This window comes from Frateuria sp. YIM B11624 (assembly GCF_049727805.1).
Taxonomy (GTDB): domain Bacteria; phylum Pseudomonadota; class Gammaproteobacteria; order Xanthomonadales; family Rhodanobacteraceae; genus Frateuria_A.
Window position 1 is genome coordinate 1 of sequence record NZ_JBCNYA010000028.1, and the last position, 57,671, is coordinate 57,671.

A 57,671-nucleotide genomic window follows, 5' to 3' on the forward strand; every position below is an offset into this window, starting at 1 on the left:
CCGACGTGCTGGCGATCGTGACCGAATGGAAGGCGTTCCGCGCGCCGGACTTCACACGCATCCGGGACACGCTCAAGGAGCCGGCGATCTTCGACGGGCGCAACCTGTACGACCCCGCGCAGGTGGAGGAGGCGGGGCTGGCCTACTACGGGATCGGGCGCGGGCGTTCGCTCGCCACCGTTGCCGTGCCCTCGGCGGCCACGCTGCGATCGGCGGCTACCGCCTGAGGCCTGGAATGGACGGCCATGGACGAGGAGGCATCCGCAGGATGCCGCTTCGCCGATCTCCGTCCCGCCGCGCCAGCTCCGTACCTACCTAGCCAGGACGCTCCCGTGAAACGCTTCTACCTCTCCGGACAACGCACGTTCCGCAACCGAGGTTGCGAGGCCATCGTGCGCAGTACGGTCAGCCTGCTGAAGGATCAGTTCGGCGACGTCGAAGTGCTGGTGCCCTCGGTCAACATCGAGCGCGACAGCGCGCAATGGCCGGACGCCGCCGATTGCGGCGTCCGGCTGGTACGCGCCTACCTGCCGCCGCCGGCGCGCTACTGGGTGCAGTTGCAAAGCCTGCCGCTGCCGCTGATCAAGCGCGCCGGCTGGCCTTTTCCGATGCCGCGCTGGCTGCGCCGCCAACTGGAAAGCGTCGACGCCGTGCTCGCCGTGGGCGGCGACAACTACTCGCTCGACTACCGTATTCCCACGCCGATCATGAGCGTGGACGGCTGGGCCATGGACATGGGCAAGCCGGTGATGCTGTGGGGCGCCTCGGTCGGTCCGTTCGAGCGCGAGCCGGAGTTCGTCGAGCCGGTGACGCGCCACCTGGCGCGCATGCACTTCGTGGCGGCCGGCGAGTCGATGAGCCACGACTACCTGGTCCACAAGCTCGGCCTGCGCAACGTGATTCGCATGGCCGAACCGTCGTTCATGCTCGGCAAGGAGCCGGTCGACCTCGCGCCGTTCTGGCCTAGTGGCGAAGGCCACGTGCTGGGTCTCAACGTCAGCCGCATGGTCGAGCGCCACAAGCGGCACGGCCGCGACGTGCATGCGGAGCTGGAAGCCTTCGTCCGCCACGCGGTGAAGAAGCACCAATTGGGCGTGCTGCTGATCCCGCACGCCGATCCGCTGCGCGACGACGCGCACGGCGGCGATGCCGAATACATGGAGCCTCTGCTGGCGCGGCTGGCCGACCTGGGCGATGCGGTCAGGATGATGCCCAACAGCTTCAACGCCGCGCAGACCAAGTACGTGATCAGCTACCTGCGCTTCTTCATCGGCGCGCGCGCGCATCCGGTAATCGCGGCGCTGTCCAGTGGCGTGCCCACGGTTTCGATCGCCTACAGCGTCAAGGCCTGCGGCATCAACCGCGACCTGTTCGGCAACCAGGAGACGGTGCTGCAGGCGCGCAACCTGTCCTGCGGCCGGCTGCAGGAGGCGCTGGAGCGCCTGGTGCAGCGCGAGGACACGCTGCGCAGCCTGCTCGAGCAACGCACCGCCGAGTGGCAACTGGCCGCGCGCGCCGCGACCGCGCGCATTTCCGACTGCCTGTGCTGAACCCCGGAGCCGCCATGCACGCCACGATTGCAGACAGCCTGCCGCTCCCGGCCATGGACGCCGACACGCGCCGGGTGGCGCCGGTGAGCGTGGTGGTGCCGTGCTACCGCTGCGCGGACACCATCGGGCCGGCCGTCGCCTCGGTGGCCGCCCAGCGGCTGCCGCCGGCGGAGGTCCTGCTGGTCGACGACTGCAGCGGCGACGGCACGCTCGAGCGCCTGCGCGAGGTGGCCGCCGGCTATCCGGCCGGCTGGGTCAAGGTGCATGCGCTGCCGCGCAACGGCGGCCCCAGCGGCGCGCGCAACCTGGGTTGGGAGCGCGCCACGCAGCCGTACATCGCCTTCCTGGACGCCGACGACACCTGGCATCCGGAGAAGCTCGCGATCCAGATGGACGTGCTCGCGGCCGATCCGGCCATCGCCTTGCTGGCGCACTCGATGAACGTACAGCCGCGCACGGCGCCGGCGCCGCCGGTGCGCCGGCCGATCGCGGTGCGCGTACTGCCCAACCGCCTTCCACTGCTGGGCAGCCCGTTTCCCACGGCCTCGATGGTGCTGCGGCGCGACCTGCCGTTCCGCTTCGACGAGCGCCGCCGGCGCGCCGAGGATTTCATGCTGTGGGCGCAGATCCTGCTCTCCGGCTACCGCTGCGCGCGGATCGAACCTGTGCTGGCGTCCTGGCACAAGCCGCCGTTCGGCGCCGGCGGCCTCAGCGGCGACATGGACGCCATGTACGCCGCCGCGATCGACGTGCGCCGCACCCTGCACGCGCAGGGGCTGATCGGCGGCGCGCGGATGCACGTGGCCGCCGTGCTGGGCGTGGCCCGCTACGCGCGCCGTCGCGTGCTCACCTATGCGCGGCGCTTCGCCGGCCATCCGCATGCCACCCGTGCCGACCAGGCGAGCTGACCATGGACCAGACCGTAGCGTTGATCGACAGTCCCACCAACAACAACGCCCGCATCATGCTCGGGGTGATGCTGGTGGCCGCGGCGATCGTCGTCGTCGACCTGGTGGTGGGCACCCGCGGCAACATCGGTACCGATACCTCGGTGTATGCCGGCGTCTACGATGCGCTGCTCCATCATGCCGAAGGGCAGAGCCGCTTCGAGCCGGTGTTCTACTACCTGAGCGTGGTGCTGGCCGCCACGGGCATGAGCTTCACCGCCTACGAGAGCGTGCTGTTCCTGGTGATGATGGGAACCGTGGTGGTGGCCACGCGGCGCTACCACGACTACCTGGAGAGCGAGACGCGCTACATGACCTTCCTGGTCGCCTCGCTGCTGTTCCTGTTCATCTCGCCGGTGATGTCCAACGCCTCGATCAACGTGGTGCGCCAGGGCTTGGCGTCGCTGCTGGTATTTACCTCGCTGCTGGCGTTCTACCGACGCCAGTGGCGCGCGTTCGTGCTGTGGGGCCTGCTCGCGACCGGCTTCCACTATTCCTCGCTGCTGTATCTCGTCTTCGCGCCGGTGCTGCTGCTCAAGCCGAAACTGCAGCGCGCGCTGGGCATCGCCGCGTTCCTTGCCTACTGCAGCGGGCTGACCATGGTGCTGGTGCGGGCGCTGGTGCCCGGCGTCTACACCATGGTCATGGCCTACGACGCCAGTTCGACCTTCAAGGCCGGTGTGCGGCTCGACTTCGCGGTGTTCTCGCTGTTCTGGTACGTGCTGCCCTTCGTGGTGGCGCCGCTGGTGCGCGAGCCGGTGCGCGAGCGAATCAACCGCAGCACCGCGGTCTACCTGGTGCTGATGCTGCCGTTCTTCGCAGTCGGCTGGGGCAACTTCTCCAACCGCTACCTGCTGCCGGCGTGGCTCTCGGTGTCGCTCATCCTGGCGGCGATCTGTTGCGACAACCGCTTCTCGCCGCTGCGCAACCCGGTGGTGCTGCGCATGGGGCTGGTCGGGGCCGCTGGCGTGTTCTGCTACTACGTGACGCACGGCATCGTCCTGTGAAGCTGCCGGCACCGCCGCGACGGGCGAGGCCGCGCCCGAATTCACCAGGCGAAGGCGCCGCCATTGCTATTTCGTAACCGACCGGGCCGCCCCGCCGGGGACGCCGCGGGACGGGAGGCCACGAGGGCATCGCCAAGCGGTGCCGCGGCTTCCGGGTCCAGACCCATTCACGCGTCCGCGAAGGAAGATCAAACCATGTCCACCGCCGTCCTGCAGGATCCGCCACGCCACATCAAGCTCAGCATCTCGCCCTACCGCGGCGAGGCGGATTTCGCGCCGCTGGCGGACGGCGCGGGTGAACGTCCGCTGGATCCGGTATCGATCGCCGACGTGCTGCGCAACGCGTTCGTCTATCCGCCGCACACGATCTACCGCGACGTGAAGGTGGCGCCCTTCGGGTTCGACCCGGCGCATGACCTGCACGCGGCGCCCGAGTATCGGTTCGCCTTCCGTTCCTCGCCGGCGCCATCATCGCGCCCGGCTCCGCAGGCAATCGACGAGGACACCTTGCTGGAGACTTACCATCGCCTGCTGTGCGAGGCGGTCACACGCTCGACCGCCGGCATGCAGGCGCCGTGGATGCTGCAGAGCGGCGGCAAGGACTCCAGTTCGCTGGCCATCGCCGTGGCCGAGGCGCGGCCGGACACCCGTTGCCTGACCTACCTGGGCGGTCGCGAGGAGGATGAGGTGGCCTCGGCCCGCGCGGTCGCCCGACAGCTCGGCCTGCGCCACGAGGCGCTGGTGTGCAAGCCGACCCGCGCCTACGACCGCTACCTGGCGCTGGTGCCGCGCATGCCGCTGCTGTCGGCGGATTTCGCGCTGCTGTCCTACGCCGACCTGATCACCGAGATCGCGCAGGCCGGCGGTGACGGCGTGATCGACGGGCTGGGCTCGGACATCTATTTCGGCACGCCGGTGGACGCGCGCCGCAGCACGCTGTTCCGCATGGCCCGGGGGCTGCCGGTGCCCGCCGGCCTGTTCCGCGCCGGCCCGGTCAGTCGCAGCTTCGTCGCTTGCTTCGTGCTGGCGACACTGGGGATGGATCCGTTCGAGCGCTACTTCCCCGGCTCGCGCTTCAGCGACGCGGAGGTCGATCGCCTGCTCGGCCGGCCGGTGGCCGCGCAATCACGCCAGCGCCTGCGCGTGTTCCAGGAGGAGCTCGCCGCCGCGCGCACCATCGAGGCGCGCAAGCGCGTCACGCTGGCCATCGTCGAGGCGGGGGCGGGTTTCCCCAAGGGCCAGTACACCACCAGCGCGCTCGGCCTGCGCCAGGCCTATCCCTTCTGCGACGCGCAACTGGCCGAATGGGTCTACCGCGAGGTGCCCGACGCGCAGTTGATCGACCATGAGGGCCACAACAAGCCGCTGGTCCGCAAGCACATCGCGCGCCGCTTCGGCGAGCTGCCGTACGTGCGCGCCAAGGGCTGCTTCCGCTTCGACCTGTGCGGCCTGGCCGCGGAGCGCTTCGAGCAGGTGCACGCCTTCGCGGTGCAGGCGCGCGACCTGATGCCCGGCGCCGCGCGCTGGCTGGAGGATTGCCGCGGACGCATGGGCAACAAGTTCTTCGCTTCCAAGTTCTACCTGCTGGCGATCACCCTGCCGTGGCTGCTCAGCCGCGCGGAGGCCGGCGCCGCGGCCGCGCAGGAGTCCGGCGAATGAGCGCCGCCGCCCGTCGCGAGTTCCTCCGCCGCAGCCTGGCCCTGGGTGCGGCCGTCTTGTTTGCGCCGCTGTCGCGCGGGAGCAGTGCTGCTACGGGCAAGGTCGTCGACGTGCGCTCCAAGGGCGCGCGCGGCGACGGCCACAGCGACGACACCGCCGCCATCCAGGCAGCCATCGACGCGTTGCCGGCTGGCGGCGGCACCGTACGCGTGCCGGCGGGCAACTACATGGTCGACGCCTCGCGGGCGATCAGCCTGCGCTCGAACGTGCGGCTGGAACTGGCGCCGGATGCGCAGCTGACGGCGCTGCCCAATGCGCTCAGGCGCTACCACGTGATCCGCGTGTGGCGGGTGCAGAACGTGCAGATCGTCGGCGGCCGGATCGTCGGCGAGCGCGACCAGCACCAGGGCGACACGGGCGAATGGGGCTACGGCATCAACATTCAGGCCGCGCGCAACGTGACGGTGGACGGCACCCACATTTCCGACTGCTGGGGCGACGGCATGTGGATCGGCGCCTTCGGTCGCGGCGCGAACGCCGACCTTTCCGAGGACGTCACCGTGCGCAACGTGGTGTGTACCAACAACCGCCGCCAGGGACTCTCGGTCGGCCCCTGCAAGCGCGTGCGCATCCTGGACAGCACCTTCAGCGACACCCACGGCACCGCGCCGCAATCGGGCATCGACCTGGAACCGATGCGCCAGGGCGAGGCCAGCGACCTGTTGATCCAGGGTTGCACCATGACCGGCAACAAGGGCTGCGGCCTGGAGATCCACCACAGCGTGTCCGGCGTGGTGGTCCGCCAGTGCACGATCCGCGACAACGCCGGCTACGGCGTGCTCGCCGCGCAGATGACCGACCTGTGGGTGGACGGCAACACCATCACCGGCAACGGCCTGAACGGCGTGAAGCTGGCAGGGCATACCCGCGACGTGAAAGTCACCGGCAACACCCTATCGTCCAACAGCACGCGCTCGCTGCGCCGGTCGCTGAAGGCGCTGGCCTCCGGCGCGCCGGGCGGGCCGCACGCAGCGCAGCTGCAGATCGGAAAGAACACGTCCAACGTGCACGTGTCGGGCAACGTGTTCTAGCGCCCGCCATGGCACACGGGAGCGGCAACGGCAAAGGATCCTGGTGATGAAATTCGTCTTCTACGCGAATACCGACTGGTACCTGTACAACTTCCGCCTGTCCACCGCGCAGCGGCTGCAGGCGGATGGCCACGAGGTGGTGATGCTCTCGCCGCCCGGCCCGTTCGGCGGGCGCTTCGCCGCGCGCGGCTTCCGCTGGGTCACCCTGCCGATGGACCGGGCCAGCCTCAACCCGCTGCGCGAGGCGATGACGCTCAGGCACCTGGTGCGCGTGCTGCGCCGCGAGAAGCCGGACCTGCTGCACAACTTCACGGTCAAGTGCGCGGTGTATGGCGGCGCCGCCGCGCGGCTGGCCGGCGTGCCGGCCACGGTCAACGCGGTGGCGGGCATGGGCTATGTGTTCACCAGCAACGGCGTCAAGGCGCGCTGCCTGCGTCCGCTGGTGCAGGCACTGATGCGCGGCACGCTCGACCACCGCCGCTCGCTGCTGGTGCTGCAGAACCCCGACGACGCGGAGATCTTCCGCCGCTCCCGGCTGGTGGCACGCGACCGCATCCACGTCATTCGCAGCTCCGGCGTGGACACCTCGCGCTTCCGTCCCGGTTCGATGTCCGGCCGCGACGGTCGCCTGCGCGTGCTGCTGGCTGCGCGCCTGCTGTGGGAGAAGGGCGTCGGCGAGTACGTCGAGGCGGCCCGTCAGCTCAAGGCGCAGGGCAGGGACATCGAGTTCGTGCTGGCCGGCGCGCCCGATCCGGGCAACCCGCGATCGGTGCGCGAGGAGCAGGTGCAACGCTGGGCGGAGGAGGGTGTCATCACCTGGCTGGGCCATGTCGAGGACATGCCCGCGCTTCTTTCCACCATCGACGTGATGGCGCTGCCCAGCTACTACCGAGAGGGCGTGCCCAAGAGCCTGATCGAGGGCGCGGCCGCCGGCCTGGCATTGATCACCACGGATCAGCCGGGTTGCCGCGAGGTGGTCACGCGGCACGGCACGGACGGCCTGGTAGTGCCGCCGCGCAACGCCGCAGCGCTGGCCGCGCTGGTCGCTCGGCTGGACGACGACCGCGCGTTGCTGGCGCGGCTGGGCGCGAAGGCACGCGAGAAGGCGCTGGGTGAATTCGACGAGCGCGCGGTGATCCAGCGCACCCTCGACGTCTACGAGCGCCTGCTCGGCACCGACATGCCCGGCGGTTCGCTGGCCGGTTCGGCGTCCTAGGGCGTCGCGGAAAGCAAGACGCCGGGGCAGTTCGTGCCCCGGCGACCGGTCTTGCCTTCATCCACGCGGCGGCTGCCTGGCCGCCGGCGGCGTTGCTTACTTCCGCCGCGGCGAAAGCGTGTTGTTGGACCGGCTGATGGCGTAGGTCTTGTTGCCGATCTGGATGTCGCGGCTGGTGGCGCCGCCGGCGCGGGCCGGGGACATGTAGCGCGTGCTGTTGTATTGCAGCGTGTTGCCGCGGATCGAGGCGTGGTGCGTCCTGGCGCTCATGCGCAGGCCGGCCAGGCCGTTGCGGGTCGCGTGGTTGCCGGTCAGGGTCAGGTGGTGGGCGCTGATCGACATCAGGCCGAACCCGCGGTTGCTGGTGAAACGGTTGCGCGTGAAGGTCACGCCCGAGACGTTCGTATGCACCTCGACGCCGTTGCCGCGATTGTTGGCGAACGTGTTGTTCTCCACGCGCACGGTGTTGACCGGACCCTGGTCCTGCGGCTCGAAGTCGATGCCTGCCTCCGGCAGCGTCCCCCGGGTGTTCTGGAAGGTGCTGTTGACGATGTAGACGTGCTGCGACGGGCCGATGGACAGACCCTGGCGGCGGTTGTGCGAGGAGGTCACGTTGTTGACCGTGACGTAATTGGAGCGATCCAGCCGGCGGCCCTTGCCGGTGGCACCGATCCACATGCCGTCACCCCAGAATTCGGAGATCCTCACGTTGCGCACCAACACGTGGTCGGAGCCGGAGATGTTGATGCCGTAGCCCCACTCGCCGCGGCTACCCTTGTGGCGGGCGCGGTCGCCGGTGATCTTGCCGCCGACGATCGCCACGTTGTTGACGTTGAAGACCTTGACCACGACGTAGCGGCTGGCGCCGTTGGGGATGACGCGGAGCTCGGCGTTCGGATCGAGCTTGAGCCGGGTATGCGAACGCAGCCTCAGCGGCTTGAGCGCATTGATCATGTAGCGGCCGGCCGGTACGTAGACCGTACCGCCGCTCCTGGGCAGTGCATTGATGGCGCGCTGGATCGCAGCGGTATCGTCGTGCGAACCGTTGCCCTTGGCGCCGGTGTTCTTGACGTTGATGGTGCGCGAGCCGATCGCGATGTGCGGCGTGGCGTCCCACCAGGTGGCGGCAGCAGCAGGCAGTGCCACGGCAGACAGCGTCAGCGAAGCGGTAGCGATCATCAAGGACTTCGCGAGGAAGTTGCGCTTGGCGGTGGCTGGCTTCGCCGAAAGCTGGATGTCGTGTAGTTTCATCATCAGTGGTTGACCCTCTCGTCACGTGGAAGTGACGGGAACCATGCAGGACCTTCACGTGGCCTAACAAGCTCGTCCATTGGGTCGCGTTCATGAAGATCAGGACGACTTTCCACGGACCTGTGATGTCGCCGTAAGCACTTCGTTTTGCGACTGGAAGAGTGGCGTTAAAACCATTTCGATCGAGGGCAGGAGAGGCTTCTGGCGCACGTGTGTCGACGTTGCATGTGGACGTCCATTCACTCGGCCTGTCCCTGGCCTTCACGGCAGCGAGCCGGCCACGAGGGGAGGCGGGACCGCGGTACCGCCCGCCTGCATCCAAGGCGGGCATGCCCATGGACAAAGAAAAAGCGCCGGGCATTGCTGCCCGGCGCTCGTCCGTCGACGACCGGAGCGCAAGCTCCGGCGCAGGCTCAGTTCGGCGTGAGCTGGTTGCCGGTCTTGGTGATCGAGTAGGTCTTCGAGCCGATCTGGATGTCGCGGCTGTCGGCGCCGCCCGAGCGGGTCGGCGACATGTAGCGGGTGCTGTTGTACTGCAGCTTGTTGTAGCGGATGGACGAGTTGTGCGTCTTCGAACTCATGCCCACGCCGGCCAGGCCGTTGCGCGTCGCATAGTTGTTGGCGATGGTCAGGCCCGCCGAATTGATCGCCAGGCTGCCGAACCCGTAGTTGCCGCTCAGCGTGTTGCCGGTGATGGTGATGCCCGAGATGTTCGAGTGCAGCTCGATGCCGTTGCCGCGGTTGCCCGAGAAGGTGTTCTTCTCGATGCGCACCGTATCGACCGGGCCCTGGTCCTGCGGCTCGATGTCCATGCCGGCCTGCGGCAGCGTGCCCTGGGTGTTCTTGAAGGTGCTGTTGACGATGTACACGTGCTGCGACGGGCCGATCGAGATGCCCTGGCGGCGGTTGTGCGACGAGGTCACGTTGTTGATCGTCACGTAGTTCGAGCGCACCAGGTTCGAGTACTTGCCGTTTCCGCCGACGAACAGGCCGTCACCCCAGAACTCGGACACCGTCACGTTGTGCACGAACACCTTGCTCGAGCCGGTCACGTAGATGCCGAAACCCCACTCGCCGGTGGAACCCTTGTGCTTGGCCCGATCGCCGGTCATCTTGCCGCCGACGATCTCGACGTTGTTGACGTTGGACGCCCTGACCAGGAAGTAGCGGCTCGCGCTGTTGGGGATCACCACCAGCTCGGCGCTGGGGTCGAGCCGCAGGCGGGTGTGCGAACGCAGGTGGATCGACTTGGTGGCGTCGATCATGTAGCGGCCAGCCGGCACATAGACCGTGCCGCCGCTGGAAGGAAGCGCATTGACGGCGGCCTGGAAGGCGGCCGTGTCGTTGTGCGTGCCGTTGCCGAGCGCGCCCTTGTTCTTGACGTTGATGGTGGTCGAACCGATCGAGATGCTCGGAGTGGCATCCCACCAGGTGGTGGCTGCAGCAGGGAGCGCCACGGCAGACAGCGTCAGCGAAGCGATGGCGATCATCAAGGGCTTTTTCATCGAGAACCCGCGCTTGGTGGTGGCCGGCTTGGCCGAGGACTGGGTGTCGTGTTGGTTGGTCATCAGGAGGTGAACTCTCTCGTCACATGGAAGCGACGCGAAAGATGCAAGGCCTTCACGTAGCTAACAAGCTCGACCATTGGGTTCTGTTCATGGAAGCGGCGCGGGCGGGGAAGGCCGCATTGCAGGCTGCAAGCGGGTTTGCGCGGGATATGGCGCGTTATCACGCGTTTGGGGCGACACGCCATTCACATGGCAGAGGGCGTGTGGGGCGCGCGCGTCTAACGCGTGCCTAACTTTCTTGCCTGCATCTGCACGCCCAAGGTTTGTCGCAGCGCCTTGTACGGGCGGCCAGAACCCGCCGTCGCACGGGCAGGCGCTCAGCCATCAATGCGATCGGGCGGATGCGGGCGGCTGCCGCATCGTCCGAAACATCTTCATGTCCGCGCCGTCGGCTCTTGCACCCGGCGGGAGCGGGGCGCGCTCCCGCTTCGTGCGCGCGAATGGATGAAGGGTTGCAGGCTGGCAGGCGTCTGTCTGTGCGTTCCCCGTCCCTTGTGTGATGCGGTTCTCGCCTGTCCTGCTGGGCTCCAGGGGGCGTCGGGCACTTTTTGCCAACGTGGTCATAGATTGACCACTTGGGGTTCTCTGTCGAGCTTGCTTAGGTATGTGACGATCGCGCATTTTTTGCGTGAGCTTCGCGTGACGAAGCCCTACCCGACAAGACACCCGAGAACCCGTTGAACATGAACACTTCCGTTAACAATCAGAATGTTGCCGCTGCCTCCCGCGCTTTCGTCACGACGAAGAGCTTTGTGAAGAAGCCGTTGATGCTGGCGTTCGCCGCACTCGCCCTTTCCGCCTTCGCCGCGCCCTCGTTCGCCGCCGACTGGTGGACCTCCATGCCCGCCACCGTGACCGGCAAGACCAAGGTCAACGTGCGCAACTACGGTGCCCTCGGCAACGGCGTGCATGACGACACCGCCGCCTTCCAGGCCGCCGTCAACGCGCTGCCCGCCGACGGCGGCACCGTCTACGTGCCGGCCGGCCGCTTCATGATCAACGCCCTCAAGCCCATCAAGATGCGCTCGCACACCCGCCTGCTGATGGACAGCCTGACCACGCTGGAAGTCATTCCGAACAGCGCGACCCGCTACTTCGCGATCAAGGTCGAGAACGTCACCGACGTGCGCATCGTGGGCGGCAACCTGGTGGGCGACCGCGCCAAGCACGTGGGCACCACCGGTGAGTGGGGCTTCGGCATCTACGTCACCGGCGCCAAGAACGTGGTCATCAAGCAGGTCAACCTGTCCAACTTCTGGGGCGACGGCATCTGGATCGGCGCCATCGGCAAGGGCACGTCCCTGAACCGCTCGGATTACGTGACGGTCGACCGCGTCGTGTCCAGCAACAACCGCCGCCAGGGTCTGTCCATCGGCCCGGCCCAGCACGTCCTGATCACCGACAGCACCTTCCAGAACACCAACGGCACGCTGCCGGAGGCGGGCATCGACATCGAGCCGCAGGACCAGGGCCCGGCCAACACCATCCGCCTGCAGAACAATACCTTTGCCAACAACCACGGCAACGGCATCGAGATGCACACCAACATCTCCGACATCACGATCACCGGCAACAAGATGATCGGCAACTACGGCTACGGCGTGCTGGGCATTTCGGCGGCCTATATCAATGTCACCGGCAACACGATGACCCAGAACGGCCTGGCCGGCGTGCGTCCCAGCGCCGTCTCGCACCACTGGTCGATCACCGGCAACACGCTGCAGTACAACAGCACCCGCTACATGTCGGCGACCAGCACCGGCGGCCAGCTCAACCGCGACCTGCAGTTCAGCGCCAAGAGCTACGCCATCTCGGTTTCCAACAACATCTATTCCAACGCCAAGTACAACGGCTACGTCCAGTAAGCACCATCCGCTGGTTTTTCCCGGGGGCAGCCTTTGGCTGCCCCTTTTTTTGCGCCCGCGTTCCGGGGGCGGGCGCGATTGACGACGCCTTGATCCCGCGCCACCGATCCTAGCCGTTAAATTTCCGCAAGGTCGGGGTGGGTCATGAACAGCAGGCCTCAGGCTCAAGCCGTCTTGGATGGGGATGGCCGGAATGCCCGGCCCGGCGTATCGCCATCGGCAGCGCTTGCGCCGGTGAGCGTGGTGGTTCCCTGTTTCCGTTGTGCGGCGACCATCGACGACGCGGTCGCCTCGATCGCGGCACAGACCTTGCGGCCGGCTGAGGTCCTGCTGGTGGAGGACGCCAGCGGCGACGACACGCTCGACGCCCTGCACCGCGTGGCTGCCGCCTACGGCAGCGACTGGATCAAGGTGATCGCGCTGCCGGCCAACCGCGGCCCGTCGCACGCGCGCAACACCGGCTGGCAGCAGGCGCGGCACCCCTACATCGCCTTCCTCGATGCCGACGACAGCTGGGGACCGCGCAAACTCGAACTGCAGATGGCCGCGCTGGCGGCCGATCCGGACATCGCCCTCATCGCGCACCAGATGCTGGTGCGGCCGCGCGGCACCGAGCTGCCGGAGCCGCGCTCGCCGGCGGACGTGCAGATCGTGAGCCGCACCACCCTGCTGGTGCGCAACCCGTTCCCGACCGCTTCAGTGGTGTTGCGCCGCGATCTGCCGTTCCGCTTCGACGAGGATTTCCGGCGTTCGGAGGATTACCTGTTGTGGTCGCAGATCGTCCTCTCCGGTTATCGCTGCGCCAAGATCGACCAGGTGCTGGCGATCTGGAACCGCCGCGAGAACGGGGCGGTCGGCCTGAGCGACGACTTCGACGCGATCCACCGCGGCCGGCGTGACCTGCGCCGCAAGCTGGTGCGCCAGGGCCTGCTCAGCAAGCATGAATTCCTCTTTGCCAGCACCATCGGCATGGTCAACCGGATGCGCCGGGAACTGCTCCGCGGGTTGCGCCGGTACCGCTCGCGCAGGCGTCCGCGCCCCTGAACGGATGCCTTCCAGGCGCCTGCGCGAGGATCATCGGACGACTGCCGCGTGCGCTTGTTGGACGGTGCTTTCACGGCAGGGAGTCAATCATCTGCACGGCGGGACCGAGGGCAGGCGGCATGGCCCTGCGGTGCTTCCTCCCACCGGTTCGTCGCCCATCGCGCCAGGCAGTGGCGCAGCACGCGGCGCGCGCTGGCCGTTGAACCCGAAGCAGGAACGTTTGGCCTGATGATGCGATCGATCGTGTGCACGGACACAGGCAAGAGGCCCGCATGAACCTCAGCGTGGTGATTCCCGCGTACCGCTCCGAGCGCTGGGTCGGGCGGGCGATACGTTCGGCGCTGGCCGAAGGCGTGGCCGACCGCAACGTCATCGTGGTCGAGGACGGCGTGCTCGACGGCACCGCGCAGGTGGTGCAGGCCACCGGCGCGAGGCTCACCTCGCTGCAGCGCAACGGCGGTGCGCCGCATGCACGCAACCTGGGCCTGGCTCAGGTGGACACCGACTACGTGATGTTCCTGGACGCGGACGACTACGTGGAGAACGGTCTGCTGGCCGGCCTGGTGGGCGCGCTCGAGCGCGAGCGCGCCGACGTGGCGATCGGCCCGTGGGTGTACGACGGCGATGGCCGCGAGCGCGGCATGCTGCGCCAGCCGCCCGCGCTGGACAACGCCGAGCGGATCTTCCACTGGGTGATGCACGCCTTCTTTCCGCCCTGCTGCATCGCCTGGCGCGCCGACGCCATCCGTGCAATCGGCGGGTGGGACGAGCGCCTGCGCAAGGACCAGGACGGCGAGCTGGTGATCCGGGCACTGATCCGCGATCTCAAGGTCGCCGTCTCGGAACAGGGCAACGGCGTGTACTGGCAGCACGACTCGCCCCATCGCGTCACCAAGGCGCAGATCAAGGACGTGATGTACGCGGCCGACGTGGTGTTCGCGCAACTGGAGGGCTGGGTGCGTTCGCGCATCGCCAACGGATCGGCAGGCGACGAGCGCGTCTCGCTCGGGCGCTTCTGCTGCAAGACCGCATGGGTCGCCTACGCCTACGGCGACAGCGCCGCTGGCGCGAAATGGAGCGCCAAGGCGCGCGAGCTCGGTTTCCACAACCGCGGCTACAACTACCGCAGCGCGCTGCTGGCTTCGGTGCTGGGCATCCGCATCTCCTCGCGCATCAAGGCCAGCACCCGCCTGGTGTACCGGCGAATCGCACAGCGCTAGGCCGGTTCCCGTTACACAGCCGATTCACGCGGACCCGTCCAACGTTGGCGCCCCCGGCCCCACCGTCGAGCCCGCTTCCACACCATCGCAGCCTCTCATGACAGAAACGCACGTCAGCGCCCGCCATCGGCTGTTCGAAACCGATCACCTGCACCAGGATCTGCGTGGCCGCAGCGTGCGCGGCGCGGCGGTGACCATCGGCAGCCAGGCGGCGCGCTTCGTGCTGCAACTGGCCGGCATGGCGGTGCTTGCGCGACTGCTGGTGCCGGCCGACTTCGGCGTGTACGGCAAGACCATCGCGCTGACCGGTTTCATCACCGTGATCCAGACCGGCGGCCTCTCGCTGGCGACCGTGCAGCAGGCGAAGATCAACCATGCACAGATCAGCACGCTGTTCTGGCTCAACGCCTTGCTTGGCGTGGTCGCCGCGGGCCTGATCGCGGCGCTCAGCCCGGTCATGGCGTGGTTCTACAAGGACCCGCGCGTCCTCTGGATCGGACTGGCCATGGCCGGCGTGGTGCTGATTACCAGCCTGGGCGTACAGCACCGCGCCCTGATACTCCGGCAGATGCACTTCACGCAGAAGGTCAGCAGCGACATCGCGGCCCTGTTGATCGGTTTCGCCGCGGCGATGATCAGCGCCTGGTTCGGTGCCGGCTACTGGGCCTTCGTCGTGCAGCAGTACGCCAATGCGCTGGTCACGCTGGCCATGCTCTACGGGTTCTGCCGCTGGGTCCCGGGCCTGCCGCGCCGCCGCACCGGCGTGCGGCCGATGGTGAAGCTCGGGGCCAACCAGAGTGCGTCCACGGTGCTCAACTTCGCCAGCAGCAACATGGACAACGTGTTGATCGGCCGCTACGTCTCCGATGCCGCGTTGGGTTTCTACACGCTGGCCTTTCGCCTGCTGCTGTTGCCGGTGCAGCAGATCAATGCGCCCCTGACCGCGGTGATGGTGCCGGCCTTGAGCCGGCTGCAGCACCAGCCCCAGCGGTTCGCCCGCTTCTACTATCGCGCGCTGGGCGCGATCGTCTTCGTGGGCATGCCGGCCGTGTGCTTCCTGCAGGTCGACGCCGCGCCGGTCATCCAGATCGCGCTGGGCGCCAAATGGCTGCCGGCCGTGCCGCTGTTCGAGGCGCTCGGCGTGGCGGCCTTCATCAGCACCTTCAATTTCGCCGGCGCCTGGGTCTACTCGTCGCTCGGGCGCACCGAGCGGCGTCTGCGCTGGCAGGTCATCGCCACGCCGGTGACGCTGGTCGCGTTCTTCATGGGCCTGCCCTGGGGCGCATTGGGCGTGGCCATCTCCTTCAGCGCCAGCCGCGCACTGCTGCTGGTGCCCTCGCTGCTCAATGCGTACATGGACACGCCCGTCGACCTGCGCACCACGGCGCGGACGCTGGCACGACCCGCGGCCGCCTCCATCGGTGCTGCCCTCGTGCTGTGGGGCATCCATCACGTGAGCGGCCCGTGGCCGGTGCATTGGGTGGTGCTGGATGCGCTGATCTACGGCTGCCTTTACCTGGGCGCGTGGGTCGTCGACGCGTCGGGCCGCGCGCATCTTCGCGATCTCATGGGCGTGCTCGAAGACCTGCGCTCGCGCAAGCGCGAAACAGCGGCGGGCAACCCGTGAACAGCCATTCCCGCAGTGACCGATCAAGGGATCCCATGCAGCGAACACTGCGTCGCGTCACCCGACCCATCCGCCGCGTGGGGCGCGACCTGATCCGCATCTACCGCCACCGCACCGCGGAGGTCTGTCCCAATCCGGTCTTCATCGGCGGCAGCCCCAAGTCCGGCACGACCGCCATCGCCGCGCTGCTCGCACAGGCCACCGGCTCGAAGTTCAGCAACGATCCCTTCTGGAACGTCTTTCGCCGGGATGGCCACGGCTTCCTGCTGCCGGACGTGCTCGACGGAACGCTCGGGCTGGAATGCTTCGTGAAGCGATACCCGGCGTACTTCGCGGCGGGGATCGTGAAGGATCCGGACTTCGCCTTCCTCTACCGGGACCTGCGCCACCTGTTTCCAGGCTCGTCGCAGGTCTTCATCGTGCGCGATCCGCGCCAGAACATCCGCAGCATCCTCAACCGGCTGCACATGCGCGGGGACCTGGAAAACCTCGGCGCGGACGAGCAACGCACGCTCGCCGCCGAAGGCGGCTGGCGCGCGATCCTGGAGGGGCGTGGGCTGGGCCTGGACGAACGCGCAAACTACGTCGGCCGCCTGGCGCAGCGCTGGGTACGCGGGGTGGAGTCCTACCTCGCCTCGGACGCGTGGGTGCAACTGCTGCGCTACGAGGATTTCGTGGGGGACAAGATGGAATCCATCGCGCGGCTGGCGGACGTGCTCGGCTTGCGGCTGACCCGCGACATCCGTGACGAGCTCGATCGGCAATATCAGCCGCGCGGAAACCGCTCGATTTCCATGGAGGCGTTCTTCGGCAGGAAGAACCTCTCGGTGATCGAGGACACCTGTGCGAAACACATGTCCAGGTTCGGCTACGCCTAGCCCGCTGCCGCGCAGGTGGCACCGAAAGCCTCGTGCCTCAGGAACCGGGCAGGTTCTCCGGCCAGCCGAACCGGTCTCCCAGCAACCTGTCCCAGGCTCGCGGCGCGAAGATGTAGGTGCCGGCCCCCGGGGTCACCGTCAGTTCCCCGACGTAGATCCGGTGCTTGTGGAGGTAGAAGTCGACCCTCAGGTAGCCGAACGGCTTCGCGAGCTTCTTGGCCAGCACCGCCATCTCGGAGAGGGATTCTATGTTCTCCGAGCGCCGGTCGCTTTCCCGAAGCAGGGCAAGCTCGAGCTTGAATGGCGGGGGCGACCCGTCTTCCAGATAAAGCTCCTGCTGCAGGTCGCGAAAGCGTCCATGCATGTGCTGTATGAACACGAACGGCTCCCGCCCGGGCGAATTGAAGACGTTGAGCTTGTAGTCGTCCGGGACTTCGCCGTCCTCGAGCAGTGGCTCCTCGAATACGATCCTCGGGGGGATCGACAGATAGTGTTTCTCCCTGCTTCTCGATGCGGACTTGGCAGCCAACCAGCTGTTCGCCAGCTCGCAAAGTTGCGCGATGTCTTCCTCGTTCTTGTCGCGGACGACCTTCACCTGCCCGAAGCCGTTGCTGGACTTCATCACGAACGAAGACGGCAGGGCATCGAACGTCCGTTCGTCCACGGCATCGCAGGAAAAAAGAAGCGGCACCAGGTATTGCGGCCCGATGGTTTCGGCAATGTAGGTCCGGACGGCGATCCGGTCCGCCAGCGTCGTGAATATCGGCGACGGATGGCGCATCCGATGGAAGATCTTTTCGGAGAAGCGTTTCGGATTCTTGAAATTGCAGAATCGGCCGTGGATGAGCAGGTATTTGTATTGGTAGAACGCCGGGTCCGGAAGCGCGTTCAGAAGGCGTTTGACGGGTTTCTTTAACCTTGGCGGCAGCATCTCACGACCCTCGTTCCGTCCTTTCGAAACCCGTCGATGGAGCGGCGGCGCTCCGTTTGCATCCAACGGGTTTTCTCTGTGGCGATGTAGTGGAGCCACTTTCGAGCTACCGATCGGGTCGTCGGTTTGGTTCTGCATTCGTTACGGCTGGTGCCTGGTTGTGCCGGAGCAGTCGCATGGGCGCCAAGGCCCGCTTGCGCTGAACAATGAGCGCATCAGCCCCATAGAGCGCAGATCGCCGTAAAGCATCCGCCCGTGACTTCTCGCCCGTTGCGGGTGGCGGCTGCGATGTCTGGGACGGTCCACGCTGGTATGGGGCTCCCGCCGCGGTTTCAGGTCGTCGTACCCGCAGCGCGACGTTGCGGGTTGCCCTCGGCCAGATCCCTTGCGCTGGGGGCAAGGTATCCGAACTTTTCGATGATGAACCGATCCCGGTCGCCGACCAGCTTTTCCGTTTCGGCGTCGTAGTAATAGCGCGCGCCGCGCTTTTTGGAGGAGGTATTCGTCTTCGGTCGCGCGGTCAATTCCGTCACGAAGCGCTGCGGCACCGGCACGTCTGCAAGCTTGAGCGCCTCGAGCAGGTCGGCTTCCAGGTTTTCATTCCTGATGAAGTAACGGACGAAGCAGTGCTGCCTGTCGTGCTCGGCCAGTTGCTCCGGCGACGAGATGGCCCTTAGCCCGCCCATATGGTTCTTGCGGCTGGTGAACAGCCGCAGGTAGCGATACGTAAGCAGTCCCGCAAACCGGTTCAACGGGCATCGCCAGTAGCCCTCGCCGATGTCGCCCCAATAGGCCGGGTCGTGCAGCATGTGCAGCCACTCCCGGAATGCGCCGGGATCGTTGATGTCACGGAAGGTGCGTTTCCATTGCTTCGCATGCCAGTTCGGACGGCTGGTCAGGACGCCGAGCAGTACCGAATAGGGATCCTTTTTCCAGCCCAGGTCCTTCAACCTGATGCCGGTCGTACTCAGGTTGCTGAAGAGGTCTCCCTTGCCGTCGCAGCAGTAGGCCCAAAGCGAGACGTGCCAGTCCCATGGGTCTCGCACGGAGCCCAGGAAGAACCTGTCGCCGGTGAACAGGTTCGCGCCCGCCTGGTTGTGGCGCATGAAGAACTGACCGCCGACGATTTCCCTGAGCAGGTTGCGGATGTGGGTGCATCCGGTCTTCTGCAGTTCGAGGAAAACGATCCTGTCGGAAACGAACATGGGGAACTCCGTCGCTGTGGGGCGTGTTTGCTGCGGACGACCGGGTCAGTCGAAAGCCGCGACCGCAGACAGGCATCCGGTTCGCGGTCCGCACCCAGCGGCGCAGTGCCCGCGTACCTGAAGCGCGGTCATACGGCCGGCAGTCAAACGTTGCCATCGGGACTGTCGTAGATGGGTGAACTGCCCAGCTTGCTGGCCGCGGCGGATGGCGTCGCCCGCCGCGGCCGGGCGGCGGAGGGGTCCGGGCGGCGCCGGCAGGGCCGTTCGGACAGGGAGAGCAGGGCCGATGATGCGAGAGCGGTCGGACGCGTCACTGCGCCGATACTTCGTGCCCGTCCGCCGCATGGTTCACCCGGCTACGACAAACCCGATGGCACCGTCCCCTGCCGTATCGATGGGTGCGGTACGCGGCCGGTCCGCGCGCCGCAAGAGCGCGCGCGCTCGTTGGGCACCGGCGCGTCCCGCCCGCCCCACATGACAAGGGAGCATATCGTGATATCCCATCTTCATAGCGCGCTTTTCGTGCATGTCCCAAAATGCGGCGGGCAAAGCGTGGAGCAGTTCTTCCTGCGCGCGCAGGGGTTGGACTGGAGCCGGCGCGCCGAGCTCTGTCTGCGGCGCAACAAGGATCCCGAGCGCGGTCCACCGCGACTGGCCCACATGACGTCGGAGGAATACGTGCGGCTGGGTTATCTGGGGCAGGACGAGTTCGAGCGCTATTTCAAGTTTTCGTTCGTGCGTAATCCCTGGGCGCGCCTGGTATCGGAATACCGATATCGGTCGCGTTACGCGCACCAGTTCAGCTTCAAGACTTTCGTCTTCAAGAAGATGCCGCGGCCAAGCTGGAACGACCGATACCGCCACGTGATGCCGCAATGCCGTTACCTCACCAACGCCCACGGCGAGTTGCTGGTGGATTTCGTCGGCCGCTTCGAGAACCTGCAGGCCGATTTCAGCCGCGTGTGCGAGGCATTGGGCCTCGGTCCGGCCGGGCTGCCCAGGGTGAATGTGTCCCAGGGGCACGAAGGCGGCCTGTTTTCCCGCAGGGCGCTGTACCGACTGGCCGGCGCCTTGCGTGGGCACGTGGGGTCACCGGACCTGAAGGACTACCGGGCCTATTACGACGACGAGACCCGCGAGAAGGTTGCGGAAATCTACCGCGAGGACATCCAGATGTTCGGCTACGAATTCGATCCGCCGGCGCTGGGTGACGGCGCCGGCAACGTGGCGACCGATCCTACGTTTCGCGCCGGGCGTCCGGAAGGCATGCCTTCGATAGCGCTGCAATAGTGTTTTTTTTCACGAACCGCGATCTAGAGTTTTCCGCTTCCAGGCGGCGTTCCGTTCAGTCGCCGCCCCTGCAACCAAAGGACGCATGCCCATGATCTTGGCTCCCATGCCGGATGACAGTAGCAACGCTTCTCCTGTCACGGCGAAAGCCGGCAACGGCAATCCCAGCATCGCTGCGCTGGCGCAGGCCTCGCACCTGAAGCGGCTGGAGGCCGAGGCCATTCACATCATGCGCGAGGTGGCGGCGGAGTTCGCCAACCCGGTAATGCTCTATTCGGTGGGCAAGGATTCCTCCGTGCTGCTGCACCTGCTGCAGAAGGCGTTCTTCCCGGCACCGCCGCCGATCCCGATGATGCACGTGGACACCACCTGGAAGTTCCGCGAAATGATCGCCTTCCGCGATCGCCGCGCGAAGGAAACCGGTTGCCGGCTGATCGTGCACACCAACCAGGAAGGCGTGGCGCAGGGGGTCAACCCGTTCAGCCACGGCGCCAGCGTGCACACCGACATCATGAAGACCCAGGCGCTGAAGCAGGCGCTGGACAAGTACAAGTTCGACGCCGCCATCGGCGGCGCGCGCCGCGACGAGGAGAAATCCCGCGCCAAGGAGCGCGTGTTCTCCTTCCGCAACGCGCAGCACCGCTGGGATCCGAAGAACCAGCGCCCGGAACTGTGGAGCCTCTACAACACGCGCATCCACAAGGGCGAGAGCGTGCGCGTGTTCCCGCTCTCCAACTGGACGGAGCTGGACATCTGGCTCTACATCTACCGCGAGAACATCGAGGTGCCCTCGCTGTACCTGGCCAGGGAGCGTCCAGTGGTCGTGCGCGACGGTCAGCTGATCATGGTCGACGACGACCGCATGCCGCTGGAGCCGGGCGAAGTGCCGCAGATGCGCAAGGTCCGCTTCCGCACGCTGGGCTGCTATCCGCTCACCGCGGCGATCGAGTCCGAGGCCGACACGCTGCCGGCGGTGATCCAGGAAATGCTGGTGGCGCGCACCTCCGAGCGGCAGGGCCGCATCATCGACCACGACGCCTCGGCCTCCATGGAAAAGAAGAAGCAGGAAGGGTACTTCTGATGGATCTCGAAACCACCGACAGCCAGCCGACCGCCGCCGTCACCGCGATCGACGACTACCTGCAGCGCCACGAAACCAAGAGCCTGCTGCGCTTCATCACCTGCGGCAGCGTGGACGACGGCAAGAGCACCCTGCTCGGGCGCCTGCTGTACGACACCAAGCTGCTGTTCGACGACCAGCTCGCGGCGCTCGAGGGCGACAGCCTGCGCCACGGCACGCAGAACGGCGAGCTGGATTTCGCGCTGCTGGTCGACGGCCTGGCCGCCGAGCAGGAACAGGGCATCACCATCGACGTGGCCTACCGCTTCTTCAGCACGGACAAGCGCAAGTTCATCGTCGCCGACTGCCCGGGGCACGAGCAGTACACGCGCAACATGGCCACCGGCGCCTCCACCGCGGACCTGGCCGTGGTGCTGGTCGATGCGCGCAAGGGCATCCTCACGCAGACCCGCCGGCATACCTACATCTGCGGGCTGCTGGGCATCCGCCACGTGTTGCTGGCGGTCAACAAGATGGACCTGGTTGGCTACGCGCAGAACACCTTCAAGCGCATCGAGAGCGACTACCGCGTGGTGGCCGCGCAGATGGGCATCGAACACGTCACCGCGGTGCCGCTGTCCGCGCTGCACGGCGAGAACGTGTCCAGCCGCTCGCAGGCGATGGGCTGGTACAGCGGGCCGAGCCTGCTGGAGCACCTGGAGGCGGTGCAGGTCGAGCGCGCCGTCAGCAAGCTGGGCTTCCGCATGCCGGTGCAGTGGGTATGCCGCCCCAATCAGAATTTCCGCGGCTACGCTGGGCAGGTCGTGGCCGGCTCGATCGCTCCGGGCGACGAAGTGGTGGCATTGCCCAGTGGCGTACGTTCGCGCGTGGCGCGCATCGTCACCGCCGACGGCGACCTGCCGCGCGCCGTCGCCGGCGACGCGGTGGCGATTCAGTTGGAGGACGAGCGCGACATCAGCCGCGGCGACGTGATCGCGGCGATCTCCTCGCCGCCGCAGGTGGCCGACCAGTTCGCCGCGCATGTGCTGTGGATGGACGGTGCCGCGCTGCTGCCGGGCCGTCCGTACTGGATGAAGATCGGCGCGCGCCTGGTCACGGCGCAGGTCACCGAGATCAAGCACCGCGTCGACGTGAACACCCAGGAGAAGCGGCCGGCCAAGCGCCTGGAGCTCAACGAGGTGGGCTACTGCAACCTTGGCCTGGACCACGCGATCGCGTTCGAACGCTACGCCGACTGCCGCGAGCTCGGCGGGTTCATCCTGATCGACCGCCAGACCAACGCCACGGTCGCCGCCGGCACGCTCGACTTCGCGTTGCGCCGCGCCGACAACATCCATTGGCAGCACACCGACGTCGACCGCACGGCGCGCGCCCGCATCAAAGGCCAGGTGCCGGCGTGCCTGTGGTTCACCGGCCTGTCCGGTTCGGGCAAGTCGACCATCGCCAACGTGGTGGAGAAGCGCCTGCACGCGATGGGCTATCACACCTACATGCTCGACGGCGACAACGTGCGCCACGGCCTCAACCGCGACCTCGGCTTCACCGAGGAGGATCGCGTGGAGAACATCCGCCGCGTGGCCGAGGTGTCGAAGCTGATGGTGGATGCGGGCCTGATCGTGCTGGTGTCCTTCATCAGCCCGTTCCGCAGCGAGCGTGGCATGGCGCGCCGGCTGTTCGAGAACGGCGAGTTTCGCGAAGTGTTCGTCGACACGCCGCTGGAGGTCTGTGCCGAGCGCGATCCGAAGGGCCTGTACGCGAAGGCCCGTGCCGGCCAGATCAAGAACTTCACCGGCATCGATTCGCCGTACGAGCGACCGGAGCAGCCCGAGCTGCACCTGGAAACGCAGGGTCTGGCGGTGGATGAGCTGGCGCAGCGCGTGATCGACACCCTGCTGGGGCAGTAGGGCAGCCCCGGCGCACGACAAGGAGGCTTCGATCCTTGGAACCCTCTCCCGCGGGAGAGGGTTCGAAACCGCGGCCCCGGCATCCTCTCCTGTTTGGAGAGGCAGCCAGGCCTCAGCCCAAGGAAGCTCGCCCGCGTGGCGGGCTCAGATGCACTGCCGCTCGCTCCGCGGGAAGATCTTCACGCTCGCGCCGGCGTGGCTGGAGCGGCCGAAGGCGTGCTGGTCGTAGAGCTCCTCCAGCCGCTGGTTGCAGTCGACGATGTCCATCGACGCGACGACATGCTCGCGGCCGCGCCGGCCGAACTGTGTCGCCAGCTCGTCGCTCTGCAGCAGGGCGACCAGGTCCTGGCGGATCGCCCGCACGTCCTTCTCGCCGTGGGCGAAGCCGGTGACGCCGTGGACGATGCCCTCCTGCGCGCCGCCGCGGGCGGAGGTGATCACCGGCACGCCGGCGGCTTGCGCCTCCAGTATCACAATGCCCAGGCCTTCGGCGTCGCCGTTGTCGGCGGTGATGCTGGGCAGGCAGAACACCCTCGCCTCGTCGAGGCACTGGCGCACTTGTTGCGCCGGCAAGGCGCCCAGGAACACGGCGCGCACGCCGCGCTCGGCCGCGTAGGCCTTGAGCTTCGCCTCCAGCGGGCCGCTGCCGACGATCACCAGCCGGTGTTCGGGGAAGTCCGCCTGGATCTGCTCGAACGCCTGCAGCAGGTAACGGCAACCTTTCTTCTCCACCAGCCGCCCGACGTACAGGATGTCGCGCCGGTCGGCCAACGGCGTGGGGCCGGGGGTGAAGCTGCCGGTATCGACGCCGATGTGGCGCACGCTGATCTTTTGCTCGGGCAGGCCGAAATCGATCGCCGATTGCCGGATCGCGCGCGACACGGCGATGAAATGCACGCGACGGTCGCGCGCCAGCTCGAGCAGGCCGGTCGGATACTTGCGCATGCGGCGCCCGCCATGGCCGCTTTCCCACCAACTGGCGTAGGTGTTGATGTCGTACCCGTGCAGGGTGATCAGCGTCGGCAGGTCGAGCTGCCGCGCGAGCGGCCATACCCGGTACGCGTCCGTGGCGAAGTGGATGTGCAGCAGGTCCGCGCGCTCGGCCTTCAGCGCCCGCAACCTGGGCCACGGCCAGATGAGGTAGCGCGAACTGTGGTTGGCCACGCGCTGCAGCAGGCGGCTGCGGTAGCCGAGCAGCCTCACGTCCAGCCCGTCCAGCGCCAGCCCCTTGCGGACCATGTTGTCGCCAGCCAGGATGCCGCGCCAGCCGGACAGCATGCGTACCTGCTCCCGGATGAAGGTTTCCGAATAGGGCAGCAGCCGCGACTTGTAGACGATCACGGTCGGCCGATCGGCGCGTGCGGTTTTCTTGTTGTTCTTTTTCATCGGCGTAGTCGTTCCGGCTGGCGGCAGGATCGAGGGTGCATCCAAGCGCGGATCCCGAGCGGCGTCGGCTTCAGGCACGGCCCGGTGAAAGCACTCTGCGGGATGATCTTGCGGTTCCTGGACCAGAGCATTGACACGGGTCGCAGCTTTCAATCGAGCGTGCTGGCGACGCGTGATGCCGTCGCCTGGGCGTTCCTGCCGCTGGGTGGCAGGTTTTCGCCGCAAGGGGCCGGTTCCGGCCATCCGAACTTCTCGCCCAGCGCCTCGTCCCACTCCTTCGGATCGAATACGTACCTTCCGGCGCCCGGTGTCAGCGTGAGTTCGCCGACGTAGACGCGTCCCTGGTGCTGGTAGAGGTCCACGCGCATGTAGCCCAGCGGCTCGGCCAGCCGGCGCGCCACCTGCAGCATCTCCTCCAGTCGTTCGGGGGGCGGCGCGATGCATCCGCTGGTCTTCTGGTGCAACAGCTGGAAGGGCGCGGGGCGCCAGTCTTCCATGTAGAGGTCCTGGGTCAGTCGCTCGAAGCGGCCCTGCATGTGCTGGATGAAGACATAGGGCTCCTGGTTGTGGCCGGGGTTGAACACGTTGAACTTGTAGTCGTCCGGTGGGCGGCCGCCGGTCAGCAGCGCCTGCTCGAAGATGATGCGCGGCCGGATGTAGCGGTAGTGCTTCTCGCGCATCCGCATCGGAAACTCAGACGTCATCCACAGGTTGGCCAGCCGCGCCAGTTCGACCGGATCCTCGTTGCGCTTGTCGTGCACGATGCGCAGCTGGCCGAAGCTGTGGTTGGCCTTCATCACGAAGCTGTCCGGCAGCGCGTCGAACGTCGCGGGCGTGACCTTCTCGGCGATCAGGTAGGCCGGCACCAGGTATTGCGCACCGACGACGCCGGCGATGTAGCCGCGCACCTCGGCCTTGTCCGCCAGCCGCGAGAACAGCGGCGAGGGGTAGCGCATGCGGTGGAAGATCTTCTCCGAGAAGCGCCGCGGCTGTCCGAAGCGGCACAACTGGGCGTGGGCCATCAGGTACTTGTACTGGTAGAAGGCGCAGTCGGGCAGGGCCATCACCAGCGGCGAGATCCGTTCCCTGAAGGCTTTGAGCTTGTGCGTCATCACGTTGCCTGTTGCGTGGCGGAGCGTCCGCCGCCGCCACGCGCTGGCGTTTCCCATGCAAGCGGATGACGGGGATTGTTGGCCGTGCCCGGTCGATGGTTTGTGCAGTGCCGGCAACCGTCTGCATGACCGGCCGGATCCCGCCTGTGGACAGCGGACCGCGCGGCCAGCGGCCGAAGCAGGTGGCGCAGAGCCCCATACCGGACGAACGCCCCGGGATGCCTGCGCATCGCATGCCATGCCGCCCGACCGGGCGGCATGGCGGAAGACGAAGCGGCACGCGATGCCCGCCGCCTCACGGGGCGGCGCCTACTTCGCCGCCGAACCGCGCTTGGGACCTTCAACGTGCTTGCCGTAGGAGGACAGCAACGTCACGGAGGACTGCAGCCGCACCACGTTGCTCGGCAATTGGCCGCCCGTCTGCCGCTTGGGACGCGAGGCCATCGAAGGCGCCGCTTGCTGCTTCTGCCAAACCCGCCCCATCGCAGTGACGTAGATCACCGTGAGCGCGCCGAAGGCGAGCAGGTTGCTGCCGGGTGCAAGCGAATGGGTGAGCATGCCGGTGAGCGCAAGCACGATCGCCAGCATCACCAGCGCCACCAGCGTGGTGCGCGGGCCCAGGCCGGCTCGCATCATCATGTGGTGGATGTGGCCGCGGTCGGGCTTGAACGGGCTCTTGCCTTCGCGGATACGACGCACCATCACCGCCAGCGTGTCCAGCACCGGCAGCGCCACGCACCACAGCACGTCGATGGTGGATAGCTCGTTGTTCGGCGTGCTCTGGCTCAAGTGGATCAGCGTCCACGCCAGCAGATAACCCACCACCATGCTGCCAGCGTCGCCGAGGAAGATTTTCTTGCCGACCATGCCGAGGTTCACCGCCAGGTAGGGCACCAGCGCGCCGGCCAGCAGCACCAGCACGATCACGCCAGGCCACTGCGGCTGGCCCTGGTACATGATGATCGCCGCGATGCTGACCAGCGCCAGGGTGCCGGCGAGGCCGTCGATGCCGTCCATCATGTTGAAGGCGTTGAGCAGGCCGATCACCGCGACCACCGTCAGCGGAATGCCGAACACGCCCAGTTCGAATTCCCTGCCGAACAGGTGGCCCAGCGTGTGGATGTGCACGCCGGTCACCGCGACCATGGTCAGCACCGCACCTGTCTGCACCAGCAGCCGCGTGCGCACGCTCAGGTCGAAGCGGTCATCCAGCGCGCCCACCACCGCCAGCACGGCCGCCGTGGCCAGCAGCGCGCTGGTGAACAGGGGAGCCTGGCCGTCGACCACCGCACCGGCCAGTACGCCGATGAACGCGGCCAGTCCGCCGATCAGGGGGATCTGCCCGACGTGATGTTTGCGTTCATCTGGGCGATCCACCAAGCCCCAGGACTCGGCGAAACGGTAAAGAATGGCGATCGCCAGGGCAGAAATGCAGGCGGCCGTCAGACATGCAACAAGTATCCGGGAGTACTGCATAGTGGCTAGTCCCATCGTCCTGACCGGGCCATGCAGCAGGCGGTTCTTTCCCGCCAACTGACACGGCACCACCTGCGTTCGCAGGCAAAACCGGATATCCCCGTTCCCTGGCCTCCTCGAAGAGGCTTCCGGCAAGACTAGGCAGGCCCCAGTGCAATTGACGTCAAGGAGAGACAGGCGCGCGGCGCTTGCAAGGAAGGCGCCCGGCCTCTGTTCAGGTCGCTCGCGGGTTCAGTCAAGAATCAGTCAATGGAACAGCAGGTTGATCATCAGCAGCGTGGCCACCAGGATCGACAGCGTCAGCGGCACGCCCACCCGCAGGAAGTCCTTGCCGCGGTAGCCGCCCGGGCCGGCGACCATCATCAACGCCGGGTGGCCGGAGCTGAGCAGGAAGGTGTTGGACGAGGACACCGCGACGATCAGCGCATAGGCCGACGGGTTGCCGCCGGTGGCCACCGCCACGCTGATCGCGATGGGCACCATCATCACCGTGGCGCCCACGTTGGACATGACCTGCGAGAACAGCAGGGTGAGCACCGCCAGGCACGCCTGCAGGATCCACGGCGAGGCGCCGCCCAGGTGGTTGAGCACCTCCTGCGCCAGCCAGGCGGCGGTGCCGGTGGCGTCCATCGACCAGCCCAGCGGAATCAGACACGCGGTAACAAAAATCGTCTTCCAGTTGATCGCCTTGTAGGCCTCGTCCATGTTCAGCACGCCGGTCAGCAGCATGCCGATCGCGCCGGTCATCATCGCCACCGACAGGTCCAGGTGGGTGAACAGCGCCAGGCACTTGGCCAGCAGGAAGAAGCCGACCGCCTGCCAGATCTTGCCGGGGCGCTGCTCCTCCTTGGGGATGTCGGTGACCACGACCAGGTCCTTGTCCTCGGCGGCCAGCGCCAGGTCGCGCCAGCTCGAATGCAGCACCAGCGTGTCGCCGGCGCGCAGGGCGACGCCGCGCAGGTCGTCGCGGAACACCTGGTCGCCGCGGTTCACCGCCAGCACCGAGATGCCGTAGCGCTTGCGCAGGCGCAGGTCGCCCACGCTCTGCTTTAGGAAGCGCGAGGACGGCGGCAGCACCGCCTCGGAGATGCCCGCGCGGGTCGGGTTGAACAGCTCGCCCAGCTGGCGCATGCGCGGCGACACTTTGCACAACTGGTTGTTGGCGAAGCGGCTGATCTCCTCGCGCGGCGCCAGCACGCCGAGCACCGAGCCGACCCAGATCACGTAGTCGACCGGCGGCGCCATGCGCGCGTCGTTGCCGCTCTTGATCGCCAGGATCAGCGGCGCGCCGTGCAATTGCTCGACTTCGCCGATGCTCATGCCGACCAGCGGGCTCTCGGCAGTGACGGTGAGTTCGGCGGTCTCGCCGCCGATGCCGTAGGTCTCGGCGAAGTAGCTCTCGGTGCGGCCGGGGGTCACCTTGAGGCGTTCGTCCTCGCGCTCGGGCAGCAGCTTGCGGGAGAACAGCCAGAAGTACCCGATGCCGAGCAAGGCCAGCACCAGGCCTATCGGCGTCACGCTGAACAGGCCGAACTTCGGGATGGTGTGCGCGCCGGGCGGCAGGTTGGCGTTGGCGCTGGCGATCAGGTCGTTGAGGACGATCAGCGGCGAATTGGCGATCAGCGTGGTGTTGGTCGCGGTGAGGATGCAGAAGCCCATCGGCAGCAGCAGCCTCGACATCGGCACGCCGGTGCGCGCGGACAGGCGGCTGGTCACCGGGATCATCAGCGCTGCCAGCGCCTGGCTCGGGATCACCGCGCTGAACAGGCTGGTGACCGCGTTGATCACCACGCCCAGGCGCGACTCCTTGCCGCGCGCCATGCGCATCACGAAGCTGGCGGTGAGCGAGAGCACGCCGGCGCGGTCCAGCCCCGCGCCCATGATCATGATCGCGATGATCGCGATCACCGCGTTGCCCGCGAAGCCGTTGAACACGCGGTCGGAGGGGATCAGCCCGGTCAGGCCGATCACCACCACCACCAGCAGCGCCACCATGTCGGCGCGAATCCACTCCAGCACCAGCATCAGCATGGTGAAGCCCACCAGCCCGAGTACCAGGATCATTTCGGGGGTGAGCGCGAGGGCCACTAGCGAGCGTCCAGGATGGGCTGGTGGTGGAAGCGGATGGGATTGTGCAGTGGATGCCTCACGCGGCCGGGTCCGTCCCTGTTTGCTGGCCAGTATAAGCGGCGCATCGCAGTGGCTGGTGAACCTCGGGCTTGCGTGCTTGAACCTTCTCCCCTCCGTGGAGAGGGCAGGGTGAGGGGCCGGGGCTCGCGGGGAAGTGGATCGGGAAGGAGCTTCAGGAGGCTCGCCGGTGTGTCGTGCCGAGGCCAGCGCGCCGCCTCGCCCAACTCTCCCCGCGGGAGAGGAAGCAACGGCCCGTGCCTACGCCTTGCGATAGAGCAGGTCCCACACCCCATGCCCGAGCCTCAACCCGCGCCGCTCGAAGTGCGTCTCGATGCGCCAGGCCGGCTTCTCGGCGTACTGGCCGGGCGCGATGGCATTGCGCCAGCCGGGCGCGGCCTCCATCACCTCCAGCATGTGCTCGGCGTAGGGTTGCCAGTCGGTGGCCAGGTGCAGCAGGGCGCCGGGCGCCATGCGCGAGGCGAGCAGCGCGACGAACGCCGGCTGCACGATGCGCCGCTTGTTGTGCCGTTTCTTGTGCCAGGGATCGGGGAACCAGATGCGCGCCTCGGCAAGCGCGCCCGGCGCGATCTCGTGCTCCAGCACCTCGACCGCGTCGTGCTTGTAGATGCGCACGTTGGACGCCTCGCGCGCGGCCAGCGCGTTCATCAGCCGGCCCACGCCGGGGCCGTGCACTTCCACCCCGATGTAGTCGCGCGCCGGATCGTGCTCACTGGCCCAGGCCAGCGCCTCGCCATTGCCGAAGCCGATTTCGAGCACGCGCGGCGCGAGGCGGCCGAAGTGCGTGCCGAAGTCCTGTGCGGTGCCGCGGTAGTCGATGCCGAAGCGCGTCCAGTGCGCGTCGAAGGCGCGCTGCTGGGCGGGCGTCATGCGGCCTTCGCGCAGCACGAAGCTGCGGATGCGGCGCAGGTGCGAAGGAGTGTCGGGGAATTCGGGCTGGTCGGTCACGGCGTGCGCCTGGATTGCGGTGGGCACGGCGCTGCGCCTGTGGCGGGCGCGCCGTGCCGCGGGGCGGCGCATTGTAGCGGCGGCGCCGCGAGGGCGCCGCCTTTTGGGCTAATGCTGCGGGTCGAAGCGGCGTCCCGGCTCATGCCGTGGATGCGAAGCAGGGGCGCTCGACTGTGCCGGTTGCGCCTGGCGAGGCGGCGGCGCCGATGGGCGTTGCGCCGGCTCGGCATGCGGCATCGGACGCATCGAGCGGAAGTCCGGCGGACGCTGGAACCGCGGCGGCTGCGGCTGCGGCTGCGCCTGGCGATTGCGCAGCTGCGCGTCGAAGTCCGGCGCGCGCAGATGCGCGGGCTGGACCTGCCGGTCGCTGCCGCGTGCCGCCTGACGCCGTGCCGCCTCGATGCGCGCCGCGCGGGCGTCGGCGTCGAAGCCGGTCGCACGCTGGACGCGCGGATTGGCCGACACGGGCTGACGCGCCGGGGCGCGTGGCGCGTCGGTACGTTGCAGGCGCGGTACCTGCGGCAGCGTCGGCGCCGCCCGTGCCGCGCGTTCGCGGTCGGCCTCGGCGGTGGAGATGAAGCTCACGCCCGGACGCGGCTGCACCGGTTCGCGGGTTTCGCGCGAGCGCACGAAGCGCGCCGAGCGCAGCTCGCCCGGACGCAGCGGCGCCTCGCGCGGCACGACACGGTTCGGCGTGCCCGTGCTGCGGAGATCGCGACCGCCGGCGTGCATGGGCGCACGGGCCGTTTCCTGCGCGCGGTCGACACGACCGGCAGGGACGATGCGCGCGACCGCGGGAAGCGTATCGGCACGCGGCCGCAGGACGCGTACCTGGGTGGGCGGCGCCACCGGCCGCGCGCGCCCGGTGCGCTCGGCGATCCGGTCCGGCCGGGGTGCATGCCGCGCCACCACCTCGCGCCGGAAACCCTGCGCGGGCAACGGACCGGCCTTCGGCGGCCGCGGTGGCGCGAAGCTGTGCGGCGTCGGCTTGGGCGTGCCGCCGCGGGTGAGCAGGCGAGCCCCGGCGATCGCGTCCGGATCGATCTTCAGGCGATGCCGCTGCACACGGTCGGCGCCGGCGAAGTTGCGCGCCGGCACCGCGGTGAAGCCGCGCGGGCCCTTGCCGTGCAGCGCGCGCACCGGCGGGGCGATGCCGCGGTGCCAGTCGCGGTAACGGCGGTCGACGACCACGGTGTTGTGCACGTGGATGTTGGTCACGTTGACCTGGGTGTAGTAGCGGCGGCTGCCGCGGTACCACGGGTCATACACCTCGCCCGGACCGAGCGGGTACCAGCCCACCGGCGCGCTGCCGACCGAGACGCGCCAGTGGTTGCCGCCGACGAAGGCGACCAGCGCGGGCGCATACACCGGGCGCCAGCCGATCGGACCGGGCACCCAGCACCAGCCGCGGCTGCGCCAGGCCCAGCGGCCGTAGTGGTAGGGCGCGAAGCCCCAGGGCGCGTCATCCACCCAGGTCCAACCCCACGGGGCGACCCAGGCCCAGTGGCCGTCGCGGTAGGGCGCCCAGCCGGTGTCGACGTGCGCGGGGTACCAGACCTGTCCGTACTCGGGGTCGCTGCTCCAGTCGCCGTACTGGTCCAGGTCCTGGTAGCCGATCACGTCGTCGGACACGTAGCGGCGCGATTCGGAATCGGCATACCGCTGGTCGCGCTGGTTGCACCAGGCGTCGAAATCGTCGCCACCGCCGATGTCCTCCACGGCGACGTCGGCCAGCGCGGAGTCGGCGAAGCGGTAGCTGCGGCCGGCGACGACCAGCCGCTGCGCATCGTTCTCGCCGTACACCGTGGCGTTGCCATCGAACGCAGTGACCCGGGTGCCCTGGCCGTCGGGATCGACGTCGATGCGGTAGCTGCCGGGGTGGTCGACCACCAGCGCCACGGTCGGCGTGTCGATCTCGTAGCTCTGGCCGTCGTCCAGCTGGCGCACGGTCAGGTTGAGCGTGCCCTGGGTGAGCTCCAGCTGGGCCAGTTGGTCGTCCAGTTGCAGGAAGCCCACGTCGGTACGGCCGTCCAGGCGCAGCGCGGCGCCATCCAGTTCCAGTTCGGCGCGCGCGCCGGTGCTGCTGGACAGCCGGTCGCCGGTGGTCAGCGGGCGGTTGATGCCGGCCTCGCCCCAGTCCTGCGCACCGGAAGGCAGCAGGCCGACGTCGCCGTCCATGTAGGAAAGGCGCGCGACCCGGTCCGGCGGGTCGCCGGCGTCGTCGGGCGTCTGCGTCTGCGCGTTGAGGGCGCCGGCCGCGCACAGCAGCAGGGTGGCGGCGCAGGTGCGCCATAGGAGCTGCAGTTTCGAAGGTGCACGCATGGGTTTTCCTCCGCCGTGTCCCCGCTATGGAACGGCCAGCGTCACGGGGCGATGACCGATTATGTGCCGGCCGTTCAGCGCGCAGCGCCCCGGCACGACGGCGGTTCAGCGCGCCGCCATGTCCGGTTCATGCGCCGTGCGGGCAGCGACCACGTCCGATCCGTCTCCCCCGGACGCGACCCGTTCCCCAACTCCCGCTTCCCGGGTTACCATCAGCGGCCCCAAGCGGGTGTAGCTCAATGGTAGAGCTGTAGCTTCCCAAGCTACTGACGAGGGTTCGATTCCCTTCACCCGCTCCATTCCGGTTCGAGGCGGACCCTCGCCGCCGACGCCATTCGCGCTGTCCGTTGGACCCTTGGGGCTGCAGGCGCGGAATGCCGGGCAGCTGGCCAGCTACCCCTCGTCGGAATCCTTCCATGCCGCAGATCAGCGAACAGACGCTCGTCATTGCCATCCAGGCGGTTGCCTGGGAAGTCCGGTCGCTGCGCGAAACCGTTGCCGGCGGCGCTGCGTGCGAGGACGATTACCAGATGCTCGAAGACTGGCTGCATGCGGCCGAAGACCTGGAGCGTGCCTACGAGGTTGAAGCCGGAAGAATCGTCAATCTTCCCCCCTACCACGAGCTGGTGGGCGGCTAACTCACGTCCGCTCGACCGCCGCAGCGGAAGCTGCATCTCTTCCCATCGCATTCTTTCGGCCGCACGCCAATGACAGATGTGATCACCCTGGGCTGGCGGGAACGACTGGCGCTGCCGCAACTGGGCATCGAGGTGCTCAAGGCCAAGCTCGATACCGGCGCCCGCTCCAGTTCGCTGCACGTGGACACGCTCGAGGCCTTCGAGCGCGAGGGCGACACGTGGCTGCGTTTCTCGATGACCGTCGGCCTGCGCCACCACCCGCGCATCGTGGCGTGCGAAGCGCCCGCGCTGGACCGACGGGTGGTCATCGACACCGGCGGCCACGGCAGCGAGCGCTGGTTCGTGCGCACCGACGTGCTGATCGCCGGCAGGCGCTTTCCGATCGACGTCAGCCTCACCGACCGCCGCCACATGCTGTTTCCCATGCTGCTGGGCCGCAGCGCGCTGCTCGGGCGCTTCGCGGTCGATCCATCGCTTTCCTACACCCAGCCGCGCTCCCGGTCCGCGTTTGCCGAGCCGGTGCTGCGGGTCATCCACGAACGCCACCACGGCCAGTTTCCATGAAGATCGCGATCCTCTCGCGCAACACGCGGCTGTACTCGACCCGCCGCCTGGTCGAGGCCGCGCGCGAACGCAACCACGTGGTGCGCGTGCTCGATCCGCTGCGCTGCTACGTACGCATCGCGCCGAACAACGTGTCGATCCGCTACAAGGGCAAGGCCCTGAAGGACATCGACGCGGTGATCCCGCGCATCGGCACCACCACCACCTTCTACGGCACCGCGGTGCTGCGCCAGCTGGAGATGATGGGGGTGTACACACCCAATTCCTCCGACGCGGTGCTGCGCGCGCGCGACAAGCTGCGCGCGCTGCAGATCCTTGCCTCGCACGGGCTGGACATGCCGGTGACCGTGTTCGGCGACAACCCGGACGACACCAACGACGTGCTGGCGATGCTCGGCGAGCCGCCGCACGTGATCAAGTTGAACGAAGGTAGCCAGGGCACCGGCGTGGTCCTGGCCGAGAAGCGCAGCGCCTCGCAGAGCGTGATCGAAGCCTTCCGCGGCCTGTACGCCAACTTCCTGGTGCAGGAGTTCATCGCCGAAGCCAACGGCAGCGACCTGCGCTGTTTCGTGGTCGGCAAGAAGGTGATCGCCGCGATGCAGCGCGAGGCCAGCCCCGGCGACTTCCGCGCCAATCTGCACCGCGGCGGCAGTGCGGTGAAGGCGACCCTGAGCGCCGAGGAAAAGCGCATCGCCATCCGCGCGGCGAGCGCGCTGGGCTTGGGGATCGCCGGCGTGGACCTGCTGCGCTCCAAGCGCGGCCCGCTGATCCTGGAGGTGAACGCCTCGCCGGGGCTGGAGGGCATCGAGACGGCCACCGGCGTGGACGTGTCCGGCCACATCATCCGGCACCTTGAGGAGCAGGCGGGCGCCTGAGCTTTCCTTCACGTGGCGCGCACTAGAACGTGCGCGCCGGACGCGTCCGTTAACGGGCGCGTCAACCGTGGTTAACCGCACCGTAACCGCCCGGGCCCTATAAAGACCCCACTGCAATGTGCGGCGCCGGGCGCAGGTCCGGGGTCCGCAGATTCGGTATCGGGGCAGTAAGCTTGGGCCCAGGTGCGGCGACGACGAGTCGGGCATCTGGGCCTTTTTATTGGCCGCGGGTTTGACCACGGGGTTCTGCCGGCCACGGTGCGGCCGCCCGCATGGCAAGCTTGTTAAGCTTCTCAATTTGGTGGCCAGTGGCCTTTGGAGTGGCGCATGCGTGTCCTTGTGATCGAAGACAACAGCGATATCGCGACCAACATTGGCGACTATCTGGAAGACCGCGGTCACGTGGTCGACTTCGCCGGCGATGGCGTGACCGGCCTGCACCTGGCGGTGGTGCACGATTTCGACGTGATCGTGCTCGACCTCACCCTGCCGGGCATGGACGGCCTGGACGTGGCGCGCAAGCTGCGCCACGAGGCGCACAAGCAGACGCCGGTGCTGATGCTCACCGCGCGCGACGCGCTGGAGCAGAAGCTCACCGGCTTCGAGTCCGGCGCCGACGACTACATGACCAAGCCGTTCGCGCTGCAGGAACTGGCCGCGCGGCTGGAAGTGCTTGCGCGCCGCGGCAAAGGCCCGCAGAGCCGCGTGCTGAAGGTGGCCGACCTCACCTACAACCTGGACACGCTCACCGTCAGCCGCGACGGCAAGTCGATCCAGTTGAACCCGATCGGCCTGAAACTCCTGCAGGCGCTGATGGAAGCCAGCCCCTCGGTGGTCACCCGTCAGGACCTGGAGCAGCGCGTGTGGGGCGAGGAGCTGCCGGACAGCGATTCGCTGCGCGTGCACATCCACGGTCTGCGCGCGGCGATCGACAAGCCGTTCGACAAGCCGCTGATCCACACGCGCCACGGCATCGGTTACCGCATGGTCGAGCCCGACGCGGTCCAGGCCTGACGCAAGCCACGCCTGATGTTGTCCAGACGCAAGCTGCGGTTCCGCCTGATCGTCTCCTTCGCGCTGTTCGGCTTCGGCCTCAGCGCGTTGTTTGCTTTTTCGGCGCTCAATATCCGCGCACGAGTCGAGGACCAACTGGTTACCGCCACCCTGCTCGACGAAGTCGACAATCTCAATCGCCAAGTCCACGAGCACCCGGAGCGCCAGCCGAAGTTCGGCATCGTGGAGGCGTGGACCTGGAGCGATCGCACGATCTACAAGGCGCCGCTGGAATGGCAACATCTGGACAATGGCGTCCATGATGTGAGTGAAACCGGATCCGATGGCAAGACGCGCCACTACAAGCTGGCGGTCGAGCACAAGAACGGTATCTACAGTTTCCTGCGGTACGACGTCTCCCGCGATGAATTGAGCAAGCAGCAACTGCTGATCAGCGTGATCGGCGCGGTGTTCCTGTTCGGCCTGCTCTCGCTCACGATCGGCCTGTGGCTTTCGCGCAAGGTGTTGAAGCCGGTCAGCGAACTGGCCGCGCGCCTGCGCGACTTCCGCAAGGCGGGCAAGGCCGAGCCGCTGGCGCCGCACTTCGCCGACGACGAGGTGGGCGAGCTGGCGCTGGCGCTGGACGAGTACGCCGCGCGTCTGACCGCGATGGTCGAGCGCGACCGCGAATTCAATTCCGACGTCAGCCACGAACTGCGCACGCCGCTGGCGGTGATCGCCAGCACCACCGAACTGCTGCAGGGTTCGCCCGACCTCACGGACAAGCTGCGCGAGCGCCTGAAGCGCATCGAGCGTTCCTCGCGCCAGGCCACCGAACTGATCGAGGCGCTGCTGCTGCTCTCGCGCGCCGAGCGGCGCGGCCCCACGCGCGGCGAGACCACCGAAGTGGGCAAGGTCGCCGCCGACGTGATCGAAAGCCAGCGCCCGCAGATGCGCGACAAGCCGCTGGACATCGAGCTGGCGGTGAACGAGCCGGTGAGCGTCAACGCCCCGGCGTCGGTGCTGTCGGTGGCGCTGACCAACCTCATCGGCAACGCGATCAAGTACACGCTCGAAGGCCTGGTGCGGGTGGAGATCGGTAACGGGCGCATCGAGGTGATCGATACCGGTCCGGGGATCAAGCCGGAGGATGCCGAGCGGCTGTTCCAGCGCGGCGTGCGCGGCGAGGGCGCCGGCGGCAGTGGCGCCGGGCTGGGCCTGGCGATCGTGCGCCGGCTGTGCGACCTGTACGGCTGGCAGGTCTCGATGCGCCCGCGCAGCGACGCCAACGGGGCGATCGCCAGCCTCGTCTTCGAACCCGCCTGACCAGGATCTACTCCCTCTTCCCTCCGGGGAGAGGGCTGGGGTGAGGGGCCGGGGCTCGCGGGGAAGCTTGTGACCCAAAAGCGAAAGGCCGCGCGATGGCGGCCTTTCATTTCGGTGGGCCAAAGCCCGCGTCCTCACCTTTGTTCAGACCGGCTCCAGCCAGCCCCACTGGTCGTTGGTGCGCCCGTCGAACAGCCCGAAGTACAGCTCCTGCAGCCGCCGCGTCACGCGCCCGGCGGTGCCGTTGCCGACCTGCTTGCCGTCGATCGAGCGGATCGGCGTGACCTCGGCGGCGGTGCCGCACATCAGCACCTCGTCGGCCAGATACAGGTACTCGCGCGGCAAGTCGCGCTCGACCACTTCGATACCGTCCTCGCGCGCCAGCGTCTTGAGCGTGTCGCGGGTGATGCCGGTGAGGATCGAGGCGCTCGCCGGCGTGGTGTGCAGCACGCCATCGAAGACTAGGAACAGGTTCTCGCCCGCACCCTCGCTGAGCAGGCCGGTATTGGCCAGCGCGATGCCCTCGCCGAAACCGAGGCGACGCGCCTCGCGCGCGATCAGCTGGCCGGAAAGGTAGTTGCCGCCGGCCTTGGCGCCGGCCGGAATGGTGTTCGGCGCGAAACGCTGCCAGCTCGACACGCAGGCGGTGATGCCCTGTTCCAGCGCCTCCGGCCCGAGGTACGGGCCCATCGGCCAGGCGGCGACCGCGACGTCGATCGGCGTCTCCGCCGAGAGGCCGAAACCGCCCAGGCCGCGATAGGCCACCGGGCGCAGGTAGGCCGCGGTCAGGCCGTTCTTCCTGATCACCTCGCGGCAGGCCGCGGCCAGTTCGTCCTGCGAGTACGGCAGCACCATGTCGTAGATGCGCGCCGACTGGTACAGGCGCTTCAGGTGGTCGGTCAGGCGGAAGATCGCCGCGCCGTCGGGCGTGGCATAGCTGCGGATGCCTTCGAACACGGAAGAGCCGTAATGCAGCGCATGCGACATCACGTGGGTGGTGGCCTCGCGCCACGGCTTGATCGTGCCGTTCTGCCAGATCCACTCGGGGTATTGCTGCGCCATGACGGTTCTCCTTGCAGGGGACCGCCCATGATAGCGCCGGGTGCCATCGCCCGCGCGTGCCTACTCCTGCCGCAACCACAGGCAGCCGGAGTGCGCTTCGATGAGGAAGCGCGTGTCGCCGCTGCCCTCGCCGTCGTCCACGGCGGTGTGCACGATGAGTTCCGTACCGCCTTCGTCCGGCAGGTCGATGCCCACCAGTGGCCGCTGCATCAGCGTCGCCAGCGAACGGATATCCGCCACTGCCGCGTGCTGGCCGTAGCCGCCCCACAACATCAGCCCGGCCAGGCGGTTGGCGTCGCGATTGGCGAAGGCGTCCACCACGGCTGCGCGCAATTCCTCCACGTCGGCCGCGCAGGTGGTCGCCGGCGGACGCAGCGAGGGCGCGGCGGCGCTCGCCGAGGAGGCGGGCGCCGGCGTGGCCTGCAGGCTGCTGCAGGGCTGGTCGGTGAACACCGGATGGCCGTCCGCGGCAACGCAGTGGAAGATCGGCGTCTGCGCCCGCGCGGGCAGGGCGGTCAGCAGCAACAGCAGCAGGAGGGCGAAGCGCAGTGCGGGCATCGCCCGAGCATAGCCCTCCGGTGCAAACGCTTCAGTGCAGTTGCGCAAGCACCGCTTGTGTCGCCCGGGCGCGGTTCAGCGTGTAGAAATGCAGCCCCGGCGCGCCGCCTTCGAGCAGGCGCCGGCACAACTGCGCCACCACTTCGGCGCCGAGCGCGCGGATCGCCTCGGCGTCATCGCCGTGGGCCTGCATGCGCTTGGCGATCCAGCGCGGGATCTCTGCGCCGCAGGCGTCGGAGAAGCGCTTCAACTGGCTGAAGTTGGTGATCGGCATGATGCCCGGCACGATCGGCACGTCGACGCCCAGCCGACGCACGTCGTCGACGAAGCGGAAGTAGGCGTCCGGGTTGAAGAAGTACTGCGTGATCGCGCCGTCCGCACCGGCATCGATCTTCGCCTTGAAGTGATGCAGGTCGCGCAGCGCGTCTTCGGCCTGCGGATGGATTTCCGGATAGGCCGCCACCTCGATGCGGAAATGTCCGCCCGAATGCTCGCGGATGAAGGCCACCAGTTCGGCCGCGTAGCGGAAATCGCCGGGCGAGGCCATGCCCGAGGGAAGATCTCCGCGCAGCGCCACGATACGGCGATAGCCGGCTGCGCGATAGCCCTCCAGCAACGCGGCGATCTCCGCGCGCGTGCCGCCCATGCACGACAGATGCGGCGCCACCGCCAGGCCGTGCTCGCCGTGCAGCCGCGCGACCGTGTCGCCGGTGTAGCTCAGCGTGGAGCCGCCCGCGCCGAAGGTCACCGAGACATAGTCCGGCGCATAGGCCTTCAGCACCTGCGCGGCGCGGTCGAGCTGCGCGCGCTGCTCGTCGGTCTTGGGCGGGAAGAATTCGAAGCTGATGGCGGGCATCGGTGGGTTCCTGCGGGCTGTGGCGGGCATTATACGTTTATCGCGATGAAGCGATACATCAATGACAACCTCGCTCGAACCCTCGCCCGCAGGTGCCGGACGAGAGAGCGGGCCGCAGGCAACATCGGCTGCTGCGCGTGTAAATCGCCGTCATCCCGCTTCCGTGCCGGCAGTGGTTGGGGGGGACGAAAACCGCATCGCTGGCTTCATGCGTTCGGGCGCCGCGAATGGTCATCGGGAACGCAAGGTTGCGCGGATGCTAGTCTTCCTGTCTGGCCTGCCGTGGTCCGCCGGGAGAGATACGCGTGGTGCGCGTGATCCTCGCGACCGCCTGCCGTCACTGGAGACGAGTGGAATGACGAGCGCAAGCGGCGAGCAAGCGCCGATCGCGGCCCCGCCGCGCGCGGGATACACGTCCACGAGCCCTGGCGAGGCCTGCGGCACGGTGCCGCTGGAAGCCATCCTGAGGACCGACGAGCTCTGGCGACGCCCGAACCGTGCGCCCGACCACGAGAGCGAAAACCGCGCGCTCGCCAGGCTCGCGCAGGCCCTGGGCGAAGCGCCGCAGGCGATTCTCCAGACGCTTGCCGACACGACGCGGGACGTGCTGAACGCCGATTCGGCCGGCATGAGCCTGCTCACCAACGATGGCTCCGCCTTCTATTGGGCCGCGATCGCGGGCGACTGGAGTCCGCACCTGGGCGGCGGTACGCCGCGCGACTTCGGACCGTGCGGCGACGTGCTCGACCGCAACGCGCCGCTGCTCTTCACCCGCTGGGAAAAGCGTTATCCCTATCTGGCCGAGGCGGTACCGCTCGCGGAGGAAGGACTGCTGGTGCCCTTCCACGTGGATGGCAAGGCGGTGGGCACGATCTGGGTCATCGCCCACAGCGCGCATCGCAGGTTCGATGCCGAGGACCTGCGCCAGCTCGAAAGCATGGCGCGCTTCGCCTCGGCCGCGTACCGGACGGTCAAGCTGTTGGATGCGCACGACGCCGGCCGCGCGGCCCTGGAGAGCCTCGAACGGGTGCGCGAATCCGAGCACCGCTTTCATCAATTGCTGCAGGCGCTTCCCGCGGCCATTTACACCACCGACGCGGACGGCAGGATCGACTTCTACAACGAAGCCGCCGTCGAGTTCGCCGGCCGGCGACCCGAAAGCGGGAATCACTGGTGCGTCACCTGGCGCCTGCTCAATCCGGACGGCTCGTCGTTGCCGCACGAGGCGTGCCCGATGGCGGTCGCCCTGAAGGAAGGCCGCCCGGTTCGCGGTGACGAAGCGATCGCTGAGCGCCCGGACGGCACGCGGCGCTGGTTCACGCCCTATCCGACGCCCTTGCGGGATCCGTCCGGCCGGTTGACGGGCGCGATCAACATGCTGGTGGACATCACCGAACGCAAAGAGGCCGAGCAGCGGCAGAAGCTGCTGCTGGACGAGCTCAACCATCGCGTGAAGAACACCCTGGCCTCGGTGCAGTCGGTGGTGGTGCAGGCAGCGAAAAGCGCGCGCAACGTGGAGGAATTCCGGCATGCGGTCGAGGGCCGCATCCTGGCGATGAGCAGGGCGCACGACCAGCTCAGCCGGCGCAGTTGGGCGGATGCCGAACTCCACGAGCTGCTGAAGGCCTGCGTCGCGCCCTACCTCAGCAGGGCCAACGTCGCGCTCGATGGGAGCCACACGATCGTCGCACCGCGTGTAGGCCTGATGCTCTGCATGGCGATCCACGAGCTTGCGACCAACGCGGCCAAGTACGGCGCCCTGTCCACCCCGTGCGGCCGTGTGGACGTGGGCTGGAGCGTCGAGAAGGCGGGGGCGCAACGCATGCTTCACCTGCGTTGGCTGGAGCGGAATGGCCCGACGGTCACGCCGCCGAAGCGCCACGGCTTCGGCACACGTCTGCTGGAACGCGGCATCCAGGCGGAACTGCATGGCAAGACTTCGATCCGGTATCCGCCAGCCGGCCTGGAATGCGACATCGAAATCCCGCTCGTGTCCGGGTAAGGACTTCCCGCGTTGGCCGGCGTGGCGTGTTCGCGCACCCGCCTGCGTCGCCGAACAAAGAAAAAGGGCCGCATCGCTGCGGCCCTCTTCGTTGGTGAGCGGATCGCTCAGTAGCGGTAATGCTCCGCCTTGTACGGCCCTTCCACCGGCACGCCGAGGTACGCGGCCTGCTCGGTCGTCAGCGTGGTCAGCTTCACGCCGATCTTCTCAAGGTGCAGGCGCGCCACTTCCTCGTCCAGCTTCTTGGGCAGGATGTAGACCTTCGGCTCGTACAGGTCCTTGTTCGCCCACAGGTCGATCTGCGCCAGCGTCTGGTTGGAGAACGAGTTGGACATCACGAAGCTCGGGTGGCCGGTGGCGCAGCCGAGGTTCACCAGGCGGCCTTCGGCCAGCAGGAAGATGCTGCTGCCGTTCTTGAACGTGTATTTGTCCACCTGCGGCTTGATGTTGAGGCGTTCGGCGCCCGAGGCGTTCAGCGCATCGACCTGGATCTCGTTGTCGAAGTGGCCGATGTTGCAGACGATCGCCTGGTCCTTCATCGCCTGCATGTGCTCCAGGCGGATGACGTCCTTGTTGCCGGTGGTGGTGACGTAGATGTCGCCGCGGCCCAGGGTCGACTCGACGGTGTTGACCTCGAAGCCTTCCATCGCCGCCTGCAGCGCGTTGATCGGGTCGATCTCGGTGACCACCACGCGCGCGCCGTAGGCACGCAAGGAATGCGCGCAGCCCTTGCCGACGTCGCCGTAGCCGCACACCACCGCGACCTTGCCGGCCAGCATCACGTCCATCGCGCGCTTGAGGCCATCGGCCAGCGACTCGCGGCAACCGTACAGGTTGTCGAACTTGCTCTTGGTGACCGAGTCGTTGACGTTGATCGCCGGGATCAGCAGCTTGCCTTCCTGCGCGAGCTGGTAGAGGCGGTGCACGCCGGTGGTGGTCTCTTCCGAGACACCCTTCCAGTCCTTGACCACGGTGTGCCAGTAGCCCGGGCGCTCCTTGTGCACGCGCTTGAGCAGGTTCTTGATCACCTGCTCCTCGTGGCTGCCCGAGGCGGTGTTCACCCAGTCGCTGCCGTTCTCGAGCTCGTAGCCCTTGTGGATCAGCAACGTGACGTCGCCGCCGTCGTCGACCACCAGCTGGGGACCGAGGAAACCGCCCTTGCCGTCGGGGAAGCTCAAGGCGTCGAGCGTGCAGTCCCAGTACTCCTCCAGCGTCTCGCCCTTCCAGGCGAACACCGGCGTGCCGGTGGCGGCGATCGCCGCGGCGGCATGGTCCTGTGTCGAGAAGATGTTGCACGAGGCCCAGCGCACGTCGGCGCCGATGTCCTTGAGCGTTTCGATCAGCACCGCGGTCTGGATGGTCATGTGCAGCGAGCCGGTCACGCGCACGCCCTTGAGCGGGGCCTGCGGGGCGTACTTGCGGCGGATCGACATCAGGCCGGGCATCTCGTGCTCGGCGATGTCCAGCTCCTTGCGGCCGAAATCGGCCAGGGAGATATCGCGGATCTTGTAGTCGTGGTTCGGATGGGCCTGGATGGCGGCGTTCATGCTTGTCTCCGGTTCTTTGGGGAACCTTCGCCATTGCGGGCGAAGGTCCGCATGGGTGAGCGCCGTTGCTGCACATGTCCGCCGAGCCTGGCCGTCGCACGACGGTCGCAGCGCCCCTCGGTGGGCACGAAAGGGACGCATTATAACGCGCCGCCGCGTCCATGCAGGCGCGACGGCAGGTCCGTGCGCCCGTGCACGAAACCCTCTCGCGCCGTTGATCGTGTTGCACTGCATCATCCTGCGGTAGTCTTCCCCGACGCCCACCGGAGGATCCCCATGGAAGCCAGCCGCGACGCCGACTACCTGCCGCATGATGGTCCCCTGCGCGAAGACGTCGGCAAGCTCGGCCGGCTGGTCGGGCGGATGCTGGCCGAACAGGGTGGCGAGGCGTTCTTCCAGCGCGTGGAAACGGTGCGCCAGGCGGCGATCCGGCGGCGTCGCGAAGGCGAGCCGCCGGCCGCGCTGTCCGGCACGCTCGACGGTCTGCACACGGGCGAAGCCGAGGCGCTGGCGCGCGCCTTCGCCACCTACTTCCAGGCGGTGAACACCGCCGAGCGCGTGCACCGCATCCGCCGCCGCCGCGATTACCAGCGCGAAGGCAGCGCGCCGCAGCCCGAATCGCTGCTGGACGTGCTGGGCCGGCTCAAGGCCGAAGGCGTCGGCGCCGAGGAACTGCTGGACTGGCTCGCGCGGCTGTGGATCGAGCCGGTGTTCACCGCCCATCCCACCGAGGCGGTACGCCGCTCGCTGCTGGAGAAGGAGCAGGCGATCGTGCGCGCGCTGGTCGACGGCTTCGACCCGGGCCGCACGCCGCAGGAACGCGCCGAGGACGAGGACCGCATCTACATGGCGCTCTCCACCGGCTGGCAGACCGCGGAGGCTTCGCCGGTGCGCCCCACCGTGCGGGACGAGCACCACCACGTCGGCTTCTACCTGGCCAACCCGGTCTACCGCATCGTGCCGGCGCTGTATGAGTCGCTCGCCGACGCGCTGCAGTCGGTCTACGGCGTGGCCGCGCCGCTGCCGCGCCTGCTCGGCTTCGCCAGCTGGGTCGGCGGCGACATGGACGGCAATCCCAACGTCGGCGCCGACACCATCGCCGCCAGCCTGGCCACCCAGCGCGCGCACGTGCTGGAGCACTACGTCGCCGACGTCGCCGCTCTGGCGCGCCTGCTCAGCCAGACCGAAGGGCGGGTGGCGGTCGATGCCGAACTGGTGTCGCGCCTGGCCGACTACCGCGAACGTTTCCCGCAGGCCGCCGCGCGCATCCGTCCGCGCCATGCGGACATGCCCTACCGCTGCCTGCTCACCCTGATCGGCGCGCGGCTGGAGGCGAGCGGCGAGAACGAGCATGCCGAAGGCTATGCCTCGCCCGCGGAGCTGCTCGACGACCTGCAACGGATCGACCGCAGCCTGCTCGCCCACTGCGGCCTGCACGCCGGCGCCTACGCCGTGCGGCGACTGATCTGGCGCGTGCGCACCTTCGGTTTCCACCTGGCGCGGCTGGACGTGCGGCAGGATTCGCGCGTGCACGACGACGCGCTCGCCGCGCTGCTGGGCGACGACGCCTGGTCGGGCCGCGACGAGGCCGATCGTGCGTCGCGGCTGCAGCCCTACGCCGGTGGAGATGCGGCCTTCGGATCCTGCGCGGATGCTACGGTCACCGCCCTGCGCGATGTCTTCAGCACCATGCGCGATGCACGCGCGCGCTACGGCGCCGAAGCCACAGGCCTCTACGTGATCAGCATGGCCCGCTCCGCCGCCGACGTGCTTGCGGTGCTCGCGCTCGCCCGATATGGCGGCCTTGCGCAACCTGCTCCCTCTCCCCTTCGGGGAGAGGGCTGGGGTGAGGGGCCGCTCTTGCGGGGAGCCGCCAATGAGGAGCCCGCATCTGCCGGCTCCTCCGCGAGCCCCGGCCCCTCATCCGGCCCTTCGGGCCACCCTCTCCCCGGAGGGGAGAGGGACCAGAGCGTGCCGCTGGACATCGCGCCGCTGTTCGAAACCATCGACGATCTCGTCCACGCGCCGGCCACGCTGCGCGCGCTGCTCGACGACCCGGTCTACCGCGCCCACCTGCGCTCCCGCGGCGACCGCCAGTGGGTGATGCTGGGCTATTCCGACAGCGGCAAGGACGGCGGCACGCTGGCCTCGCGCTGGGCGTTGCAGCGCGCCCAGGTCGAGCTGCTGCAGGTGGCGAAGCAGGCCGGCATCCGCCTGGCCTTCTTCCACGGCCGCGGTGGTTCGGCCAGCCGCGGCGGCGGGCGCATGGCGCCGGCGCTGATGTCCTCGCCGCGCGGCTCGGTCGCCGGCGTGCTGCGCGTGACCGAGCAGGGCGAGGTGATCCATCGCAAGTACGGCATCCGCGCGCTGGCGCTGCGCAACCTGGAGCAGACCGTCAGCGCCGTGCTGCGCGCCTCGCTGCGCCCGCGTGCGCACGAGGCGCGCGAGGCGGCCTGGCGCGAACGCATGGAGGCGCTCGCCGCGCACAGCCGCCGGCATTACCGCGCACTGGTCGAACGCGAAGGCTTCGTCGAGTACTTCCGCACCGCCACGCCGATCGACGTGGTCGAGCGCATGACCCTGGGCTCGCGCCCGGCCAGCCGGCGCAGCATGCGCGGCGTGCAGGACCTGCGCGCGATCCCGTGGGTGTTCGCCTGGACCCAGTGCCGCTCGATCATCACCGGCTGGTACGGGCTCGGATCCGCACTGGAGCAGGGCGCCGCCGAGTTCGGCGAGCAGGCGATGGCCGAGATGGCGCGCGACTGGCCGTTCCTCGCCAACGCGCTGGACGACGTGGCGATGGTGCTGGCCAAGTGCGACCTGGACATCGCCGAGGCGTTCTCGCGCCTGTCCGGCGACCTGCACGCACCGTTCTTCGCGCTCGTCCGCGAGGAGTTCGAGCGCACCCGCCGCTGGCTGCTCAGGCTCAAGGGCGGCGATGCGCTGCTGGCCGACAACCCGCGGCTGGCGGTCTCGATCCGCCTGCGCAATCCGTACGTCGACCCGATGAGCCTGCTGACCGTCGACCTGCTGGCCCGCTGGCGTGCCGGCGGCAGCGAGGACGAGGCGCTGCTGCGCGCGCTGGTCGCCTGCGTCAACGGCGTCTCGCAGGGCCTGCAGAACACCGGCTGAGGGCAGGGGCAAGCGGCGCGTACCGGGCCGTCCGCCCGCGGATGCCCGCCATCCGAAAGCGGACGGCCGGGGTGCCGCCGCGGGCGGGAACCCGCCATGCCATGCGGTTCCTGCGGTTGGCACGCCTGTTGCCAACAGTCCTGCATGGATATCGCCAACACTGCCCTGAAGCTCCGCAAGCGCCGCCGCCTGCGCTGGGCCATCGCCGCCGGGTCCCTCGTGCTCGTGGCGCTGGCCATCGTCATCCTGCGGCTGGGGCCGGCGCTGCCGACCGCCGACCGTTCCAGCCTGTGGATCGACGCCGTGCAACGGGGCGACATGCTGCAGGAGGTGCGCGCCACCGGCACGCTGGTGCCCCGTTCCAGCCGCTGGCTCGCCGCGGCTACCTCCGCGCAGGTGCAGGAGATCCTGGTCTGGCCCGGTGCCACGGTGAAACCCGGCACCGTGCTGATGCGCCTGGCCAATCCGGAAGTCGAGGACGCGCTGCGCAACGCGCAGGCGCAGCTCGCCGCCGCCGAGGCCGAGGTCGCCGCCAAGCGTGCCGAGCTGCACTCGCAGTTGCTGGACGAACGCGCCGCGCTGGCCCAGGCGCAGTCCGACTACGCCCAGGCCGAGGTCAAGGCGCAGGCCGACGCCAAGGCGGTGCAGAAGGACCTGATCCCGCGCGTGCAGTACGAGCAGGGCCTGATCGCCCTGAAGCAGCTCAAGTCGCGCATGCAGATCGAGCAGGAGCGCGTCGACAGCTTCGCCGGCAGCATGAAGGCGCAGATGGATGCCGCGCAGGCGCGCGCGCAGCAGCAGCGCAGCAACCTGGTGCTGCGCCAGCGCCAGGCCGATGCGCTGAACGTCACCGCCGGCATCGACGGCGTACTGCAGGAAGTGGCGGTGCAGGAAGGCGCGCGCGTCGCCGAAGGCGCCAACCTGGCGCGCGTGGCGCGGCCGGACGTGCTGATCGCGCGCCTGCAGGTGCCCGAGGTGCAGGCCAAGGACGTGGCGATGGGCATGCCGGTCGGCGTGGACACGCACAACGGCGTGGTGCAGGGCCGGGTCGAGCGGATCGATCCGGCCGTGCGCAACGGCAGCGTGCAGGTGGACGTGGCGCTGGACGGCAGGCTGCCGCCCGGCGCCCGCCCGGATCTCTCGGTGGACGGCCGCATCCGCATCGCGCGGCTGGACAACGTACTCTCGGTCGGCCGCCCGGCCCTGGCCAAGGCCGACGGCGACCTCAGCCTGTTCCGCCTGGACGCCGGCGGCGACACGGCCACGCGCGTGCCGGTGCGCGTCGGCGCAGCCTCGGTCGACCGCGTGCAGGTGCTGCGCGGCCTGAAGGCCGGCGACCGGGTGATTCTTTCCGACACCAGCCAGTGGGACGGCTATGACCGCATCCGCATCGAATAGACGCACCGAACAGAAAGGAACGCGCAGGACCGGGTCGACCCGGCCTGCCATGAAAACGTATTTCCGGGAGAACCGATGAACACCCACACCGACGTCATCACCCTCGACAGCATTCGCAAGATCTTCCAGACCGACGAGGTGGAAACCCACGCACTGTCCGACGTGCATCTGACCATCGCACGCGGCGAGTACGTGTCGATCTCCGGCCCGTCCGGCTGCGGCAAGACCACGCTGCTCTCCATCCTGGGCCTGCTCGACACCGCCAGCGACGGCCGCTACGTGCTCAACGGCCACGACGTCGCCGCGCTCAACGCGGCCGAGCGCGCGCGCATCCGCAACGCCGAGATCGGCTTCATCTTCCAGGCGTTCAACCTGATCGGCGACCTTTCGGTGTTCGAGAACGTCGAGCTGCCGCTGACCTACCGCAGCGGCATCGGCGCGACCGAGCGGCGCGCGCGCGTGCAGGAAGCACTGGAGCGCGTGGGCATGTCGCACCGCATGCGCCATTACCCGGCGCAGCTCTCCGGCGGCCAGCAGCAGCGCGTGGCGGTGGCGCGCGCGCTGGTCGGCAAGCCGGCGATCCTGCTCGCCGACGAACCTACCGGCAACCTCGACTCGCGCAACGGCGAGGCGGTGATGGCGCTGCTGGACGAGTTGCACAAGGGCGGCGCCACCATCTGCATGGTCACCCACGACGCGCGCTACGCGGAACTGGCGCAGCGCAAGATCCGCCTGTTCGACGGCCGCGTGGTCGACGAGGAAACCTTCCACCGCCTGCGTCGCGAGGACGAGCAACGCCTGGACGCGCTGATCGGCAACCGCATCGAGATGGGTGCGTGAACATCTGGCTTGCCGAAATCTGGCGCAGCTGGCGCGCGAGCCTGCGCCGACCCGGCTTCCTGCTGCTGGCCTCGGGCGTGCTGGCGCTGGGTGTCGGCGCCAGCGCCACGGCGTTCGGCCTGCTCGACCAGGTGCTGCTGCGGGCCCTGCCGCTGCCGCAGCCGTCGCAACTGGTGGCGCTGGGCCGCGTGGTGCCCGGACAACCGACGCTGATCTCCGCGCGCGAATACAGGGCGCTCGGAAAGATCGATGGGGTGCGCTCGATCGGTCTGCTCGCGTTCGCCACGCCGCGGATCAACATCGTCGACCACGGCGCGCCGCAGCGCGCGGTGGTCACCTATGCCGACCGCGCGCTGTTGCCGACGATGGGCCTGGATCCCGTGCTCGGGCGCAACTTCAGCGCCCGCGAGGACAGCCCGGGCGGTCCGCGCGTGCTGCTGCTCGCCCACCATTTCTGGAAGGCCCGCTATGGCGCCGATCCGCATGCGGTCGGCCGCACGCTCGAGGTGGAAGGCACGCCCTACACGATCATCGGCGTGCTGCCGGAGCGCTTCGACGTTGCCGGCACCAGCGGCGACATCATGCTGCCGGCGGCGCTGTCGCCGGATGGGCGCGGCAACGGCGGCCTCTACCTGGCGGTGGCGCGCCTGGCCGACGGGGTGGCGATGTCCACCGTGGGCGCACAGGTCGATGCGCGGCTGCAGGCGCTGCGCATGCAGTCCGGTGTGCACGGCGGCGAGCATCCGCGCTTCGGCGCCACCGGCTATGCCGATACCCTGCACGCCCAGTTCGGCCACGTGCTCGTGCTGTTCCAGGCCAGCGCGCTGCTGGTGCTGCTGGTGGCGCTGGTCAACCTGGCCAACCTGATGCTGCTGCGTGCGCTGGCACGCCACCACGAGATGGCGGTGCGCGGCGCGCTGGGCGCGTCGCGCCTGCGCCTTCGCCTGCCGGTGCTGGCCGAAGGCCTGCTGGTCGGCCTGCTCGGCGCCGGCCTGGGCGTGTTGCTGGCGTCGTCGGACCTGCGCGCGCTGGGAAGCATCATTCCGCCGCAGATGACCGGCGGCGAGCTGCACCTGGGCACGCACACCCTGGCGCTGGCCATGCTGGTGGCACTGGCGGGAACCCTGGCGTGCGCTGCTGCGGGTGCCTGGCGCGCACGTGCGATCGCCTCGTTCGACCAGTTGCGCGAAGGCGGCCGCAGCGGCATCGGGCGGCACCGCGGCCGGCTCGGACGCACGCTGGTGGTGGCGCAGGTGACGCTGACCGTGGTGCTGCTGTGCGCATGCGGCATGTTCCTGCGCCAGTTCTGGGACGGCGCGCACGCGCGCTGGGGCTTCGACGACCGGGACGTGCTGACCGCGGAACTGTCGCCGGTGCGCGCCGACTACCCGGACGCGGCGGCCGTGAATGCGATATCGCAGCGCCTGTTGCAGCGCCTGCGCCAGATCCCGGGCGTGCAGGACGCCACGATGGCGACCGGGCTTCCCGTCGGCGATTTCTTCGGGAGGTTCTTCGTCGGCGCGCATGCGCCCGGCGAAGAGCCGGTCAGCGTGCGTTTCCACGGCATCGAGGCCGGTTACCTCCCGCTGTTCGGCATCCATCCGCAACGCGGCCGGCTGTTCGACGCGAGTGATGTCCGCGGCAGCGAGCCGGTGGCGATCGTCGATCGCACCCTGGCCGAGCGGCTGTACGGCGGGCAGGCGCTCGGCCAGCGCATCGCATTGGACGACGCGGGCGCTTCCGGCCAGCCATGGCAGGCACGCATCGTCGGCGTGGTTGCCGACACCGGACCGAGGGACGGCAGGCAGCGCGGCGGCGAGCTGTACCTGCCGCTGGGGCAGATGCCGGATGCTCTGCTGGCCCGCTTCCGCGACGTCCACCCGATGCACCTGGCGCTGCGCGTGCGCGGCAATCCGGACGACTACCGCAAGGCGCTCGTCGACGCGGTCGCGGCGGTGGCGCCGCAGCAGCCGGTCGACAGGCTCCGCAGCATGCAGTCGATCGTGGCCGACATGTCCTCCGGCGGCGCGCTCACCGGCATGTGGATCTGCGGCACGTTCGCGGTGCTCGCGCTGCTGCTGGCCTGCGTTGGCCTGTATGCGGTGATGGCCGTCGCGGTGGCGGCCCGCGAGCACGAGATGGGTGTGCGTTCGGCGTTGGGTGCGCCACCGGCGCGGCTCGCCACGCTGGTGCTGCACAGCGGCCTCGCCCAGATATTCACCGGCCTGGCGGTGGGCATGCTGCTCGCCGCGGCGTTCCCGCGCCTGTTCGAGGCCTCGTTCGCACAGCTCGACTCGCACGCCGCGTTCGGCCCCTGGGTGGCCGGCAGCGTATGCGTGCTGCTGCTGGCCTTCGGCCTGCTCGCCTGCCTGCTGCCGGCCGTGCGTGCCGGGCGGGTGCCACCGATGCGCGCGTTGCGCGGGGAGTAGCGAAATGAACTCGCGCACGAAAGCGAATCTCCGTCCGCACCTGGAGGCCAGGCCATGAACGTATGGCTCGCCGAAATCTGGCACGCCTGGCGCGCCAGCCTGCGCAAGCCGGGCTTCCTGCTGCTGGCCAGCGGCGTGCTGGCGCTGGGTGTGGGCGCCAGCGTGGCGGTGTTCGCGCTGATCGACGCCACGCTGCTGCGCCCGCTGCTGGTGCCGCAGCCCACGCGGCTGGCGGCGATCGGCGACCTGCGGGGTGAGCACGTGCGTTTCATCTCGCCGCTGCAGTACCGCCATCTGGCCTCGCTGGACGGCGTCCGCTCGGTCGGGATGTACCAGGTCGACGTGGTGGCGAACGTCACCGAGGCGGGCGCGGCGGAACAGGTGCCGGCGATCCATGCCGATCGCGGGCTGCTGCCTGCGCTCGGACTGCGCCCGATGCTCGGCCGCAATTTCAGCGCCGACGAGGATCGGCCGGGCGGGCCGCCTGCGGTGCTGCTCGGCTACGGTTTCTGGCAACGTCATTACGGCAGCGACCCCGGCGTGGTCGGGCGCAGTCTCTCGATCGAGAGTGTCTCCCACACCATCGTCGGCGTGCTGCCGCCCACGTTCCAGGCAGTGACGGGCGCAGGTGACCTGGTGTTGCCGCTGGCATTGCCGTCCGACAGCCGGCAGGACGCGGCGAACTACCTGGGCGTCGCGCGCCTGTCTCCCGGTACTTCCATCGCTGCGGTGTCGGCGCAGATCGACGCGCGGCTCAGGACGATGTATCGGGCGATGGGCGAGGAGAAGGAGTCGGACGACCGCTACGGCGCGGAGGACTTCGCGGCGTGGAAGCACCAGGACGTGCGCTCGACGTTGATGCTATTCCTGGCCAGCGGTTGCTTCGTGCTGCTGATCGCGCTGGTGAACCTGACCAACCTGATGCTGCTGCGCGCGCTGTCGCGCAGCCACGATGCTGCCGTACGCAACGCACTGGGCGCGCCGCTGTTGCGGCTGGTGCTGCCGGCGCTGGGCGAGGGACTGCTGGTCGGGGGGTGCGGCGCGCTGCTCGGCATGCTGCTGGCGATGGCGGGACTGGCTTCGCTGCAGGCCTTCGTGCCCACCGAGTGGCTGCCGGACGGCCAACTGCGGGTCGGCGCCGTGGCGTGGCTGCTGGCCTTCGGCGCGGGACTGTGCGGTGCTTCGGTTGCCGCGCTGCTGGCCGTATGGCGCAGCCGCCGCAAGGGCGCGCTGGAGGAACTGCGCGAAGGCGGGCGCAGCGGCATCGGCGCACGCGCCGGCCGGCTCGGCCGCGCCCTGGTGGTCGCGCAGGTGACGCTGGCGGTGGCCCTGCTGTGCGCGGCCGGCCTGTTCATGCACGCGTTGTACGACGCCGCGCGGCTGCCGCTGGGTTTCGGCGGGAACATCCTCACCTTCGAACTGGCGCCGGTAAAGGCGGACTACCCGGATGCCGCAGCGGTGAACTCGCTGGCGGAGCGGCTGGTGGAACGTTTGAGCGATCTCCCCGGCGCCACCGGCGCCGCCGTGACCACCAACCTGCCCAGCAGCGTCGGCATCTCGGGGCAGCTCAACATCAACGTCGGCCTGCCGGACGGCACCAAGCCCAACGTTCAGTACCACGGCGTCGATCCCGGATTCTTCGGGCTGTTCTCGATCCCGCTGCGCGAAGGGCGCACGTTCGACCGCGACGACGCGAGCGGCAGGGAACTGGTCGCCGTGGTCAGCCGCAACCTCGCCGAGCGGATCGACGGCGGCCATGCGCTGGGCAAGCAGGTGCGGGTGGATGGCGGCAACGGCCGGAGCTGGGTGCTGCGCATCGTCGGCGTGGTCGGCGACACCTACCAGGAAGGCCCGCTGTTTCCGCAGGACAGGGTGCTCTACGTGCCGCTGGCGCAGATGCCGGCGCCGCTGATGACGGTGTTCCGCAGCTTCGAACCGTTGCGTTTCGCCGTGCGCGGCCATGGCGATCCGATGCAGTGGCGTTCAGCCATCCTCGCAGCGGTGGCCGAAGTCGCGCCGACACAACCGATCGCCAACCTGCGTTCGATGGACAGCATCGTCAATGAGACGACGCGTGACGCCCGCCTCAGCCTGTGGCTGGTCGGCCTGTTCGCCGCGCTGGCACTGCTGCTCGCCGGCGCGGGGATGTACGCGGTGATGGCGGTCGCGGTGGCGGCGCGCGAGCGCGAGCTGGGCGTGCGCACCGCACTGGGGGCATCGCCGTCGCGTCTGCTCGGCCTGGTCCTGCGCGGCGGCCTGCGGCAGCTCGCCATCGGCCTGGCGCTGGGCGTTGCCGGCGTGCTGTTCGCCGCGCACGGCCTGTCGAGGGTGCTGATGGAACTGCTCGGTCGCGCCGACGGGCTCGATCCGGTCGTGCTGCTCGGTGTCTGCGTGGTGCTGCTCGCGGCCGGCCTGCTGGCCTGCCTGTTGCCTGCAATGCGCGCGGCACGGGTGCATCCCATGCGCGCCCTGCGCAATGACCCGTGACCCATGTGATGCACAGGAACCATTCAATGAGAGCGAACGCATGAATATCTGGCTCACCGAAATCTGGCGCAGCTGGCGCGCGAGCCTGCGCCGGCCCGGCTTCCTGCTGCTGGCCTCGGGCGTGCTGGCGCTTGGCATCGGCGCCAGCGTGTCGGTATTCGCGTTGATCGACCATGTGCTGCTGCGGCCCTTGCCCTATGCCGACGCCGGACAATTGATCGCGCTCGGGCCGGTCGAGCCGGGCGGAGTAAGCGAAATCTCGCCCCAGCAATACCAGCACATGCAGTCGGTCGGCGGCATTGCCTCGATGGGACTGATCCGGAACGAACTGCAGGTGGTCAACGTGGCCGGCGCCGGTGAGCCCGAACAGGTCGATGCCGTTCTTGCCGACCGGGGCCTGTTGCTCACGCTCGGTGTGCACATGCGGCTGGGCCGTGGCTTCTCGGAGCAGGAGGATCGGCCGGGCGGACCGCAGGCAGTGATCCTTTCCGAAGGCTACTGGCGCCGCCGCTACGGTGCCGCGCCCACGGTGATCGGCCAGAGCCTGGTCGTCGAGGGCGTGTCGAGGACCATCGTCGGCGTGCTGCCCGCGAGTTTCGACCAGTTCGGCGAGGGCGCCCTCATGCTGCCGCTCGCACTGCCTGCGAATACGTACGCCGACGGCAGCATGTACATCGGAGTCGCACGGCTGGCCCGGGGAAGCAGCGCCGCCGTGGTGGGCGCGCGGGTGGACGCCGCCATGCATGCGCTGTACGAGCAGCTCGGCGGACCACAGCTCGAATTCTGGAGCCATCGCCACTTCGCCGGGGAGCCGCTGCCCGCGATGCTGCACCAGCGGCAACGGCCCACCCTGATGCTGTTCCTGGCCAGCGCCCTGTGCGTGTTGCTGATCGCGCTGGTCAACCTGGGCAACGTGATGCTGCTGCGCACCGCGTCGCGCCAGCACGATGCCACCGTGCGCAGTGCGCTGGGCGCGCCGGCATGGCGCCTGGCCGTGCCGGCCTGCGCCGAGGGCGTGCTGGTCGGCGCCATCGGCGCCATCGTCGGCATCGGCCTGTCCGTGGCCGGTCTGTCGCTGTTCGGCCGCTACGTGCCGGTGGACTGGACGCATGGCGAGGTGCTGCGCGTGCCGGCCGGAGTAATGACGCTGGGGTTCGTTCTCGCGATAGCCGGGGCACTGGCGGCGGCGCTGTTCGGCGTATGGCGCGGGTTCGCTTCCACCTCGGTGCGCGAAGCCCTGCACGAAGGCGGCCGCAGTCCGGGCCGCAGTGGCGGCCGCCTCGGGCGGGGGCTGGTGGTGGCGCAAGTGAGCCTGGCCACCTGCCTGCTGTGCGGAGCCGGCCTGTTCCTGCACACGCTCTACGACGCCGCACGCACGCCGCTGGGCTTTTCCAGCGATCACGTGCTCACCTTCGACCTGGCGCCGGTGGCGGCAAGTCACCCCGATAGCGCTTCCACGCAGGAACTGGTGCGGGCGCTGGTGCAGCGCCTGCGCGCCGTGCCGGGCGTCGCGCAGGTCGCGGTCACCAACGGCCTGCCCGCGGGCGACGTCGCGCAGCAGTTCCAGATGGGTGGCGTCCATCCGGTCGGGCAGGATTACCTCAAGTCCAGCCCGCAGATCCGCGGGGTGAATGCGGATTATTTCTCGGTATTCCGCATCGCCCTGCGCCAAGGGCGCGCCTTCGACAGCGAGGACACGGCCGGCGGCGAGCCGGTGGCCATCGTGAACCGCACGCTGGCCGAGCAGGCCTATGGCGGGCACGCGCTGGGCAAGCAGATCGTGGTCAACGACTACAGCGGCTACCCGGTCGGCAAGTCGCTCTCCGGGGATCCGGCGTTCCGCTCGGTGACCGCGCGCATCGTCGGCGTGGTCGGCGACACGCGGCAGTTCGGCCCGCTGGACAACCACAAGCACGCGTTTGTCTATCTCCCGCTTGCGCAGGTGCCCGAACACATCATGAAAGTGTTCCGTTCGCTCCAGCCGCTGCGCTTTGCGCTGCGCGTGCAGGGCGACCCCGATACCTACCGCCAGGCCGTCCATGCGGCCGTCGCCGAGGTGGCGCCGAAGCAGCCGATCGCCAACCTGCGCGCGATGGATGCCGTCGTGCACGCCACCACCGACGACACGCGCCGAGACCTGTTCCTGATCGGCCTGTTCGCGCTGCTGGCGCTGGGGCTGGCGGCGGCCGGGATGTATGCGGTGATGACGGTCGCCGTCGCGGCCCGCCGGCGCGAGTTCGCCGTGCGCATGGCGATGGGCGCGCCGCCGCTGGGCATGGTCGGGCTGGTGCTGCGCGGCGGGCTGCGGCAGATCGCCACCGGCCTGCTGCTTGGCATCGGCATCACCCTGGCCCTGTCGCAGGTGTTGCGTGCCGTGCTGCTGGAGATCGGCCGCAGCGTCGTCGATCCGCTCGCGCTGGCCGGTGTCTGCGCGGCGCTGGCCACCGCCGGATTGCTGGCCTGCATGGGCCCGGCCCTGCGGGCGGCACGGACCGCGCCGATGGGCGCCCTGCGAGGCGACTGAGCATGCAAACCCGATCTGCGAAGGGTGTTCCCATGACCATCTGGCTTGCCGAAATCTGGCGCACCTGGCGCGCCAGCCTGCGCCGCCCCGGTTTCCTGCTGCTCGCCTCGGGCGTGCTCGCGCTCGGCGTGGGCTCGAGCGTGGCGGTGTTCAGCCTGATCGACCGCGTGCTGCTCAAGCCGCTGCCCTACGACCAGCCCGGGCAACTGGTGGCGGTGGGGCCGCTGGAAGGTGCCGACGTCACCGGGATTTCCCCGCAGCAGTACCAGCAACTGCGGGGGCTCGACGGCGTCAGCAGGATGGGCCTCTACATGCCCGGGGCGCCCTCGGTGAACATCTCCGGCCACGGCGAGCCGGTGCTTGCCTCCTCGCTGCAGATCGATCACGACCTGCTGCCCACGCTGGGCGTGCGTCCGCTGCTCGGGCGCAACTTCAGCGCCGAGGAAGACACGCCGCACGGGCCGGCGGTCGCGATGCTCTCGTATGGTCTGTGGCAGCGCCGCTTCGGCGGCGACGCGTCCGTGCTTGGCAAGAGCCTGCTGGTCGAGGGCGTGCCGCACGCCATCGTCGGCGTGCTGCCGTCCGGCTTCGACGCCGAGGGCGACGTGGTGCTGCCGCTGGCGATGCCCGCCAACAGCCGTTCCGACGGCACCAACTACGAGGCCGTGGCGCGGCTGCGATCGCCGACGGCGAAGCGCAGCGTCGCCGCGCAGGTGGACGCACGGCTGCGCGCGTTCTACGCACAGGCCGCCGGCTCCTACGGCGACTGGTGGCGCGGCCGGCATTTCGGCGTGCAGGACCTGCACGCCTTCCGCCATGCCGAGGAGCAGGCACCGCTCGCCCTGTTCACGGGATGCGCGCTGGTGGTGCTGCTGATCGCGCTGGTCAACCTGACCAACCTGATGTTGCTGAGGGCGCTGTCGCGCCGGCACGACGGTGCGGTCCGCGGCGCGCTGGGCGCTTCGGCCTGGCGGCTGGCCCTGCCGGTGCTGGCCGAGGGTTTGCTGGTCGGCGTGCTCGGCGCGCTGGCCGGGTTGGGCCTGGCGGCGGTCGCGCTGGGCGCGCTGCAGAGCTTCATGCCGCCGGACTGGCAGGCGGACGGCCTGTACCCGGGAGCGATGGCGTGGTTGTTCGCCGGAGCCGTCGGTGTGCTGGGCGCGCTGCTGAGCGCAGCCGCCAGCCTGCGCCGCCGCGATGCGCTCGCGATGGACGATCTGCGCGAGGGCGGCCGCAGCGGGCTGGGCCGGCGCAGCGGGCGGCTGGGTCGTGTGCTGGTGATGGCCCAGGTGGCGCTGGCCACCGCGTTGCTGTGCGCCTGCGGCCTGTTCGCGCATGCGCTGCTGGACGCCAGCCGCGTGCAACTCGGCTATCGCACGCAGGGCATCGTCACGTTCGAGCTGGCGCCGATCAAGGCGTTGTATCCCGACGCGGCGGCGGTCGGCCAGTTGTCGCAGCGGCTGGTCGAGCGGCTGCAGCGGTCGCCGGGCGTCATCGCGGTCACCGCCACCACCAACCTGCCGGGCGGACCCTGGCGCGACCAGTTCAACCTGGGCGGGTTGCATCCGCCGGGCGGCGAGGACGACAACGCGCAGTTCCACGCGGTCGACGAGCATTACTTCGATCTGTTCGGCATCGCCGTGCGCGAAGGGCGCGCATTCGCCGCCACCGACGTGCGCGGCGGCGAGCCGGTGGCGATCGTCAATCGCACCTTGGC

Annotated in this window: 42 protein-coding genes, 1 tRNA gene and 1 riboswitch (1 of these 44 running past the window's edge); of the genes, 29 read left to right on the forward strand and 14 right to left on the reverse strand. The window is 68.7% G+C overall.

Going from position 1 to position 57,671, the window contains the following annotated elements; translation table 11 throughout:
- The 7 genes from AAIL17_RS13985 to AAIL17_RS14015 form a co-directional block, all read left to right on the forward strand.
- Positions 1–227 (forward strand): UDP binding domain-containing protein (locus AAIL17_RS13985; RefSeq protein ID WP_424683466.1); only part of this gene is annotated, 227 nt, incomplete at its 5' end.
- Positions 228–332: 105 nt separating this feature from the next.
- Complete coding sequence (locus tag AAIL17_RS13990) at positions 333–1,550, forward strand: polysaccharide pyruvyl transferase family protein (RefSeq protein ID WP_424683467.1); 1,218 nt, start codon at positions 333–335, stop codon at positions 1,548–1,550.
- Positions 1,551–1,564: 14 nt separating this feature from the next.
- On the forward strand, positions 1,565–2,458 hold the full coding sequence (locus AAIL17_RS13995) for a glycosyltransferase family 2 protein (protein WP_424683468.1): 894 nt from the start codon (positions 1,565–1,567) through the stop codon (positions 2,456–2,458).
- 2 nt (positions 2,459–2,460) lie between these two features.
- Positions 2,461–3,504: an EpsG family protein gene (locus tag AAIL17_RS14000; RefSeq protein WP_424683469.1), complete on the forward strand. Its 1,044-nt coding sequence runs from the start codon at positions 2,461–2,463 to the stop codon at positions 3,502–3,504.
- 195 nt (positions 3,505–3,699) lie between these two features.
- Positions 3,700–5,163, forward strand: a complete 1,464-nt coding sequence (locus tag AAIL17_RS14005) for an asparagine synthase-related protein (RefSeq protein ID WP_424683470.1) — start codon at positions 3,700–3,702, stop codon at positions 5,161–5,163.
- Positions 5,160–6,254 (forward strand): right-handed parallel beta-helix repeat-containing protein, encoded by a 1,095-nt coding sequence (locus AAIL17_RS14010; RefSeq protein WP_424683471.1) that lies wholly within the window; start codon positions 5,160–5,162, stop codon positions 6,252–6,254. The genes AAIL17_RS14005 and AAIL17_RS14010 overlap by 4 nt, the downstream gene beginning before the upstream one ends.
- A gap of 46 nt (positions 6,255–6,300) precedes the next feature.
- Positions 6,301–7,470 (forward strand): glycosyltransferase family 4 protein, encoded by a 1,170-nt coding sequence (locus AAIL17_RS14015; protein WP_424683472.1) that lies wholly within the window; start codon positions 6,301–6,303, stop codon positions 7,468–7,470.
- A gap of 96 nt (positions 7,471–7,566) precedes the next feature.
- On the opposite strand, the gene AAIL17_RS14020 is transcribed toward AAIL17_RS14015, so the two are convergent.
- The gene (locus AAIL17_RS14020) at positions 7,567–8,724 is read right to left on the reverse strand and encodes a right-handed parallel beta-helix repeat-containing protein (RefSeq protein ID WP_424683473.1); all 1,158 of its coding nucleotides are present in this window, start codon (positions 8,722–8,724) and stop codon (positions 7,567–7,569) included.
- A 410-nt stretch (positions 8,725–9,134) separates the two neighbouring features.
- Entirely contained in the window at positions 9,135–10,289 is a 1,155-nt protein-coding gene (locus AAIL17_RS14025; protein WP_424683474.1) for a right-handed parallel beta-helix repeat-containing protein, read from the reverse strand.
- 752 nt (positions 10,290–11,041) lie between these two features.
- Between AAIL17_RS14025 and AAIL17_RS14030 the strand changes: the two genes are divergently transcribed.
- From AAIL17_RS14030 to AAIL17_RS14050, 5 genes are all read left to right on the forward strand, one after another.
- Entirely contained in the window at positions 11,042–12,154 is a 1,113-nt protein-coding gene (locus AAIL17_RS14030) for a glycosyl hydrolase family 28-related protein (RefSeq protein WP_424683475.1), read from the forward strand.
- 234 nt (positions 12,155–12,388) lie between these two features.
- Positions 12,389–13,198, forward strand: coding sequence for a glycosyltransferase family 2 protein (locus AAIL17_RS14035; protein WP_424683476.1), 810 nt, complete (start codon positions 12,389–12,391; stop codon positions 13,196–13,198).
- Between the two features lie 272 nt (positions 13,199–13,470).
- Positions 13,471–14,418 (forward strand): glycosyltransferase family 2 protein, encoded by a 948-nt coding sequence (locus AAIL17_RS14040; RefSeq protein WP_424683477.1) that lies wholly within the window; start codon positions 13,471–13,473, stop codon positions 14,416–14,418.
- Between the two features lie 97 nt (positions 14,419–14,515).
- Positions 14,516–16,045 carry a lipopolysaccharide biosynthesis protein gene (locus AAIL17_RS14045; protein WP_424683478.1) on the forward strand — a complete coding sequence of 510 codons (1,530 nt, stop codon included), beginning with the start codon at positions 14,516–14,518 and terminating at the stop codon, positions 16,043–16,045.
- Between the two features lie 35 nt (positions 16,046–16,080).
- Positions 16,081–16,923: a sulfotransferase family protein gene (locus tag AAIL17_RS14050; RefSeq protein ID WP_424683479.1), complete on the forward strand. Its 843-nt coding sequence runs from the start codon at positions 16,081–16,083 to the stop codon at positions 16,921–16,923.
- A 37-nt stretch (positions 16,924–16,960) separates the two neighbouring features.
- On the opposite strand, the gene AAIL17_RS14055 is transcribed toward AAIL17_RS14050, so the two are convergent.
- Together AAIL17_RS14055 and AAIL17_RS14060 are read right to left on the reverse strand one after the other, a co-directional pair.
- A complete protein-coding gene (locus AAIL17_RS14055; protein WP_424683480.1) occupies positions 16,961–17,992 on the reverse strand; it encodes an ATP-grasp fold amidoligase family protein in 1,032 nt (343 codons plus the stop codon).
- 194 nt (positions 17,993–18,186) lie between these two features.
- Complete coding sequence (locus tag AAIL17_RS14060) at positions 18,187–19,059, reverse strand: hypothetical protein (RefSeq protein WP_424683481.1); 873 nt, start codon at positions 19,057–19,059, stop codon at positions 18,187–18,189.
- A gap of 171 nt (positions 19,060–19,230) precedes the next feature.
- Here AAIL17_RS14060 and AAIL17_RS14065 point away from each other — a divergent pair, with 171 nt between their 5' ends.
- The 3 genes from AAIL17_RS14065 (at position 19,231) to cysN (ending at position 23,334) form a co-directional block, all read left to right on the forward strand.
- Positions 19,231–20,349: a sulfotransferase family protein gene (locus tag AAIL17_RS14065; protein WP_424683482.1), complete on the forward strand. Its 1,119-nt coding sequence runs from the start codon at positions 19,231–19,233 to the stop codon at positions 20,347–20,349.
- A gap of 91 nt (positions 20,350–20,440) precedes the next feature.
- Positions 20,441–21,430, forward strand: coding sequence for a sulfate adenylyltransferase subunit CysD (cysD, locus tag AAIL17_RS14070; protein WP_424683483.1), 990 nt, complete (start codon positions 20,441–20,443; stop codon positions 21,428–21,430).
- The gene (cysN, locus tag AAIL17_RS14075; protein WP_424683484.1) at positions 21,430–23,334 is read left to right on the forward strand and encodes a sulfate adenylyltransferase subunit CysN; all 1,905 of its coding nucleotides are present in this window, start codon (positions 21,430–21,432) and stop codon (positions 23,332–23,334) included. Before cysD ends, cysN begins: the two co-directional genes overlap by 1 nt.
- A 144-nt stretch (positions 23,335–23,478) precedes the next feature.
- Here cysN and AAIL17_RS14080 read toward each other — a convergent pair whose 3' ends face one another.
- From AAIL17_RS14080 to AAIL17_RS14105, 6 genes are all read right to left on the reverse strand, one after another.
- Positions 23,479–24,720, reverse strand: a complete 1,242-nt coding sequence (locus AAIL17_RS14080) for a glycosyltransferase (RefSeq protein ID WP_424683485.1) — start codon at positions 24,718–24,720, stop codon at positions 23,479–23,481.
- A 149-nt stretch (positions 24,721–24,869) separates the two neighbouring features.
- Positions 24,870–25,832, reverse strand: coding sequence for an ATP-grasp fold amidoligase family protein (locus AAIL17_RS14085; protein ID WP_424683486.1), 963 nt, complete (start codon positions 25,830–25,832; stop codon positions 24,870–24,872).
- Between the two features lie 309 nt (positions 25,833–26,141).
- Positions 26,142–27,209, reverse strand: coding sequence for an MraY family glycosyltransferase (locus AAIL17_RS14090; RefSeq protein ID WP_424683487.1), 1,068 nt, complete (start codon positions 27,207–27,209; stop codon positions 26,142–26,144).
- A 345-nt stretch (positions 27,210–27,554) separates the two neighbouring features.
- Positions 27,555–29,372 carry an SLC13 family permease gene (locus AAIL17_RS14095; RefSeq protein ID WP_424683506.1) on the reverse strand — a complete coding sequence of 606 codons (1,818 nt, stop codon included), beginning with the start codon at positions 29,370–29,372 and terminating at the stop codon, positions 27,555–27,557.
- A 324-nt stretch (positions 29,373–29,696) separates the two neighbouring features.
- Entirely contained in the window at positions 29,697–30,431 is a 735-nt protein-coding gene (gene trmB / locus AAIL17_RS14100) for a tRNA (guanosine(46)-N7)-methyltransferase TrmB (RefSeq protein ID WP_424683488.1), read from the reverse strand.
- Positions 30,432–30,512: 81 nt separating this feature from the next.
- The gene (locus AAIL17_RS14105) at positions 30,513–32,726 is read right to left on the reverse strand and encodes a DUF6600 domain-containing protein (protein ID WP_424683489.1); all 2,214 of its coding nucleotides are present in this window, start codon (positions 32,724–32,726) and stop codon (positions 30,513–30,515) included.
- Between the two features lie 225 nt (positions 32,727–32,951).
- Here AAIL17_RS14105 and AAIL17_RS14110 point away from each other — a divergent pair.
- The 6 genes from AAIL17_RS14110 (at position 32,952) to AAIL17_RS14135 (ending at position 37,122) form a co-directional block, all read left to right on the forward strand.
- A tRNA-Gly gene (locus AAIL17_RS14110) sits at positions 32,952–33,025 on the forward strand.
- Between the two features lie 117 nt (positions 33,026–33,142).
- Positions 33,143–33,364: a hypothetical protein gene (locus AAIL17_RS14115; protein ID WP_424683490.1), complete on the forward strand. Its 222-nt coding sequence runs from the start codon at positions 33,143–33,145 to the stop codon at positions 33,362–33,364.
- 69 nt (positions 33,365–33,433) lie between these two features.
- Positions 33,434–33,928: an ATP-dependent zinc protease gene (locus tag AAIL17_RS14120; protein ID WP_424683491.1), complete on the forward strand. Its 495-nt coding sequence runs from the start codon at positions 33,434–33,436 to the stop codon at positions 33,926–33,928.
- Complete coding sequence (rimK, locus tag AAIL17_RS14125) at positions 33,925–34,803, forward strand: 30S ribosomal protein S6--L-glutamate ligase (protein WP_424683492.1); 879 nt, start codon at positions 33,925–33,927, stop codon at positions 34,801–34,803. Before AAIL17_RS14120 ends, rimK begins: the two co-directional genes overlap by 4 nt.
- A 327-nt stretch (positions 34,804–35,130) precedes the next feature.
- Positions 35,131–35,817 (forward strand): response regulator transcription factor, encoded by a 687-nt coding sequence (locus AAIL17_RS14130; RefSeq protein WP_091340102.1) that lies wholly within the window; start codon positions 35,131–35,133, stop codon positions 35,815–35,817.
- Positions 35,818–35,832: 15 nt separating this feature from the next.
- Positions 35,833–37,122, forward strand: coding sequence for a sensor histidine kinase (locus AAIL17_RS14135; RefSeq protein WP_424683493.1), 1,290 nt, complete (start codon positions 35,833–35,835; stop codon positions 37,120–37,122).
- 144 nt (positions 37,123–37,266) lie between these two features.
- Here AAIL17_RS14135 and AAIL17_RS14140 read toward each other — a convergent pair whose 3' ends face one another.
- Genes AAIL17_RS14140 through metF form a run of 3 tightly spaced genes read right to left on the reverse strand, consistent with a single transcriptional unit; the run spans position 37,267 to position 39,598 of the window.
- Positions 37,267–38,184, reverse strand: a complete 918-nt coding sequence (locus AAIL17_RS14140) for a branched-chain amino acid transaminase (RefSeq protein ID WP_424683494.1) — start codon at positions 38,182–38,184, stop codon at positions 37,267–37,269.
- 60 nt (positions 38,185–38,244) lie between these two features.
- A complete protein-coding gene (locus AAIL17_RS14145; RefSeq protein WP_424683495.1) occupies positions 38,245–38,742 on the reverse strand; it encodes a DUF4124 domain-containing protein in 498 nt (165 codons plus the stop codon).
- Positions 38,743–38,773: 31 nt separating this feature from the next.
- Entirely contained in the window at positions 38,774–39,598 is an 825-nt protein-coding gene (metF, locus tag AAIL17_RS14150) for a methylenetetrahydrofolate reductase [NAD(P)H] (protein ID WP_424683496.1), read from the reverse strand.
- Positions 39,599–39,854: 256 nt separating this feature from the next.
- Between metF and AAIL17_RS14155 the strand changes: the two genes are divergently transcribed.
- The gene (locus AAIL17_RS14155; RefSeq protein WP_424683497.1) at positions 39,855–41,600 is read left to right on the forward strand and encodes a sensor histidine kinase; all 1,746 of its coding nucleotides are present in this window, start codon (positions 39,855–39,857) and stop codon (positions 41,598–41,600) included.
- 107 nt (positions 41,601–41,707) lie between these two features.
- Here AAIL17_RS14155 and ahcY read toward each other — a convergent pair whose 3' ends face one another.
- Entirely contained in the window at positions 41,708–43,147 is a 1,440-nt protein-coding gene (gene ahcY, locus AAIL17_RS14160) for an adenosylhomocysteinase (RefSeq protein WP_424683498.1), read from the reverse strand.
- A gap of 50 nt (positions 43,148–43,197) precedes the next feature.
- Positions 43,198–43,272, reverse strand: a riboswitch (S-adenosyl-L-homocysteine riboswitch).
- A gap of 151 nt (positions 43,273–43,423) precedes the next feature.
- Here ahcY and AAIL17_RS14165 point away from each other — a divergent pair.
- From AAIL17_RS14165 to AAIL17_RS14195, 7 genes are all read left to right on the forward strand, one after another.
- A complete protein-coding gene (locus AAIL17_RS14165; RefSeq protein WP_424683499.1) occupies positions 43,424–46,279 on the forward strand; it encodes a phosphoenolpyruvate carboxylase in 2,856 nt (951 codons plus the stop codon).
- A gap of 144 nt (positions 46,280–46,423) precedes the next feature.
- Positions 46,424–47,677 (forward strand): efflux RND transporter periplasmic adaptor subunit, encoded by a 1,254-nt coding sequence (locus AAIL17_RS14170; RefSeq protein ID WP_424683500.1) that lies wholly within the window; start codon positions 46,424–46,426, stop codon positions 47,675–47,677.
- A gap of 75 nt (positions 47,678–47,752) precedes the next feature.
- Complete coding sequence (locus tag AAIL17_RS14175; RefSeq protein ID WP_424683501.1) at positions 47,753–48,517, forward strand: ABC transporter ATP-binding protein; 765 nt, start codon at positions 47,753–47,755, stop codon at positions 48,515–48,517.
- Positions 48,514–50,946 carry an ABC transporter permease gene (locus tag AAIL17_RS14180; RefSeq protein WP_424683502.1) on the forward strand — a complete coding sequence of 811 codons (2,433 nt, stop codon included), beginning with the start codon at positions 48,514–48,516 and terminating at the stop codon, positions 50,944–50,946. Before AAIL17_RS14175 ends, AAIL17_RS14180 begins: the two co-directional genes overlap by 4 nt.
- Before the next feature lie 54 nt (positions 50,947–51,000).
- Entirely contained in the window at positions 51,001–53,433 is a 2,433-nt protein-coding gene (locus AAIL17_RS14185) for an ADOP family duplicated permease (protein WP_424683503.1), read from the forward strand.
- Between the two features lie 40 nt (positions 53,434–53,473).
- A complete protein-coding gene (locus AAIL17_RS14190; protein ID WP_424683504.1) occupies positions 53,474–55,957 on the forward strand; it encodes an ABC transporter permease in 2,484 nt (827 codons plus the stop codon).
- 32 nt (positions 55,958–55,989) lie between these two features.
- Positions 55,990–57,671 carry part of the coding region annotated (locus AAIL17_RS14195; RefSeq protein ID WP_424683505.1) for an ABC transporter permease on the forward strand (this coding region is incomplete at its 3' end). The annotated region continues 52 nt past the right edge of the window, so 1,682 of the 1,734 annotated nt are shown.

Coding starts and splice junctions, on each gene's coding strand:
- AAIL17_RS13995 (WP_424683468.1), top strand. CDS start 1,565: ATGCACGCCACGATTGCAGACAGCCTGCCGCTCCCGGCCATGGACGCC.
- AAIL17_RS14000 (WP_424683469.1), top strand. CDS start 2,461: ATGGACCAGACCGTAGCGTTGATCGACAGTCCCACCAACAACAACGCC.
- AAIL17_RS14005 (WP_424683470.1), top strand. CDS start 3,700: ATGTCCACCGCCGTCCTGCAGGATCCGCCACGCCACATCAAGCTCAGC.
- AAIL17_RS14010 (WP_424683471.1), top strand. CDS start 5,160: ATGAGCGCCGCCGCCCGTCGCGAGTTCCTCCGCCGCAGCCTGGCCCTG.
- AAIL17_RS14015 (WP_424683472.1), top strand. CDS start 6,301: ATGAAATTCGTCTTCTACGCGAATACCGACTGGTACCTGTACAACTTC.
- AAIL17_RS14020 (WP_424683473.1), bottom strand. CDS start 8,724: ATGATGAAACTACACGACATCCAGCTTTCGGCGAAGCCAGCCACCGCC.
- AAIL17_RS14025 (WP_424683474.1), bottom strand. CDS start 10,289: ATGACCAACCAACACGACACCCAGTCCTCGGCCAAGCCGGCCACCACC.
- AAIL17_RS14040 (WP_424683477.1), top strand. CDS start 13,471: ATGAACCTCAGCGTGGTGATTCCCGCGTACCGCTCCGAGCGCTGGGTC.
- AAIL17_RS14045 (WP_424683478.1), top strand. CDS start 14,516: ATGACAGAAACGCACGTCAGCGCCCGCCATCGGCTGTTCGAAACCGAT.
- AAIL17_RS14050 (WP_424683479.1), top strand. CDS start 16,081: ATGCAGCGAACACTGCGTCGCGTCACCCGACCCATCCGCCGCGTGGGG.
- AAIL17_RS14055 (WP_424683480.1), bottom strand. CDS start 17,992: ATGCAGAACCAAACCGACGACCCGATCGGTAGCTCGAAAGTGGCTCCA.
- AAIL17_RS14060 (WP_424683481.1), bottom strand. CDS start 19,059: ATGTTCGTTTCCGACAGGATCGTTTTCCTCGAACTGCAGAAGACCGGA.
- AAIL17_RS14065 (WP_424683482.1), top strand. CDS start 19,231: ATGGGTGAACTGCCCAGCTTGCTGGCCGCGGCGGATGGCGTCGCCCGC.
- cysD (WP_424683483.1), top strand. CDS start 20,441: ATGATCTTGGCTCCCATGCCGGATGACAGTAGCAACGCTTCTCCTGTC.
- cysN (WP_424683484.1), top strand. CDS start 21,430: ATGGATCTCGAAACCACCGACAGCCAGCCGACCGCCGCCGTCACCGCG.
- AAIL17_RS14080 (WP_424683485.1), bottom strand. CDS start 24,720: ATGAAAAAGAACAACAAGAAAACCGCACGCGCCGATCGGCCGACCGTG.
- AAIL17_RS14085 (WP_424683486.1), bottom strand. CDS start 25,832: ATGACGCACAAGCTCAAAGCCTTCAGGGAACGGATCTCGCCGCTGGTG.
- AAIL17_RS14095 (WP_424683506.1), bottom strand. CDS start 29,372: ATGATCCTGGTACTCGGGCTGGTGGGCTTCACCATGCTGATGCTGGTG.
- AAIL17_RS14105 (WP_424683489.1), bottom strand. CDS start 32,726: ATGCGTGCACCTTCGAAACTGCAGCTCCTATGGCGCACCTGCGCCGCC.
- AAIL17_RS14115 (WP_424683490.1), top strand. CDS start 33,143: ATGCCGCAGATCAGCGAACAGACGCTCGTCATTGCCATCCAGGCGGTT.
- AAIL17_RS14120 (WP_424683491.1), top strand. CDS start 33,434: ATGACAGATGTGATCACCCTGGGCTGGCGGGAACGACTGGCGCTGCCG.
- rimK (WP_424683492.1), top strand. CDS start 33,925: ATGAAGATCGCGATCCTCTCGCGCAACACGCGGCTGTACTCGACCCGC.
- AAIL17_RS14130 (WP_091340102.1), top strand. CDS start 35,131: ATGCGTGTCCTTGTGATCGAAGACAACAGCGATATCGCGACCAACATT.
- AAIL17_RS14135 (WP_424683493.1), top strand. CDS start 35,833: ATGTTGTCCAGACGCAAGCTGCGGTTCCGCCTGATCGTCTCCTTCGCG.
- AAIL17_RS14140 (WP_424683494.1), bottom strand. CDS start 38,184: ATGGCGCAGCAATACCCCGAGTGGATCTGGCAGAACGGCACGATCAAG.
- AAIL17_RS14145 (WP_424683495.1), bottom strand. CDS start 38,742: ATGCCCGCACTGCGCTTCGCCCTCCTGCTGCTGTTGCTGCTGACCGCC.
- metF (WP_424683496.1), bottom strand. CDS start 39,598: ATGCCCGCCATCAGCTTCGAATTCTTCCCGCCCAAGACCGACGAGCAG.
- AAIL17_RS14155 (WP_424683497.1), top strand. CDS start 39,855: ATGCTAGTCTTCCTGTCTGGCCTGCCGTGGTCCGCCGGGAGAGATACG.
- ahcY (WP_424683498.1), bottom strand. CDS start 43,147: ATGAACGCCGCCATCCAGGCCCATCCGAACCACGACTACAAGATCCGC.
- AAIL17_RS14165 (WP_424683499.1), top strand. CDS start 43,424: ATGGAAGCCAGCCGCGACGCCGACTACCTGCCGCATGATGGTCCCCTG.
- AAIL17_RS14170 (WP_424683500.1), top strand. CDS start 46,424: ATGGATATCGCCAACACTGCCCTGAAGCTCCGCAAGCGCCGCCGCCTG.
- AAIL17_RS14175 (WP_424683501.1), top strand. CDS start 47,753: ATGAACACCCACACCGACGTCATCACCCTCGACAGCATTCGCAAGATC.
- AAIL17_RS14185 (WP_424683503.1), top strand. CDS start 51,001: ATGAACGTATGGCTCGCCGAAATCTGGCACGCCTGGCGCGCCAGCCTG.
- AAIL17_RS14190 (WP_424683504.1), top strand. CDS start 53,474: ATGAATATCTGGCTCACCGAAATCTGGCGCAGCTGGCGCGCGAGCCTG.